Below are 50283 nucleotides of genomic sequence, written 5' to 3'. Positions count from 1 at the left end.
TATCGTCACTTTCACTGCTGTAATTTATTCTGTTTGTAATTGACTTTCCCCCTCACGCGGGAATCTCAAAATACTATTGAGGTCACTTTTCACAGCCTACTGCAACTGTGAAAAACCCACGGCTTACAAAGTTAACGGTCTTTGTATCGGAATCATAATAAGATCCCGGTATCTTAACTGCTGCACCGTGTTTATCAATTTTATATGCAAAAATCTTTTTGTCTTTTTCCTTTTTTGAAGCATTATAGGAAACAGCGACCCTGATCCGTCCCTTTTTCAGGACAGACGACTGCTTTTTCTTTATTCCTGTGACGGAAAAATCATAAACCGGACGTTTTCCAATAATTTTCCCTGCCCTGGCAGAAAGATTTTTCTTGTCAGCCTGTTTCATTTTGATAACCACAGCTGTATTCATCTCTTTCTTTAATTCTTTTAATGCCTTCGAATCAAAGGTAAGATTTACATTGCCACCATTGACCTTCCATTCTTTTACATTCTTTTTGACAAGTAAATTTACCGCCTGCCCGTCCATTTCAAGATGCAGATTCTTCCAGTTTTTAGCTTTTCCTGTATCAAAAGTTATTTCAACAGACAGGTCTTTTATCCTGCCACCCTGTTCTTTTTCTGCCTTTGTAATTTCTTTTTTCAAAACTGCTGCAATATTCTTCACTTTGACCGTATTATTTTTAACTGCAGATTTTGCTTTGACATTAATATCCTTAACAGAAACGGACGTATCTGCTGCGGGTGGCGGTGTCACATTCCCTGGTTCTTCTTTTGCATGATCCGGTGCCGGTAATGTGCCGGAATCCGGTGAAACATTGCCAGATGATCCGTCCGTGCTTCCACCGGCATTTTCACCGGAACCTCCGCCGGAACTGCCTCCGGAACTTCCACCAGAACTTCCGCCAGAACCTCCACTTGAACCGCCTCCGGATATTCCGCCGGAACTTCCACCAGAACCGCCCCCGGTCTGGGAATGATCTGCCGTTACACGGACCTGACAATCTGCCTTACTTCCTGTATAGTTGCCATTCCCATTATAACATGCGGTGAACGTATATGTTTTCGTTTCATTCGGAAGCGTTGCCATCCAGTGATCCGTTCCCTTTTCTTCTAATGTGATCCCGGAAACATCACAGGTTACTTTTATCCCGGCATCTTCCGGAATCCCCTGTCTGCAAAGCTGTAATTCTACTGTCCCCGCACCTTTGACCGTATCGGTTTTTGCAGTCAGCTGCATGCTGGTGGAAGCCTTTTCGATTTCCAAAACAGCCTCCCCGTATGTTGGAATAAAAGATGCCTTTTCCGCTTTAAAATAAATCTTATACTGGCCTGCTTCTGTGTAAAATGGCATCTCCGTTTGTGTATACGATCCGTTTTCTGTCAAACTGTAACTGATTTGTACACCATCTTCCTGTTTGATATCAAATGTATGGGGTTTTCCATCATAAGTTACGCGGACAGGTACGGTTTGTATTTCCGGCATCTCACTGTTTTTCCGGTAATAATAAGTGATCTCCTGGCGATCCTCTGTGATGTTTATTTCTCCCTGATTTGCACTGTTTCCTACACATGTATATCCATATAAATCCGGACTTCTTAACGTATACGCAGAATTCTTTGGTACATATACTGTCGCGGGTGCCGTATCAGGCACTGTTGTTTCGGTCCCGTCTTCGTTTTGCAGCATATAACGAATGGTTACGGTACTCCACGCCTGTCCTGCCGTCTGATTGTCAGCCAGAATTTTCCCAGTGTCCTCATCTATGATCTTTCCTTCCAGTCTGTCCCCGGAAACCAGACCAGTTACCGCAGGAAGTGTGACAGAAAGGGACTCTCTGGCAGCATCCGGATCATACCAGTTACTGTGTGGCGGAACGGTATATGTTTCTTCTTTTTCATATTTGACTGTATGGTCTGCTCCAATAATGCGGAAAGTAATCTTCAAATGCTGTTTGGCATCCACCATATTTTGTACGACTGTACGGAATTCCAGATCCTTTCCATTTGCTTTTGTGATATTTGTCTCATCGATCCGGTATTGGTCACTATCCCTGTCAAGTGTTCCTGTCCTGCTATGCGGAATTGTAATTTCAGGATCGCACACATAAACAGATGCCTGCCTGCTGACATAATCACGGTTATTTAATCTCCGCGCCAGTTCCATTTTACACACTTCACAGAAAGGATTCCCAAGATCCCGCATCATGCAGACGCGGCTCGGCGCAAATACTGTTTCTGTTCCTGCTGCCGTTATTCCGATTCCACGGAACCCAAGCATCTTATGCCATTTAATCTTATCCGGATCCGATGTGTCGGAAATATTTTCTCCCTGCATCTTTTTATCATATTCATCGCCTAATCTTCCGATGCTGTGGGAAATTTCATGGGTCATGACATCCCCCTGCTCATTCTCATCCGAATTTGCCGAAAAAGAAAAGAGTGCATTGGAAGAAGAACCAATATTCGCAGTCGTATTACAAATGATATGGATGGTTCCAACGGCTGCGCCGGTATCCAGATATCTGCTCTCCAGCTCTGCCCTCAGTGCCCTGGCTTTATCTTCCCCGTCCTTTGCAAAATAGCAGGATTTTCCGAATGCCTGCACATGAAAATATGTGTCCGGGTTCGACTCCCCATACATCACGCCCACACCAGTTTCATTGGACACCGTCTGTACTGCATAAATATTGATCCTGTCGGAATACTCTTTATAAGGGGACCACTTTAGCAGCCCCTGTGCTTTTGCCGTTGCATCCTTCAAAAATTGTTCCTGTTGTTCCTGGGTATAGCCCTCACCCATGATAACAATCACGAAATTTTCCTTATCATCACCTGTCTTGTGAATGGCATAAACGGAAGCTGCCGTAAGGCTTCTTAAAGCACGATTACCGCAGCATCAAACCCCTCTACATTTCCATCAAAGGTGTTTTCGGTAAGCAGATTGTACTTCTGCGTGTACTCATTAAATTTTTTTGCACTGCTGCTGCAGTTAAAAATCATGGCAATGGTCTCTTCGCCATTTTTTCTGATCAGGACAATTGTCCCTTCCTCATCTTCTGTGACGATCCCAGCCAGTTCGCCTTCTACAATGCATGCATGGCTTTTCCGGACCTGAATCAGCCGCTTGTACCATTCATACATCTCTTTGTCCTGGTATTCTTCATCCCAATACATGCCCCGTCTGCAGTCCGGATCGTTTGCTCCCGGCATCGCATACTCATCTCCATAATAAATCATCGGCATTCCCGGCAGTAACAACTGAAAAGCGGCTGCCAGATGCTGCTTTTTCTTATTGTCGTTACACAGATGTAAAAATCTTGCGGTATCATGGCTGTCAATCAGATTCCACATAAGGGGATAGCAGTTTTTGTTTAAGCGACCCTTCAAATATCCAAGATTTTGTACGAACTGGCTGACCGTAATCTTTTCGTCTGCAAGCAGATCGATCAGGTTCAGGTAAAATGGATAATTCATGACCGTATCCCATTCATCCCCCTCCAGGAAATCTCCTGCATAATGCCAGATTTCCCCAATGATCAGCATATCTTTCTTCACTGCCTTTACTGCCTTTCTGAAATTCTTCCAGAAGAAATGGCTGATTTCGTCTCCTACATCCAGTCTCCATCCGTCAATATCACATTCCTTAATCCAGTAGCATGCAACATCCGTAATGTATTTTTCAACTTCAGGATTTTTCAGGTTTAACTTTGGCATTCCGCCATAATAACCAAAACATTTGAAGTTTGGGATCTCTCCCCATTCGCTTTTAAGTGGGAATCCATCAATAAAATACCAGTCCCGGTATTTGGATTTTTCACCATTTTCCAGGATATCCGCAAACGCAAAAAATTCTCTTCCCGTATGATTGTATACCGCATCCAGGACTACCTTCATACCACGCTCATGCGCTTTTTGTACCAGCTCTTTGAGATCCTCTGTTGTTCCAAAGGACGGGTCTATCTGGTAGTAATCCGTGGTATCATACTTATGGCACGAATTTGATTGAAAGATAGGTGTCATATACAGCACATCGATTCCCAGATTCTGAATATCATCCATATGTTCGATGATTCCCCTGAGATTTCCATGCAGATCATCCATAGGCGTAATCGGTGCTTTATACCACAGTTCTTTGTCTACCGGCTCCGTTGCTGCAAAACGGGATGGGAAAATCTGATACACGACCTTGTTTGCTGCCCACTCCGGCACCTCAAACATCTCTTCCTCCCGGAGGTTCTGCGGACAGTCAAACATTCTGTCCCTGTTTGTAATGCATTCCTTATCAAACTCATAATTTCCATAATATACCTTTTCTCCCTGCGTGTCCGTAAATTCGAAAAAGTAACGCAGACAGATCAAATGCATCTTTATCTGTGCTTCATAATAATCATGAAACTGTGAGACAGCAACCTTCTTCATCGGAACTGTCTTTCTGGTATCCTTACGCTCCATAGGTATATACTTGTCCTCATAGTGAAGGATTACCTCCTTCATATCATCCTTTTTTACCTGCACGCGTATCACAAATAAATCCTTATCAACTGCATAGCTAAACCTTTTATCCATATCATGAAAAATTGCTGAATATTCCATAAAATTTCCCCTTTACACTTGTTGTTTTCCTGTATTTTAACTTACTTTTTTCAACAATTCTAGCACTATATCCACGATATTTTTAACTTTTTCTACTTTTATGCTTTTTTGCGATGATATTACTATTCATATAATTTAAAATGTGCGTTATCAGTTTAAAACCAATAACGCACATTTTCTCATTGCATCCTTTTCCCGCATTTATATATGTCACAAGTCAAATTATAGTTCCTACCTGCGACAACTTTATATGTAAATTCAACATCAATAATTTTTTGCACCGTTTTTAATTTTTATTTTCTGCAACTTTAAATTTCTGGATCATTTCACGCAGATTTTCTGCTTCACTGCTCATCTCCTGACCGGCTGCTGCACATTCTTCAGATGTTGCCGAATTCGTCTGTACGACATCATTGATCTGTTCAATTCCATCATTAATCTGTTGGATTTCTGTTGTCTGTGTCTCTAACGTTTCTGCAATATTTGTGACTTCTTTTGTAATGATCTGGGAATTCTCAGCGACCTCCTGCAATTGTGATGCCGTCTGCCCTGCAATCACCATACCTTTTTCCACGGCTTTCACAGAGGTTTCAATCAATGTTGCGGATTCCTTTGCTGCCTGGGCACTCTGGTCTGCCAGCACATTTACCTGATTCGCTACCACTGCAAATCCCTTTCCTGCCTCCCCTGCTCTTGCAGCCTCAATGGAAGCATTCAATGCAAGCAGATTCGTCTGGGACGCAATTTCATTGATTGTTGCAATGATCTTGTCAATCTCTTTTGATGCCCCGTTGATCTCATTCATGGAATCAACCATATCCCTCATTTTACCATTGCTTTCCAGAATGGCATTTCCAAGTTCGTCTACTCTTCCACTGATTTCTTTTGCGGATTGTGAATTTTTTCCTACCTGTTCAGAAACACCTGCGACTGTTGCGGTCAGTTCTTCTACAACTGCTGCCTGATTTGTTGCTCCATCCGCAAGGTCATTGGAACTTGATGCTACCTGATCTGCGGCACCCGAAACTTCATCTGAAACATGTTGGATTCCCTTTATTGTCTCTGCCATGCTTTCTTCAAACAACATAAAGGAGTTTAGAATTCCAACGAAATCCCCTTTCCACTCTACTTCCGGCTGCACATCAAAATTTCCTTCTGCAAACATCTTCATTGAACGTCCAATATCATCTACATAGCTTCCCAGAATGCGGATGGATTTGCGCATATTGTGTGCCAGTATTCCAATCTCATCATCTGAATGGTAGTCCAGCGTGCTGTGCAGGTTTCCATCTGTTAATTCCTGTGCAACGGCTTCCACTTCACGTAATGGTACTAAAATTGACTCAAGTACTTTTTTGCCTGTTTTTATTGCCAGTTTCCATGCCAAAACCAGACAAATAATAATACACACAATTCCTGCCACTGCAGAAATAACCGTAATTCTGACTGCCTGGCTGCTTACCTCATCGGTCATTTCATCTAATCTTGTTGCAATTTTTACGGCTTTATTTAATGCCGGGGTACAATCATTCAGAATTGAATCAACTGCCTTATCCTTGTCACCGCTTTTGATTTCTTTCATGATGGAATAACCAATGTTTCCCCAGTCTGTAAGGGCAGATGCGTATTCTTCACAATCCGCATCCGGAATAACTCCGGAGTTCTTTAAATTTTTCAGTTGGGTATTAACTTCTGCAAGCAGTCCTTCTACCGTCTGCTCATAACCGTCATAAGAGGATGTATCATTATTTAATGCCATTTCCCTGATATTTCTCGCTGATGAGTTAACATTTATCCTGCAGATTTTCAGCGCCCGGTCTGCAACAGTAACATTTTGTACATAATGCATCGTATTGGCAAATAGCATACCTATAACCACAATAGAAAACAGACCTGAGACTAACATCATAATAATGACTTTTCTGTAGCCATAGTTTATCCTTTCCTTCAGATGTAAATTTTCCAAGTTCTTTTTCATCATATTTTTCTTTGACGGCATAGTTTGCTATTTCCTTTCTCTTTTGTTCGATTCTGATATATCAAATTTTTTTCTCAAAGTCAATAAATTTCGGGAACAATTTTATTATTCTATTTTTCACACAAAATGTTGTACCCATCCACCCCGAAAAATACAGCACTTTTACCAATTTTTTCTACAGTTACCTCTCCGATCGAACGTGATGTAATCTGGAATGTCGTGCCGGTGGTTCCCTCGTAAGAGTCATACTAGTACATAACTGAAAATACTATTGTCTGAAACACCCTCTGTTTTCATATATGGCATCAGGTTCTTCCAAAACATTCTCTAATTGTCTTTGAAATATCTGAATCAATAAAATCTTTATGTGCCATGTCATCAAGGATATCACATGTTTTTTCATGGGACAATCCCTTTTTATAAGGTCTGTCTTCCGTAAGAGCCTGATAAATATCAACACATGCCATCATACGTTCCTGCTCATTTAATTCATCAGCGGTTTTTCCAAAAGGATACCCTTTTCCATTTAATTTTTCATGATGGAAAGCCGCCCAATCTCGTATTTCTTCAAAATCATTAACCTCCGATAATATAAGGTATGTATAACCAGCATGATTTTTCATTGTAGAAAATTCATCATCCGTAAGCTTATCCGGTTTTTCCAGAATTTCATTGCCTACCGCCATTTTTCCTATATCATGCAGTGCACCAGCCAAATACATTTTCTGTACCGTGATTGAATCATATCCCATATATTTGGCAAGCAGGGAGGCTTTTTCAGCTACTCCTATAGAATGCCTGCTTGTAAAAGAAGATTTATAATCTACAATCTTTGCAAAGAAATCCGCAACATTTTTACACATTTCCCAATCAAAAACCATTTTTTCTCTTGGAATAATTTCCCATAGCTTCGTTTCAAAAGAATCATCACTTAAACACATAAAGGATTCTTTTGTGAATACATGAAGAAAAGCATTAACACATTCTGAATCAAATAGACTATCCTTTTTTTGGGAAAGATACTGACATATAAAATCCCATCTATTATCATCAGATTTAATACTATTTCCTATGATATCAACGGTATCTGCAAGATGAATAATTCTTGCAGGCAATGGGGTTTCATTCCACTTTTTTTGAAAAGGACCAGTTCCATCGGCATGTTCATGATGATACAAAATCACATTTGAGACATCTGTTTTAAAAGGAAGTTTAGTAATATTTTTTTCACCATAAATACAATGAAGATTCGTTTTTCTTACGGACAAATCTTTTTTAATGTCAATAACATAATTCCTTTCCAGCTCTTCCGTAATATATTGTGTCAAAGCATTATCATGCAGTAAGGCACACATAGCTAAATCTTGTAACGCATCACCTTGAATTGCCAGATATTCAGCCATGCATACACTTATATAAGCCACTCTTTTTCCATGCTTGTTTTTGATTTTTACCAACTCTGCTTCTATACAGTCCAAAGCATAGGAACAGGCTCCTGCAAGTCCGACAATATCTATTCTTAGTTCTTCTTTCATTGGTATAATCCTATCATAATACATTTATGCTTCTGAGAACTGGTCTTTTCCTACAAAGCATAACGGACATTCAAAATCTTCTGGAATATCCTCCCACTTTGTACCAGGTGCAATACCACCTTCTGGATAGCCCTTCTCCTCATCGTATTCCCATCCGCAAACATCACATACGTATTTCATTCGTTGTTCCTCCTTGTAAATATATTAATACACAGCCTATATTACTGTTATATTTGTGTTGTTCTTTAACCTTAATATGTATAAATGCTTTTAGCATTTCCATAATCCATGCAGGTTACAATATGCATATACTTCTTCCTCAGCTGTTTTAGCAAAGCCATCATACATATCTGTCCACTCATAATTTTCGCCTTCTGCCGCTGCCGCCAGGTTTTCCTTTGTATCACCAATTCCTGCTAATTCCTTGAACCACATCTTTGCATGTTCTTTCTCATTATCTGCAGTCTTTAAAAACAATGCTGACATCTGCTCGTAGCCTTCCTTCTATGCTACAGATGCAAAATATGTATATTTATTTCTTGCCTGGGATTCTCCGGCAAATGCCTCCTGTAAATTTTTCTCTGTCTGTGTTCCTGCGTATTTGTTATCTGCCATTTATTTTACCTCCGTTTTCTTTACAACTTTTTCAAAATCTGATGCTGGGTGCTTACATAAAGGACATATAAAATCATCCGGCAGTTCTTCTCCCACATATTCGTATCCACAGATTCTGCAACGCCATATTGTCTGACCATCCTCTGCTTTGCCAACCTCCTCCGGCTTAGGCTTAATGTTATTCTGGTAATAATCATATGTAGCTGAAGGAATATTACTTATTACTTCCATATCGGTTATCTCCCCGATAAACATTGTATGTGAACCTAAATCTTCAGTTTTATTAACTGTTACAGAAATGTATGCATTTGTTCCTTCTGTAATATAATAAATACCATTCGTGCCCCTGGCACACTGCTCAAATGCTTCAAACTTATTGGTATCTCTTCCTGATTGGAAGCCAAAATGTTTGAACAATTCAAATTGTGCCTTCTGACTTAAGACTGATACAGTAAATTTTCCGGTTCTTTGAATCATATCATGCGTATAATTTGCCTTATTTACACAGATACTTAACTGGTTTGGTTCCGAAGCTGCCTGTATAGCTGTATTAATAATACATCCATTGTCTTTTTCGTCTTCCCTTGCAGTCAGTACAAACAATCCATAACTCAGCTTATACATTGCTTTCCTATCCATATTTTCGTCCCTTTATCTTCTCCATGTATTTTAAATGGTATTCTCTAAATAGCCATTTATTCTTATTAATTAGGATTAATTAACCATAATTACTATATAGTATTATAGTATTTTAGTCAATGTAAAACAGTAATCATTCCTATTTTAAAAATTTAATATTATCCTTTATTTTCAAAGAAATGCAAAAAATCAGGTTTAAATAAGTACCTTTTGTTACCAGTTTATTTCCAGCTTGTTCGCAGAATGAAATTGTAATATATTTATCCTTCGGTGTAAGATACTTTTCTATACATTTAGAATATTCCTTTGATGCAAGATTAATTATAATTCTGCTTTCATCAATTACTGAACGATACAGCATATCATGCCAGTACTCATACAGATTTTTTGCATCTCCTATTTCGACCTTTGCCTGCATTTCCAGATAGTCTTCAGTTCTTCTTTGGACTTACAATTCAGCCAACTTTGTATCTCTAATGTTTTATCAATAAATTCTGGCAATCCATCCGGTGCTATGCTGTCAGTATCTGTAATCATCTTTTTAGCAGGGGATAATATTATCTTCATTAATCTAATTCCTTAAGCATATTCTCAGGGTCATTTGCTGCTTTGACTTTATCATTGGCTTTAATGATAACTCCCTGTTCATTGATAAGATACGTTGTTCTTACCACACCCATAGAGACTTTTCCATAGTTTTTCTTTTCTTTCCATACATCATATGCTTCAATGACTTTGCGCTCCGGATCTGCTAAAAGAGTAAATGCCAGTCCGTATTTTTCCTCAAATTTCTTGTGAGAAGCTATAGAATCCTTGCTAACCCCAAGAATAACTGCTCCTTTTTCTGTAAATTGAGGATATCTCTCTGAAAAGCCACATGCCTGCTTAGTGCATCCGGCTGTATTATCTTTTGGATAAAAATATAAAATTACTTTTTTACCTGCATAATCACTTAACTTATGCATTTCTTCATTCTGATCCGGTAATTCAAAATCCGGTGCCTTTGTTCCCACCTCTAACATCAATTATTCCTCCACTTCCGTAAAATCAGTATGTTTTATTGTCTTTTTATTTCCAGCAATTAGTTTATGACCGGAATATATAGCCATAATCATGCATATCAGAGAGCCAAACGCAAAGTATTTGTGTGCTTCTCTTAACCCTTTATATCCGGTATAAAAAGTTCCGATTATGGAAACTAAAGCTCCAAGTGACCAGTATTTATGCGCCTTCATTATATACCTCCATATTTTCTTGTTAACATCATAATACACCTGCTAATTATTTTTTTAATACTATTATTTCTCATTAACTTATGCTTTTTTGTACAAAACAGTGCATGCTTCTTCTTAAGAGCTTTATATATTATCCAATTCTCATTAATATATCTTCTGAGAGATAGTAACACTTATGGCTGTAGAAGCTTCTTTACCAGTACACTTTTAATTTGACGTGAAATTCGTATATAAATAGAATGCTGTAAATATGAAAAAACAGTTCATAAAAGTGTTATTTTACGAACTGTTTGTATTTTTGTCAATTTTGAAAACATAAATTTAGCTGTTAAAAACTTGCAAAATATTTTCTAATAAATCACCAAATGAGTAATAAGCCTGTACAGATATGGGCATTATTTTTACATGAATTTGTATGATAAATATATGTATATGATATCCATAGCATATACATATATTGAAAAATATCATTTCCAACTATTCCTGTTAAATAGGCTTCTTGTTCATTTGTAATTTTATTAGCATTGACATAGTATTTTCAAGTGTTATCTATCATAGGAACATTCGCCACTTTGTCTGAATCATGATGGAAAGCTTTCCCTGTTTTATTTTAGTATCGGTCTGGATTCTCTCTCATAAAGATAAATTCTGCTACAGAGCGGTCATATGTTTTAATGTGTCCAAATAGCCAATCGATTACATTTTTCTGTACAAGTTCACTAAACTGTTCTGTTGGTCCTTCATAATCCTGAAGGTATTCTTGCAGTTCCTGAATTGTCTTTTTAAACTCTTCATGTTTTTCGTGATGTTTTTCATACTCTGGATAACCAGCATTTTCCTGAAGCTTTTCCTCTTCTTTGAAATGAAAGTTAGTATACTCATCCAGATAATCCAGCATTTTGATTGCTTTTAGCTTGCTGTCGCCATTTTGACATGCAGTTACAAAATTCTGGATACGTTCAATCAATTCTTTATGCTGTGTATCAATTGTTTTATTTCCTGTTATTAAATTGTCATCGAAAGTAATATTTAAATCATAAGTCATAATCTGGTCTCCATTTCTTTTTTATTTTCTCTTGGATTCTTTTTGTGTCTGTCAGTTTCACATCTAAATTTTCTGCTTACTCTTCTAAAGGAACAAAAACATCTTTTCCAAATCCATAGATTGGGCATACCCAATGCTCTGGAATATCCTCAAATGTAATTTTGGGAGCGATATCTATGTTTAGATTGCCTACTGCTGGTTCATAAATATAGCCACATTGTTCACATTCATATTTTTTCTTTTCAATGTTTTTTTTCTTAGTTTTCTATGCTTGTATTATACATGATAATTTTTTTTTTTTCAATAACAGTAATAGTCGTTATTTTTATTTTGAATTCCAGTAATATCCGTATAAAATATAACGCAAGGGCTGCTGTGGTCCTTCATTTTCTTCTTTGCCGGTTCTGACTTTTTCGCACCTGCACACTTTTCTTTTATGCCTTTAAGGACTGATTTTTTCTTTTCCCTGTCGCTTGCTTTATGCTCAAGATGCTTTTCCACTGCCGGAAGATAGTTTTCCATGGTGCCTGTCTTTCCTTCCGTGATCGGGTTGATGTCCAGCTTTATTCCTGCTATTGTCATGCCGTCTTCATGAAGCATATCAAAGAAGTCATCCTCCCTGATGCTGCTTTATACTCCACAGCCACATCTATATCAGAGTTTTTATTTTCTATTCCCCTGCTTCTGGTTCCTGTCACTGCCACATAGATTATCTCTGCATCAAGACCGTTGTCTCTTATCTTATCCATTACATAATCATGCACCTGGCTTTCTATATCTGCCGGACCCAGACCGTCTATTCTGTGAAATTTTTCATTGGTTCTTTCCTTAAATCCTGCCACTGCATCAGGAACATCCGCATCCGTTTTCATCTTCTCCGCTTCCGGCTCTGCCCCGGCAATTTCCGTTTTCTTTGCTTTAAGCTCCGACTGGACCTTTTCCCATACCAGCTTCAGATACACATTCTCATTTTCCATAAGCTCCCATTCCAGATCTTTGCACTCCTGCAGTGTTTCAAGCTTCTCTAAGAATAGCTGTCTTAACAATTCGTCAAAATAATACAGTTCCACAATATCTTCAAACCTTGTCCCATCCTTATATTTTTTAGTGGTTGGGTTCTTAAAGATATCCTTATATCCACCAATCAGTGAATAATAACTTGTCTGTTTTAAAATCTCCTTTGCATATGCCTCATTATCAATCAACAGATTTTTCTGTTTGGAACTGCAGGCTTTGGTGGCAGTGATATCTATTTTCGGAAAATCCTGATCATCCGGCAAATCTTGATGTATTGATCCAGAATTTTGACTGTGCATTGTCTCACCCTGATGCCAATGACCTGGAAAAACTGAAAGAAGCCGTTATGGATCCATCCTTCTGATAAGACCATAAAATAAGGCAGCCCCACATAGCTGAGTCTGCCCTACTCTCTTTATTTAACGTTGATGCCACTGGCATATTGCTGCAGAAACTGTTCTTTTCCGCATGGTCTTCCAAAATAATATCCCTGCAGATAATCAACCTTCATTTCTTTCATTTTCAGAAGCCATTCTTTTTCCTCGATGCCTTCTGCGCATATCCTGACGTTAATACAATGTACCATGGGGATGATATTTTTATATAATTCATAATCCCTGTTACTGTTCATCGCCTTGGCAGTAAAATCCCTATCCATTTTCACGTAACTTGGATTCATATCACGAATACAATGAAGATTCGAATATCCTGTTCCAAAATCATCGATCACAAAGGGAATCCCGTTCTTGTCCAGAGTTTTACGGAATTTACAGAACGAAGGTGTCATATCCATAAATCCGCTTTCTGTCATTTCAACACATAAGCATTCCGTCTGTAATGAATATTTTTGAATTGCATCCAGAATATCCCGCTCCACATTGCCTTGCAGGATCTGAACATAGGATACATTTACATTCATCCGGAAGTCAGGAATATATTTCTGCATTTCACAGCACATTGCTGCAGCTTCGTTCAAAATATATCTTCCAGCGGGAATGATCAATCCGGTCTCTTCCAATAATGGGATAAACTCCATCGGTGAAACAAACTCCCGCCCTTCTTCCGTTATCATGGAAAAACGCATCAGTGCCTCTGCTCCAATGATCTGTTCGGACTGACAGTCCACGATCGGCTGGTAGTATACTTCAAAGCCATCATAATGATTCACAATAGCATTACGAAGTGTTGCTATGATTCTTCCTTTTCGTAAAAAGACCTCATAGTCATCCTGGTCAAAAATATAGAATCCATTTTTACCCATGCTTTTTGCCTGTTTCAAGGCAAATTCAAACTTTTTGCGGCATTCTTCGGTTCCCTCACAAAATGTTGCTGCATCTATAACACCAATAGAAATAGAAAATATAGCTTCATAATTTTCGGCTACTATGAAATTACGAAGTTTATCTGTAATCTTTTCTTTCAGTGCCACAGCGTCTTCTGCGGAGGAAGCTTCCAGATCCACGATCACATACTGATCCGCTACCAGATGGTAAATTCTCTGCTTGTCTGAAAGGCATTCCTTCATACAGCCGGCTACGCTTCTCAGGATATAATTACCATAACCAGCTCCCCTGGAGCTATTGATCGCTCCAAAATCATCAATTCCTACATGCATAAAAAATCCCTTGGTAATGGGTTCTTTTTGTCCACGCAGGTAAGCAAGGAATTCCGGACCGCCAAGCAGTCCTGTGACATTATCGGCTCTTCTCCTGTTGCCGGTCTCATTCAGACACCCGACCAGATACTCTGCCTTTCCCTGCTGATCAATGATCACGATACCACGGCTGTTAATCCAGACCGGCATACCTTCTTTATCAAGCCACCTGTAATGAAGATTATGTACATTTTCTCTTCCTTCGCATATATCCGCAAGATGCTTTGCAAGCATCCTGCGGTCTTCCTCATATACTACCTTCATAACTTCATTTGCAGCATCTGTCAGAACATTTTTCGACATATTAAACCGTTCCACAGCTGACTGTGAAATCTCAAAGGTATCATTCTGCAGATCAAATATATACAGGTAATCATCCATACAATCTTTAATGATCTCAAATAAGATTTCTCCTGTCTGCTCTCCAAACACTTTAAATATATCATTAATCACAACAAGAACCTTCCTTCCGACAGCTTCACTCTATTCCTGCCATTTTTCTAGAATAGCTTAAAGATATTCACGCGGTCATGCATCTTGGCTGCTCCCTCTGCCAGATTAATACTGATCGCGGTATTCTCTTCTGAGGATGCTGCATTACCCTGTACCACGCCGGACAGCTGTTCAATTCCCTGGCCGATCTGCTCCAAGGACTCTGCCTGGGAGTTGGCTTTCTCCATGGTGTTCTCTGCAAGCTCTGCAAAGGACTCCATATCTGTAATGATCTGATTGAATGCGTCTGCTGTTGTTCTTGTAATCGTATTGCCCTTTTCGATTTCCACTAAGGTCTTATCGATCAGATCTCTTGTATTTACAGCAGATTTTGCACTGTCTGCTGCCAGCTTGCCGATCTGATCTGCAACCACCGCAAAGCCTTTTCCTGCTTCTCCTGCTCTGGCAGCTTCAATGGAAGCATTCAGGGATAACAGGTTGGTCTGGGAAGCAATATCCTCGATATCTGTGATAATATTACCGATCTCCTTGGAGATTTCTGTAATGTGCTCCATTTCCGTGAGCAGCTCGTTCATCTTTTCTTTTTCTTCGTTCGCTTTGTTTGCAGAGGCTTTTACACGTGCCGATGCGTTCTGTGTTTCTTTCGCTGTATCTTCAGCCATATCCACAACCGTATCAATGGTGGCATTCAGTTCCTCGATGACTCCTGCCTGCTCTGTTGCACCATCCGCCAGGGATTTTGATGCATTTTCCACCTCGGATGAATTCGATGATACCTGTTCTGCCAGATTGCTGATCTCGGTCAGGGTACTGTTAAACCGTTTCAGAATATACAGCAGTGATGTCTTCAATTCCGAGAAATCGCCCAGGAAATCTGTAATATCATCACCATTTCTGGTCAGGTCACCCTGCGCGATTGCCTTTACCTCCACAGAGATCTCTCTGACATAATCTGCCAGAATACCCATGGCTTCTTTCAGATTCCTGATAGTATCGCCAAACTCATCCTCAGACTCATAGGTAAGCATTTCTACATTAGACAGTTCGCCCTTACGCAGGCTGGCAACTGCTGCATCTATCTGTTTTACCGGCTCGGTAATGGAATTGGTAATGATCTTTCCGATCATTGTCGTCACTACAGCAATCGCAAGACCCGCTGCCACGATCACAATAAATATGATTACCGTGCATACATTAGCCATGGTCTTTGCCTGATCTAATTCTACCTGGAACTTGTCACGTAATATAGTTAATTTCTTAGAAAATGACTTATAGTCTTCATACACCTCTCCGGTCATCAGTTTCGATGCTTCCTGCTGTTTACCCTCACGGCTCAACTGCAGGATTTCATCTGAAGCACCCCTGTATTTTTTCCATGCAGCGTTTGCTACTTCGTAATCGTCCTGTCCTTTTTGAGCTTTGCTGTTTGCAGACATGATTGCCTCCAGCTTCGCATCGGTATCCTGGATCTGACTCTCCAGCTTCTTGATTTCTTCTTCGCAGGAGTTCATGACTGCTGCATCTGATTCTACCAGATGCTGATACTGTTTGATTCTGTATTTCGCAGTCATTGTCTCTAAATCCTGCAGATATTCCAATGACGGAGACCAGACCTTCGTGATCTTCTCTATATTTGAACGGATCACTACTGTCGAGATCAGTGCCACCAACACTAAAAATAATGTCATAACAAGCACTGTCATTTGATATACTTTTAATTTTCCTTCAACCTTTAAGTTAGCTATACACTTTTTGATCTTTTCCATAATAGTTTTCCCTTCTTTTGTAAATTATTGACTCAAACTTCGCGCATTAAAATGTGCACAACTAAAATTTAAAGACTATGAAGAAAAGTCTGTAAATAATAATCTTCTATGATAATGATTGAGCTGGAAGCGCTAAATTTGTGCTTCCAGCTCTTACTATATATATACGACATGATTTCGGGCATGTCAAGAGCAGACGTCAAAAACGTCCTTCTCATCATGCATACAGATTCAGTGTTTTGAAGTTTAGATTCTTTTTTTTCTGGATGTTTCTGTGATATACTTATACGCGGTCGTATCAGACCGGAAAGGAAATATTATGTTACAAAAATTATATGTTTTTTTCAGGAAAGAAACCGTTTTGTCAATTGCAGTGATCCTGGCGCTTCTTTCTATGTTCTGGGTCAGACCGGATAAGGCTTATTTTACTTATATCGATTTCAGGACTCTCGGGCTCCTCTTCTGTTTGATGGCAATTGTAGCTGGTTTGAAGGCTGTTGGTGTTTTTGATATACTTGCCAAAAAATTGCTGATGGGAACATCGGGAACTGTGGGTGTGATCAGGCTGTTGGTACTCTTATGTTTCTTCCTGTCAATGGTGATCACCAATGATGTGGCATTGATTACTTTTGTTCCTCTTGCACTGATCATTGTGCATAAACTGCCAAAGGAACTAGGCAATTACTGGCTTCTTAAAATAGTAGCCATGCAGACAATCGCTGCTAATCTCGGAAGCATGCTCACACCAATCGGAAATCCGCAGAACCTTTATCTATATGCCAGAGCAGGGATGTCCGCGGCAGAATTAATAACCCTGATGCTTCCCTATTCCGCCACAGCACTTATCCTTCTTCTGATATGGATACAGGTAGCCGCTGCCAAAGCACCTCACGTATGCGGTTCCGAAAAAGATAAAACTCTTTTGGGATTCTCTGACAGAAAAGAACTTAACATGGAATACCTGGCCGCTTACCTGATCTTGTTTACAATCTGCCTGCTCACTGTTGCACGTATCATTCCATACCAGATTCCTCTTGTATTGGTTCTTATATATATGCTGCTAAGAAACAGGGAAAATATAAGCAGGGTGGATTACTCCCTGCTTGCCACCTTTATCGCATTATTTATTTTTATCGGCAACCTTGGAAGGATTCCGCAATTCAGCAGTTTTCTGGAAAGAATCATGGCAGGAAGGGAAACACTTACTGCTGTTCTTGCCAGTCAGATTATGAGCAATGTTCCCGCTGCGCTTCTTTTATCCGGCTTTACAGATAATTACCGGGCTTTAATTGTCGGAACCAATATTGGAGGTCTCGGCACTCTGATTGCATCCATGGCAAGCCTGATAAGTTTCAAATATATTGCAAAAGAAAACAGGAATCTGAGAGGGAAGTATTTGGGAATATTCACAGCCTCCAATATTATATTCATGATATTCATGTTAATATTGTATTTTTTCCTAGATAAATATTTTCCGTAAGTTCTCCTCCACTGGCATACATTCTTCCAAGACCGCATAAAATTTTATCAGAACATGTATAAAAATGACCTGTAAGTGACATTGATTCAGAACCGTCTTGAGTACACTGTCAAAGTTGATGACAACACATCTGAGAACCTGCAGTCCGCTGAATCCCGTATCCGTGATACTGATATGGCAGATGAGATGACAAGATTCTCGAAAGAGAGCATCTTACAGCAGGCAGCTACTTCCATGCTTGCTCAGGCAGAGGATGAATAAATTCTTCTTTTTCTTCTTTTTCCCTTTGCAACCTCCCCATTTTCCTGTATGATAGAGATAGATTAACAGTAAGGAGGCATACAGTTATGTTGCAGATTAAAAATCCGGTTTTGCCGGGATTTAATGCAGATCCATCCATTATCCGTGTGGATGATACATATTACATTGCGAACTCTACGTTTGAGTGGTTTCCGGGAGTTCGTCTGCACGAGTCAAAAGATTTAGTACATTGGAATCTTCTTCCATCCGCATTGTCCACGACGACATTGCTTGATATGAAAGGAAATCCGTCATCGGGAGGTATCTGGGCGCCGGATCTTTCCTATGCAGATGGAAAATTCTGGCTGATTTATACGGATGTAAAAGTAACCGAAGGACCGTTCAAAGATATGATCAATTATCTGACGACGGCAGAAGATATCCGCGGACCATGGTCGGATCCGATCCGTGTCAATGGAGTGGGATTTGACGCATCGTTGTTCCATGATGATGACGGACGCAAATACCTTGTTCAGCAGACATGGGATCATCGCGAATACCACCATGCTTTTGACGGTATTACAGTGACAGAATTTGACACAGATACAATGAAATTAAAACCGGAGACAGCACGTACGATCTACGCCGGAACGGACGTTAAACTGGTTGAGGGACCACATTTGTATAAGATCAACGGATATTATTATCTGTTTGCTGCACAGGGTGGAACCGTTTGGACACATCAGGAAGTAGTAGCTCGTTCAAAGACGTTAGATGCGTTGAGTTTTGAGACAGAGCCTGGCGATCCGTTTATTACAAACTTTGATACGCCGGAACTTGAGATCCAGAAGCAGGGACATGGTGCTCTCGTAGAGACTCCCGGCGGTGAGTGGTATTATGCAAGTTTGTGTGGAAGACCGTGGAACCACGAAAATGAAAGTTCGATCGACCCACGCGGCTGGTGTCCGCTTGGCCGTGAGACGGCAATTCAGAAAGTATACTGGGATGAAGAAGGCTGGCCTCGTATCGAGGGCGGACATGGCGGAAAAGTGCTTGTGGATGCGCCGAAAGATGCAATCTTGACAGAAGCACCGGCAGATCATTCGATGCATGATGAATTTGACACACCAAAACTTCATGATGAGTGGAATACCCTCCGCGTACCATTTACCGAGGAAATGGGTACGACAGGGGATGGCAGGCTGACATTGGTCGGAAAAGGATCCCTCAGCAATAAGCATGAGCTTTCGTTGGTGGCAAAACGCTGGCAGGCATTTAACTTTGATGCCGAAGTGAAAGTGAAATTTGATCCGTTCAACTATCAGCAGATGGCTGGATTGACAAATTTTTACAATGATAAGCACTGGTCATTCGCTTTCGTTACGTGGAATGAGAAAAATGGCCGCGTGATCGAAGTGGCAGAGTGCAATCGTGGCGGATATCGTTCGTTCCTTCGCGACGATGCGATTCCGGTACCGGATGATGTTGAATTTGTATGGCTTCGCACAAAAGTAAGAAAGCAGTCTTACAGCTACGAGTATTCCTTTGACGGAAAGAACTATACAGAGATTCCGGGCACACTGGATGCCGCTGTATTGTCCGATGATTACGTACTCCAGTCATACGGTGGATTCTTCACCGGAGCATTTGTCGGCATGGCATGCGTGGACTACTCCGGATACGATCAGACAGCAGAATTCCGCAGTTTTGACTATAAAGAACTGGATTAATCAATAGCAAGAGCCTTTTTTAAACCAGGCTCAATCAGATGGCTGGCGATGCCGCAGAGGATTCCGGGAAAAAGGACGAAAAGTCCGGGAACCAGGAAGACGATGAGGCAGGCGCCGGCCATTGTAAATAATAAGATGAAAGTTTCTTTGATGTGACCTGCCATCAGGCGCACGGAGAGCAGAAAAACTGCCGGAAATGAAGCGCGCAGGTGTGAGATCACGGCAAAGATATAATTGGCGAGAACCCAGAGGACGAGGCAGATTACCATCCATAAAAAGGGCGGTAAAAGATTGCCGTTTTTTCCGGTAAAGACTTGGGAAAGATCTACAGCCATCGTGGCACCGTAGCAGAGAAACAGGATTGTTGGTGCAAGAGACTGGAAAAAATTGGATTTGAATGCCGAAAAATATTCCCGGCAGATGTATCACTGTTCAGTGTTTGGATGAGAGTATCATTAACTAAATAAAAGTCATTCATCCAAAAGCAGTTAGTCGCTTGGCTGATTTTCTACTTTGTCACTATCCTCTTCTCTAGACAGTATACTATAGAATTTTTCTAATTCATCAATGACTATATTTGTAATTGTACTATCGAAAAATTTTTTCTCATTAATGCCGTGTTCATTCAAAACGCAGAACAGCTTTGAATTGAAATCATGCTCCTGTATTTTATTCAAAAACTCTTCAATATAAACTGTCGAAAGCCTGTTCTTATCACAAAGCTTGTAAACAACAAATGCCACACTCATCTTGAAGCGAAGTGTAGCAATATGTTTAATGTTCAACATATTTTCCGACAGTAAAGAAATATAATGAAACGCAACTGGGTATCTAATATACGGAATACAACCGTATTCCACACACGAAACTATAACATCTGTCATATTTTCTCTTATAACTTACTATTTACATATTCAATGCTTTTTCTATATTCTATCATATATTTCATTCCTGTGCTTCCAATCATTATCAGACAAAGTGTACTTTCATGTCTGATAATGATGTCCACTCTTTTTGCTGACGTTGCATTCACATATATTTTGATCAGGTTCTTTTCTGTCATCTATAATCTCCTCCTGTTTCTCGTAAATCGCTTTCGTTTACTCTTCTTTACAAGAATTATTGTAGATAAACACGGAGTAAAAATCGTTCCCCAAACAATAGACAAAAAGTATATTCTGAATAGACTTTTTTCAATGAATCAAAATATTTATAAACGGAACACTAATTTTAATCTTAATTGATTATATTGAAATTTTGTCCCGAATAATATATAATATTCAGGACAAAAGGAGGTTTTCTATGGCAAATGGTTATTCAAAACAAATTCAGCTGCGAATTCATGAATCACCTGAAGGAAGCATTTTTGTAAATTCTGATTTTGCTGATATTGCAGATACAGAAACTATCAGACGTAATCTTAATCGCCTGACAAAAGTTGGTATTCTTCGCAGAATTATAAATGGAATTTATGAAAAACCAAAATACAGTAAATTACTCGATGAATATGTAGCTGCTGATCCTGCTTCCGTTGCACAGGCATTAGCCCGCAGTTATCATTGGACCATCGCTCCATGTGGAAACACTGCCCTTAATTTACTTGGACTTTCCACTCAGGTAACAGCTGTTTGGTCCTATATTAGTGACGGACCTTATAAAACCTATGAATGGAATTCTACAAAACTTGAATTCAAACACCGAACCAATAAAGAAGTTACCGGTCTGTCCTATATGACAAGTCTGACAATTCAGGCATTGAAAACCTTAGGGAAAAATAATGTAACCCCGGAAGTTATCCAGACTCTTTCAACAAAACTCTCTTTCTCAGAAAAACAGGCTTGTCTGAAAGAAGCAACGGAATCCACCGACTGGGTTTATGATACAATACGACAAATATGCGGAGGTAATACACTATGAGAAAAATTGCATGTCTGCCAGATGATGACCGGAGAGAACTCTTCCGAAATACCGCTGATAAAATGGGCTTAAATGATGCTATTGTAGAAAAAGACTTCTGGGTATGCTTTACCCTGGATTATTTGTTTCACCGCTGTCCTTGGAAGGACTCCATCACCTTTAAAGGTGGAACAAGCCTTTCAAAAGCGTTTAATCTGATCAGCCGTTTTTCAGAAGACATTGATTTGATCCTTGACTGGCGCGTACTGGGCTATGGAAAACTGGAACCCTGGGAAAAACGATCCAATACAAAACAGGATGCATTTAATAAAGAAGCTAATAACCGGGCTGAGATTTTTCTTGCAGAACAGTTCTGTCCTACCATAAAAAAGGAACTGTCATTAGAACTGAGGTGTGACGCTAATATTTACATAGATGAGAATGACAAACAGACTGTTATTTTCGCTTATCCAAATCTGTTCACAAATCCTTCTACCCTACAGGTAATCCGCCTGGAAATCGGAGCATTAGCAGCCTGGACACCTGCTAAGCTTGCAAGCATTGAACCATATACAGCTGTATACTACCCAAAAATCTTCGAGCAAAAAAATACTGAAATTCTTACCGTTTCACCAGAGCGTACCTTTTGGGAAAAGGCAACAATTCTTCATCACGAAGCCAACAGACCGGAACATCTGGATATGCCACAACGATATTCCAGACATTACTATGATCTCTATAGAATGGCTCAGACCCCAGTAAAAGATGTTGCTTTTTCTCACATAAACCTTCTGAAAACAGTCGTTGATTTCAAAATGAAATTTTATCCAAGAGCATGGGCTAAATATCCAGAAGCAATTCCCGGCACCTTAAAGCTGATTCCACCGGAATACCGCTTTCCTGCCCTCATCAGTGATTATGAAGTCATGAAAGATATGTTATATGGCGATATTCCAAGCTTCAATACTATTATGGAATCGGTTTGCCAATTAGAGAAAGAAATCAATTCCCTTTAAAAATCATCTGAAACTGCACTGGCCATTCTATTTATTCGAGTGGTCGGTTTCTATTTCAGTTAATACCTGTATTTGTTTTAAAGCAATTTCCTTGAGTGCTTGGATAGATTTAGTTCTCGGTGCCCGTTTTGTCTTTCTATTCTCTTATCTTCTGTTCAGCGTCAACCTCTAAAACGCTTCGCACTTCTTCAATCGCAGAACACTGACAGAATATGCCGGTGCCTCGTATACGAACTCTGAGGAAGCGCCATGCATATTCACGGTAATATTCTTCACCTTCTCCGGCTCTTCAAAGCTGTTTTCATCCCCCTTTTCACCGCTAAGAAGTGTTACGGTATAGTCGCCCTGTACCTGACAGTCCAGTGTAATGGAAACCGGATCCACATCTCCTGCAAAATTAACCGCCTTAATAATGATTTCGTCCTTGGTGTCAGTTACTACCGAAACAAAAGCAGGTCCGTAGGGAATCGAAATTTCCTTCTGAAGCTCACCATCAACATACAGGCGAATCTGTTTTCCATCCGTTTCATATCCAAAGCGGTGATATTCTCCCGGTTTTACTGAAATAGCAAAGTCCTCAGTCAGCTTGTTGTCATGCATAAAGCCAAACTCTTCCAGTGAACATTGTCCTCCATTAACCTTCCAAAGGAACGGACGCACCAGAGCTGCATCCCATTCTTTTTCCACTCCGGCCGTAATCACGAGCTGCTCCTCATAATAGGAACGAACCACCCTGGCACTGAATATACCCAACTCGAAGTAAGCATTTTCCTCAACAAAAATATCGGTCTCAAATCTTCCATAAGTCTGGTCTTCTTCTCCAAATACCACAAAGCTCTTGGTCTCATCAGCCCATTCCAGAATACTGTGAAATTCCTTTTTCTGCTCCTCATCCGGAAGCTGAAGCAGGAGGCCATCCTCTGTATCCTGCACATGTCCCATTAATTCATGAGTAATCTTTGCTTCTTCTCCATTCCAAATGGGATTTCTGAAGCGAAGTTCCTTATTGGATTTTAAAGATGCCATTCCGGTTCTCGGACGATAAACACGTCCTCCCTCATCTTCGGATTGCACCACATATTCTCCGCGATTTTGACCGAACATTTTCCAGACATAATAAGAAGGAATTCCAAGGCTCTGATGATTATTGAAACGAATCAGATTAGGATACCACGCTCTGTAATTTACATTTTCAAATAATGGAGCATAAGAGGCCAATGTTACGATATCCTGATTTTTCTCAATACCTATAAGGAAAGCCGCTTCTCCCAAAGCCGCATACAACTGTCCCATATAGTTGCCTTCGTTTACAGCCACCTCTCCTACAAAGATTTTTGGTCCCTTACGATCGTAGTCATCATAATAATTTACACGTTCTGCAAAGAACTCTGTTGTATTGTAAAAATGTTCATCCACGCACTCGGCAGGACAACCATTTTTCTCTACATGCTCATTGGCTATGGTTTTAATCTGGGGATACAGTTCCTTTACCTTCTTATAAATCATGTTGTATCGCTTTTCATAATCCGGACCCCAGTTTTCATTACCAATTTCCAGATAGGTCATTTTAAAGGGTTCCGGATGCCCCATAGAAGCACGAAGCCTTCCCCATTTGCTTTCCTTAGAGCCGATAGCATATTCAATGGCATCCAGTGTATCCTGTACCATTTCATCAAGAGCCTCTCCTTCCAGAAGGACACTCTTTCTTCCCTGACAGGTCATTCCGCAGTTACATACATACAGGGGCTCCATCCCCAGATCCTCGCAAAGCTGCAGATATTCATGAAAGCCAAGTCCTAATGTACTTCTGTAATGCCATACAAACAGCTTACTGGGTCTTTCCCATGCCGGACCTACCGTATCCCGAAATCTCATCGCTGTGGACGGTGTCGTTCCTTCCACAATACAGCCTCCGGGAAAACGCATAAACTTTGGACTCATTCCCTTAAGCTTTTCTACAAGATCTGTTCTGAGTCCATGCCCCATGTAGGTATTGTCAGGCATTAGTGAAATAAATCCCAGCAGAACCTCTCCGCCTTCTTTGCAGGAAATAGTAAGCTGTGCCTCGTGACAATCCTCAGCTGCTATCAGCTTCATGTCATATCTTGTATACTCCTGACCGGAAACCACCAGACTGTTTCCAGCCAGTACTTTTCCCTGGTATTCGATCGCTACGTCCAGTCCTATTTCTTCCTTTGCTTTTGCAAATAAATACAAAGAGTAACTTTCTCCAGCCTTTACGGATATACCGCAGTAACCGGTATTAGTCAGAGATCCGTCCTTTTCAAACTGCATACGCAGAGCTGCGTCCCGATGTTCATTCAGGGTATCCGTCAGTTCCAGCTCCATCTTTGCATTGTGTGTATACCATGCCGGTATTTCTGTTTCCGGAATATTGTTGCCCTTTACCCAGCGGCATAAGCCTTCTCCGTTGCAAAACTCATCCAGCCATCCGGATACGGTTTTTACATGGATGCCATCCTCCTGCTGTATATAACCCTCCGGTAAAACGGAATCTTCGAAGCTTCTGTTTCGAAGCATTTCCGGATAAAGTCCTCCGTCTCCGGCACGGTTAATGTCTTCAAAAAAGATTCCGTATAAATCCCTGGCTGTCTCAAATCGTCTTTCCTTTGTTTTAATCTTTAACTTGCTCATTGTAGTCTCCTTTTTTACATTCCAAGAGTTTTGATCACTGCCTGTATATGCAATAACATAGATTATGATAACTCAAATGATCTTAATGCAGCATTTCCGTTACCGCGATAGGTCAGGTAAAGCGCCTGTATTCCATCCGGAATCGTAACCGGTGCGGTATACTTTTCCCAGACATTGGTATATTGAACCTCTAATGTCGCCAGTACCTCTCCATCCCATGCTGTCTTTACTTCAAAAGTGCCATCTGCATAGCCCCGGATCCAAATACTGATTTCACGAATATCATGGCAGTCAAAATATTTGAAGCCGATGGTAGTTGAATCTGTAATATTGGCAATATATCCAACTTCTTCGTCTCCATCCCTGCCGTCCTGCATTACTCGTGGAAAATTCCCTTCGCCCACATAAACTGATGGGGTATCGGTAAACAGATTACATGCAAGATAAGCGGGGTATTCGCCTTTACCCTCAAGCGGACCTCCATTTAAACCGCAGGAGGTAATTTTTACCTGTGGAATACTGCCGTCCGGCATAATCTGCAGCTTTTCAGCACATCCCTGTCTGCTGTACCAGGTATTATTGGTATGCCTGTGATAAAAAATGTACCAGTCCTCTCCGATCTGCACAATACTTCCATGATTATTGGCACCGTAAGCTGTTGGCATATCTGCCGGCTTGTAGGTATCGATGTGCAGATCACAATTGCTGACAATAACTCCGCCATAGACAAAGTCCTTAGTAGGATTCTTGCTGGTGGCATAACATAATTCGTGCATTAATATGGATGAATAGACAAAATAATAGGTGTCACCTACTTTACGGATGGAAGGTGCCTCAAAAAACTCATGTCCCTCAAATCCGGTACCGGCACCATATTCACAGCCGGGGGCCACAAACACCGGAGCTTCCCTGATCGTCAGCATATCTGCCCCCAACACCGTAGCCATAGCTCCGGTACGGGATTTATCACCTTTTCCGCAAAATCCGGTATAAAGATATGTCACATCTCCTTCCGTCAGAACCCCCGGGTCAAACTGGGGCTCATCACCTTCCTTTTCGCCCAGACGTGTGCCATCTTCATAATGAACATAGCCATAAAATTCATACTTTCCTGCCGGAGTATCACATACAGCAACGGAAACTACCGGAACCTTGTCCAACACGTAATAAAGATAGTACCTTCCGTCCGGTCCCACCGTAACATCCGGGGCATACAGACACATTTTGCCTTCCGGGTTCAGCGGATCGGCTGTCTTCGGATAAATCACACCCTCATATCTCCAGTTGCCCAGGTCATCGACCGGAGCTGACCAGCACACATAGTCTCCCATGCAGAAAACATATCCGTTAAAGTAATCATGGGATCCGTAAACATATACGCGATCGCCAAAAACATAAGGTTCTCCGTCCGGAATATACTCCCAGGACGGTAAATATGGGTTAAACGCTTGTTTTTTCACTTTGATATCCTCCTTTGCAAGCCTAATCCATGTACATTGTTTCATAAAGCAAATTACTGGGTGCTAGTTTAAGCCTTCAAGCTGACCACACGATCATAGTCATATCCTCGATCCGGATTCACCTTTCCGGCATTCAGTTCGAAATAAACCACACCGTTTTCGTTTACAGGAAGCTCTACGCAGATATTTCCGTCCTCCTGCTTTTTACGCTCTGTTTTTACAAAAGGTCTGGATGATTCCCGAATCAGCTTCGTCTGTTCCTCACTCAGATTGGCAGGTTCTCCCATATCATGCCATACCTTCAAGGGATTACATGTTTCCTCATCTACCGTCTTAGTCAGGAAGCAGTACTCCTCCTGTTCAGCCGGAAATGTAAACTCCAACAGCATTTTTTCTTTACCCTGTTCTGTACTTTTACGGGCAATATTCCAGGCTACACCTAGATAATCACCGTTTGCACGTTTCAAAACGACAATATTGTCATCCTTATATACACAATTGGCTTCACTTTCCTCAAGCTTTTTATAAAAAGCAAATGTCCAGAAGGTCGGCTTGGTAATACAGCCATTGGCAACCAGTCCAAAGCCGCCGTGGAATGGTGTAAAAGGAACTCCCTGCTCTTCAAACACATCACCAAATGTCCAGTAGGAATAGGATTCATTCACATCTCCCAATCTGGAAAGCTGCTGTGCTATAAGGGCCGCATTCAGGTTTGTATCATGAATGACGCCCTGAGGAGTATAGGAGCTGTTGAACTCCGTGATATGAATCTGCAGACCCTTATATTCCGGGAAACTGTCAATAATATCTCTGGTTGTTTTTAAATTGGCAAAGCCGTCCTCTGCCTTCATCAGTTCAGAATATGCATAATGTCCAATACATTCCGGCGGATCAATGGTGTAATGATGTCTGGTTACGAAATCCACAGGTATGTGATTCTCATGGCAATATTCCATAAATGCCTGAATCCATTTCTCATCCGTTCCTCCACAAACAGCAGGGCCTCCTACACGGAATCCCGGATTCACTTCCTTTATGGCATCAAAGGTTCTATGGAACAGCTTAAAATATTCCTGCATATCCGCATTTTCCCAGAAGCCGCAAAGATTGGGCTCGTTCCATACTTCAATGGGCCATTGAATAACTTCCTCTTCTCCATAGCGTTCCATCAGATGCCGCAGCAATGAACGCACCATATCACACCACATATCATAATCTTTTGGAGGAGTGGTATTTCCCTGCCAGTAAAAGATAGTCTGGCTTCCACTTGCCAACTTTTTAGGCATAAAACCCAGTTCAAGAAAAGGTCTCAGCCCCACCTTCTTATAGGCATCCATTACTCTATCCAGATAAGTATAGTTGTACTCGACCCTTACCTTACCATCCTCCTCATAGGTCTGAAAGATCGCCATATCATCACAGAATAATCCATGTCCCCGGATATGCTTAAATCCGATTTCCTTTTGAACCAGGCGCAGCTCCTCCTGATATTCTTCTGTCAATGCAAGCCCCATTCTTCCGGTTCCCACACAATAATCTACATTATTGTGAAAAAAGGCCTTTGAATCCTTTGTAATCACGATCTTTTTTCTGTCATTCTCTGTTGCTCCACCCAAATTTACCATGCATGTATCTCCTTCTTCTAAATCATGTTCCTATGCAGTCACGCATCAGATGTCTGACCGCTGCACGATCCGCAGCTCTCTGATGACGATTACCATATTAATCTGATACTATCGCATTGATCTAAAGTTTCCAATGATTTATACTATAAGAAAATTGATATATCCTCTGATGTATCAGAACGGAGATTCCAGATGACTGAAATTGAATTTGTCGGCTACAGTGCCGTTCACCCCTCAGATTTTATATATGATGTTCCGAATGGCTTTACAGGCTATCTTCTGCTTCTTTTCGACTCTCCCTCGGAGCTGCTCATAGACGGAAGACTAATGCGGACAGCCGCCAATTCTGCTATTCTGTATACACCAGGAAGCAGGATTTATTACCGTGCTGCCGGTGAAGAATACCGGAATGACTGGATTCGTTTTCGTTCCGATCACTCCTTCGTGAAGCTGTTTCCGTTAACAAACACCCCATTTCCCGTAACAGATCCGGAATACTGTCATCAGCTTTTTAAATTACTAACCTGGGAGTCCGCCTTTTTCTCCTCTGAAAGCGAAGCAAACATTACTCACCTGCTGCGGGTTCTGTTCTCCAAATTAAGAGAAGGAATCCAGAATGAGTCCCCGGGTATTCACGATCATGAGCTGATTGCATTGCATAAGATGATCTACAATAATCCTCAGCTTCCATGGAATATAAACATGATGGCTGCGAAGCTTCACTTAAGTCCCAGTCATCTTCAGGCTCTCTATCACCGCCAATTTGGCTCCTCCTGCATGGACAATGTCATCGAAGGACGTCTGCGCCGTGCACAGGATTTATTAGAGTACAGCGAATACTCCATCCGCGACATTTCCGAGCAATGTGGTTATAATAATGTAGAGCATTTCTGCAGACAGTTCCGTCAGCATAACGGCTGTACCCCTGGACAATACCGGAAAAATGCATCAGCGGGAAGCAACAAAAGACTTCTCACCCACAATACCCTGGGAGGAAGGGAGTTTGAGAAGATTAATCGAAATATCCGGAAATAGTGTTTCGGTAGCTGCTTTATTCATCCCAATATTTGTTCATATTTAATTTCAACATTTCCAAAATTTCACGCCTCATCTGCTCTGCTGTGTAACTGACAGGGAAAAATCTGTGAAGCTGCTCCGTTTTGAATACTACGCGGTCTATCTCTTTTTGCTTAATTTCACTTGCAAAGTCAAGTAAACTATCTATAATTACTTTTCATTGGCGATATCCCAGCAATATTTCTAAAACTCCAAACTATCCGCATTGAGCAGAAAATACTTCATTCCCATGATTACAAAGCCTTCCTCATTTCTCCAAGGCTTTTTTGTTCCGTTTACTACCACGATCTTTTTAAATGAATCAGGGATATTTCTAAATGAATTAAATTCCTGCTTCTGCTTTTCCTCAGAGGTCATATCATAAGCCACCTGAATATAATATCTCTGACTCCCCTGATTGACCACAAAATCAACTTCAAACTGCTTTCGAGTTGTTTTTCCTTCATCATTTTTCGCATACGCCTCTACAATACCAACATCCACATTATAACCTCTGATAAGCAGCTCATTGTAAACAATATTTTCCATGATATGAGTAGGTTCCTGCTGTCTAAAATTCAATCTTGCATTTCTAAGTCCCACATCTGAAAAATAGTATTTCAGATTTGCTCCCACATATTTTCTACCTTTAATATCATATCTGTCAGCTTTAGAAATCAAAAATGCCTCCACAAGATAATCTATATGGTTGGATATGGTCTTATTGCTGTAATTGATGCCTCGTTCACTTTTAAACGTATTTGATATTTTAGTTGGGTTAGTAGGAGCTCCTATCGCAGAAGCAAGGATATCTACTAAAGTATCAATCTCATCAACATTTCGCAGCTTGTTTCGTTCTACAACATCCTTAATATAAACATTTGTGAAAATGTTTTTTAGATACTCAGCCTTTTGGCGTTCCACAGAAAACTGTAGCACCTGTGGTAAACCACCATATATCATATATTCCTCCCAAGCATCATCATAATCTCCATCGAAAGCCGCATAGAACTCTGCGAAGGACAACGGATATATTCTTATCTCATCTCCTCTGCCTCTAAATTCAGTTACAATATCGCTGGATAAAAACTTAGAGTTGCTTCCAGTCACATATACATCAATATTGCTGATTCGAAGCAGGCTATTCAGCACTTCCTCAAATCGTGACATAAATTGTACTTCGTCCAAAAGCAGATAATATTTCTGGTCATCTTCCACCCGCTCTTTAATATGCTGGTAACACTTCTTTGGATCTCTCAGCTCCTCATTTTCAATGCCATCCAAAGCAATCTCAATGATATGGTCATTATCTACACCACTCTCCAATAAATATTTCTTAAACAATACAAATAACAGGAATGATTTCCCACATCTCCTGATTCCCGTGATAATCTTTATCATCCCATTATCTTTTCTTATCTTTAACTGTTCAAGGTATGCATCTCTTTTAATCTCCATGATTTCAACTCCTTGTTTTTGTAAATTTACACACTTTTTAGTAATTAAATTATATCATCTAGGATTTATTTAATCAATATACATTACTATTTTATGTGTATTTTAACATTTCTATGCAGTTGATAACCAATTAACTATCTTTTCATAGAAAAGCAGGTAGTCTTTGATACAATGTCAAGTGATGAATTCAAAAAGGAAAAAATTGGACTTGGAATGGCGATTGTAAAAGGTCTGATTGCTGTTTAAACTTGCTCCCGCACCAGATATAGTAAAGAAAAGTGTCTGGCAGCGGGAATGAATGCTCACCTTGCAAAGCCTGTAAAAATCGAAAATGTAAAGAAAATTTTGTGCGATTATTCGGTATAGCGATTAGGATTTCTCGAATCCGTAAACCCATTTTCCACGTAAGAACAGATACAGAAAAATCACGGAGCTGATACCCCAAGTCAATGGGTATGCCCAGAAAATCACTCGTATATCCGGGAGAATACGAACTGCCACAGTAATGTAGCTTACGCGAAACAAACACCAGTCACAGAGCATAACGATCATCGGAACGGATGCGTTACCTGATCCACGAAGTATTGCTGCGATGCAATGAGAAAACGCCAGCAGACAATAAAATAACGCAATTGTTCTGGACTGCATGACTCCATAATGTACAACATCAGGATCTCTGTTAAACGCTGTGATCAGTACCGGTGCTGCCACATATATGATAATACCGATCAACTCTGCAATAGTAATCGAGCAGAGAACTCCAAATCTTGCTCCCTTTTTCGCCCGGTCATACTGTTTTGCACCCAGATTCTGACTGACAAAGGTTGTCAGAGCCATTGTAAAACAGGTCACCGGCAAAAAGGCGAATCCCTCTATCTTGGAGTAGGAACCACATCCTGCCATCGCCATTTTTCCAAATGCATTTATATTTGACTGTACAAAGACGTTCGCGATCGCGATCACTGAATTCTGAAAACCGGATGGTACACCATTCTGGATGATCTGCTTCAGCATAGAACTGTCAAAACGAATCTCTCGCAATTCCAGACGATATTCTTCTTCCACACGCAGCAGATGAACCATACAGAGCAGTGCACTGACAAACTGTGAAATTGCGGTTGCAAGTGCTGCTGATCCGACTCCCATGCCAAGACCTGCGATAAAGAAAATATCCAGAACGACATTGACACAGGAAGAAATAATCAGATATATCAGAGGATGGCGTCCATCACCGACCGACTGCAGAACTCCAACAAAGATATTGTACATGACAACACCCATAGACCCTGCAAAATATGTACGGAAATACACAATAGATTCCGGGAGCACGTCCGCAGGAGTTCCCATCAATACCAGGATCTTTGGTGCCAGAAACATTCCCAAAACTGTCAGCACAGCACCGGCCACAAGTCCAAATGCAACCGTTGTATGGATTGCCTTTTTCAGGCAGTCTCTTTTTTTGGCTCCGTAATATCGTGCAATAACAACACCTGCACCCATGGCAATGCCGTTAATAAAACCTACCATCAGAAAAATCAGATTTCCAGATGAACTGACTGCCGCCAGTGCATTACTTCCTAGAAAATTTCCTACGATCAGGGAATCAGCAGTATTATACAATTGCTGGAACAGATTTCCCAGAAACAATGGAATTGCAAAAAAAATGATCTTTTGGGAGATACTTCCCTCTGTCATTCTCAGACTCTTTTTCATAGTTAAAATTACGCTTCACTTTCCTGTGTTCTTTGAATCAATAGAGATGAAGGACTGCTTGTAGAGCTGGAATTTGGAACGTGCTTTATAAATTTTTTCCGATCCCCTCAAGTTCGTTCATGGAATCCTTGTTTTTTTCAAGTTCATCTCTAGCTGTTGCGTAATATGATTTTTTGAAAAGCATATCCCATGAAAGATATTTTGCCATACAGTCAAACTGCTTATCAATCAGCTCATACTGGATACTGTCTACTGGAGAACCGCCTACAACAATCGTGCCAACTTTTTTATTTTTTAACTGCAATCCACGGCAGTAGCACTTATCAATGATAAGTTTCAATTGTGCTGACATTCCCCACCAATAAACTGGTGTAGCAAAAAGAATCATATCTGCGGCAGCAATTTTATCAATTGTAGGATTTGTATCATCCTTATCGACGCATCCCTTAGAGCATTGACAGACACCACATCCCTTGCATGGTGCAATGTTGAGTTTGTCAGGTTCAATGATTTCAATTTCATTCTTTTCTGATGCTCCTTTTATAAATGCATTGATTGCTGTCAGCGTGTTTCCTTTTCTGGCACTTCCATTAATGATTACAATTTTCATGCGTGTATCCTCCAACTTCCGATTTTCTTAATTCTACAAGCTTGAATTTAAGGTTCTCTTTTATTTTCAAAATAAGCTTCAATCTTTTTATCTACAACAATTCCTACAGGTATCAAAACCAATAAAATAATTACCATTATTATCAATGTAAAAACCATCGCCCCATCAAAACATTTATCAGCAATAAGTTATTTTTCTTCTATAGATTCTGTTACATTAGTTCTATATTTCTCTTCACATGCTTTTAAGTAATCAAAGCATAATCCACCATCACATCTATAGAAAAATGGATCTTTACAAATTGTATTATCACTATTGAGAATAAATACAGGTATGATATCTTTATCGTTGCTGTTTATATAACTAATTTTAAAACTGTATCCTGTTCTTCCAAGTGAAATGCCATCTCTTTTCATTGAAATACCTTGAATATTCGCCACTATATATTCGATATCTTCTGAATCGGTGATAGTAAAACCAGTTCCTGTATTTCCATCGAACACATTTATATGGTCTACCTCAGAAGGATTTACATTCTTACCGAATTTCTTTGGCATGAAATAGTAACCTACTGTTCCTACCAATAACACAGCAATTAAAATAACCAGAATACGCAGTTCCTTTTTCATACACTCTTTACCTCCACAAATATCGATTTTTCGTTCTCTGCGCCTTCCCAATAGTCGAGTAGACTAAGACCTCTCAATCTTAGCCCCTCACAGATCCGTACGTGCGGCTTTCCCGCATACGGCTCCTCATAGTAACATTCGCTTCAATATAAACAATAGTACGTTTTAGGTTTTGCTAATGGGTAATACTTGAGCATTTCCACAAATCCATTCCATGTGTATGCCCGTCTACAACCTCTCCGATTCATGGCTTTGAATAGAAACTGTTGTACTCTATGCAGGAATGTTGTTATCTTCCGAAAATTCCATGTAACACCATAATATCGATAGTGTCCAATTAGCTTTACGTTCAACTCTTTAATTATTTCTCGCATTGGTCGATTTCGATTATCGTAAATCCAGTTCTTGTATGCTCTAACCTTTAGCTCAAACTTCTTTCTTGAAGTCTGTACCTTTGGCACGAAACCTCCCTTTCGAGTTTTGCTACAGTAGAAGGTAAATCCCAGAAAATCAAATGTTTCAGGCTTACATTCTCCTCTTGCTCTACGATTCTGCTCTGCAAATCTCCCAAATTCAATCAGTCTGCTTTTACTACTTTCCAGCTCCAGTCCAAACTTTTCCATTCGTTCCTTTAACTCTTTATAGTATCTTTCAGCTTCTGACTTATATTGAAATCCTGCAACAAAATCATCCGCAAAGTTGACGAGAAAACACTCTCCCTGCATTTCCCTTTGCACCACCAGCTTAAACCACAGCGTCAGCACATGATGCATGTATATATTTGCAAGCATCGGACTCATTACTGAGCCTTGTGCCGAACCTTCCTCTGTTGGCTCGAATTTTCCTTGCTCCATTATTCCTGCTTTAAGGTATTTACGTATTAGCCACAATAAGTTCTTATCCTGTATATTCCATTCAAGGAACTTCATCATCCAATCATGGTCGATATGGTCAAAGAAACCTTTGATATCGGCATCTACGATATAGCTGATTTTTCCATAGCTTATCCGTTGGTATACTTCTTTTATTGCTTCGTGACACCCCCTATTCGGTCTGAATCCATACATGCAGTTTAGGAATCTCGGTTCATAAATAGCTCCCAGTATTTTCTTCACTGCCATTTGTACAATCTTATCTTCATAGGAAGCAATCCCTAATGGTCGCTTCTTTCCATTTCCTTTAGGTATATATACCCTCAGTGACGGAAGTGGCTTAAAGGATTTGTTTTTCAACCTCTGTACCAGTTCCTTGATATTTCTATCAAGGTTCTTCCCATACTCATCCTTAGTTACCTTGTCAATTCCGACTGCTTTGTTCCCATCTAATTCCTTATGGCATTGCTTTAGCATATCTTCATTTATCAAGTGGTACACTGATGTAAATATAGGATGTTTTGATGTTGCCGATATCTCAGCTATTCTCACTAATTTCGTTTCCATTATTTCCTCCGTCCCTGAGTACGGATAATGTGTCCTCAGTAAGACCTTTACTATGCAATCCCCTTCCCTCCATCGGCATTGCCCGATTTCTACAGTACTATGGGATTGTCCGACCACCTACCATTCATTTGAAATACTCCGTTTTCAGTTGCAATTTCATACTCTTCTTCGAGAAATGGCAGGTTCTCCCCAGTTGATGTGTATTCATAATGTAAAACATGATTGGTTCTCTGACTCCGCAGTGCCACATAACACTCGCCATATCGCATTACATGATATTGTCTTCCGCACCAGTTAAGACGTCGACCGACTGAAGTTAACGTTTCGAAGCTCAATCACTATTCAACCCTGCTTTCTTGCTGTCTACGCTTGTCAGATGCCGTTACCGGCATCATCCCAAGACTCGCTATTATCTGGTTGGCTAAACCTTGGATAAACCGGAATTCCACCGGCTTGACTACACACCCTTAGCTGGGCGCACAACTGGAATTTCTATTTGTATTGCCATGTCATTACATAATCTTTTTCTCCGGTAGCCTCATCTAAGCCACTATGCTGAATCTCAAATCCTTCTCTCTTATAAAAAGATATTGCCCGTGCGTTCTTTTGGTATACGTTCAAGTGCAACTTATTCCTTTTATCCTTTGCATAATTCAGCAGAATTTTACCTATACCCTGCGATTGCATTTCACCAGAAACAAAAATGCCCTCAACATATTCATCATTTAACCCTATAAAACCCTGTATTTCTGTATCATACTCATACACATAAACCTCTGCTAGTAACAACGCTTCTTTTACTGATCTGAAATTGCTTTTCCAGTATTCGGCGGGGATAAAATTATGTGCCTTTATATTTGTATCCAACCATATATCTGCAACTTTATTTATATCATCCCTTTGAAATTCTCTAAAGAAAGAATCCGATTGGCAAAATCCATGTTTATGACTGAAAACAAGAAATATATCGATATTGCTTTTGAATGTGGATTTAACAGTGTTTCTTCCTTTAACCGCTCCTTCAAAAAAGTAAAAGGTATTTCACCGCGAGAATTTAAAAATGCAATGATAAAATCCTTATAAATTCTTTTAATCACAAATATACCCTCTTTCATTAGACTATTATTTTGCTAATGAAAGCGGGTACTTCATTTTTAATAATCAATATAGGACTCTAATTTTTTCAAATCTTTATAGTCATTACTTCGCCAAAGGTCCTGGAATAGTAGATACTCCTCTGTGATTTCCATAAAAATCCACATTAAAGATAATATCCGATTCGTCTCTTTCCTCAAAACGCTGTTCCGGCTCAAAAGCTTTACCCAAAATGTCACTTGTTATAATACCATTAGAATAATCTCCGAGTATTTCGTAGATATTTGTTTCCAGCTCATAGAATCCATCTTTTTCCACAAGCTCTACTGTAACTTCCGTATCGGCATCTACAAACTTATCTGTTTCTTTTTTCCATGCTTTAGCACCCATAAGGTATGCATTACCATTTGCCCAGATTGGCAGATGATCAAAATGCGGCACCGCCAGCTTATCCATATCCGGTTTCTCTACATCCATATCAAATCTAGCAATCCATTCATCATATGTCGGGTATTCATCCCACACATGATTGCCTACAACCTGATAATACGGAGATTCCTTTGATTCATTATTATCAACCGGATAATACTGTACAAATATATTGTTATAGAATCTATTATCACCATGAAGAATGGTCATCATCCCAGCAACTTCTGTCCTATGTCTGATGTGATATGGTGTGTAACGACGCTGACTTCTTCCATCCACTTCCCAATCTGTTCCGGCTCCAACCACTGTGGTGGAACCAAGAATAAGATTATGTACAACCGCCACACCTTCTGTTGCAAGACGGAGACCATATCTAGACAACAAAATATTATTATCAATCAAAGTCGGTCCATGACCTACTTCGATAAAGATATCCTGGCTTTCCATACCGCCTTCTAACTTAATAGAACCTTCCGGAACATCATTATCATGTAACAGATTTTGTGTAATTCGAGCTCCCTGCGCTTCCCAGTCAAGCCAAATACCCATGGTGTTATGATGAATATGATTTCTTCTGATCAACACATCAATTGCCGCATGAAGTTTAATTCCTGAGATTTCCGCACCCCCCAGCTCCATCATATTGTTAATATGATGAATATGATTATCTTCGATAGTTGAGAAAACACAGCCCATTCTTCCTACAATTCCGGTCTGCTGACAATCATGAATATTGCATCTTCTTACAGTATGAGAGCCAATCTCTTCCTTCAGCCAACCATGATACTGTCCGCGGCACACAGCATCTCTCTCCATCTGTGTAGGACTTTTTATATGCTTTCTTGTAAAATAATGGTCATTCTCATCATCGTAATATTTTCCAAGAGAAATACCGCAACATTTACTGTTTGTAATTTCACAGTCTTCGATTATCCAGCCATATGACCAGTGTGGGCTTATCATACCATCCTGGAACGCTGCCGGAGGTGCCCATGTAGTAGCTGCCTTTTCTACAAAGAAGCCACTTAAGGTAATGAAATCAACATGCTCTTTCTTTGGCATAAAACATTCTCTTCGCACATTAATCTCTACCTTTTCTTTTCGCGGATCTTTTCCTCTAAAATTAGCGTATATAACGGTTTCATCACCTTCCACATAGGCATACCATTTATAAACGCTCCACTCTTGTTCCCACGACGGCTTATATACTTCCGCTTTTTCACAAGCTTCTATAGAATCCACTTCGTACATTGCCTTGTCATTCAGATAAACACAGCCTGTATGTTTTTCATCCTTGGCAAAATACCAATCCCCATAAACCGGTGTTGTATATGGGTTATAACCATTAAACACGCCATTATTGATTCTGGTCACCCACACATCACCTTTATAAAGTTTCCAAGCGTCAACTTCTTCCGCACCGGAAATAATTGCTTTTAAGGGTTCCACCGACCTATAAACAATAGGCGCTTCTTTTGTTCCACTGTTTACGGGATTTACATACTCTCTGTAAATACCCGGTTTTACTAAGACTTCATCTCCTGCAACCGCAATCTTTGCCGCTTCATTAATTCTTTTAAAAGGCCTAAATTCGGAACCGTCTCCATCACACCTTGCAGATGCATCTACGTAAATTTTCATCTTCTACCCCCATAGTATTCTGATTATCCCTTGCAATAGCACTAATTAATCGCATCAGATTATCATATTTTACATTTTGTATATTTCAAAATCTATCCACATCTTCCAATAAACAAAAGCAAACTGTGCCAAAATACTTTTAATCTGTTCATAATCTTATGACCAACTTTTCCAAACCGTTGGTTCATATCCCACTGTAGCCTGCTTACCATTTCTGACAATCGGCGTCTTAATTACCTGCTGATTTGCAAGAAGTTTTTCTTCGCATTCATCCTATGAAATATATTTTACCACTGCCAGCGCATCTTTATAAGCCTTTTGCCGGGAGTTCCGATGAATCCGATGAATCTTTGTATTTTCGTATAATAATCATATAACTTATAAATAATAAAACAGCTGCGCTGGTCCAGGCACAAATTTCCGCATAAAAAATTCCGTCTTCACCGATCAGTTTTGGTAACAATAATGCAACACTGACACGCATCACAAATTCTGCAATGCCACTGGCGAGGGGAATCAGGGTATTACCCAGACCCTGAATCGCCGAACGATATACATACAGCAGATACAGTACCCATAGAAAAATTGCCATAATAAACAAATATTTATATGCAATGTCTAACACCTGTCGGATCTGTTCCGGTTCGCCGGATACAAACAGTGACAATATATTGCGTCCGAATAACACCATCACACCTGAGATCACAACAGAAGTAAGCAATGCCATATAAGTTCCGCTATGCACACCTTTCCGGATTCTCTGATATTTCTTTGCACCAAGATTCTGGCCTACATAGGTTGTAATTGCATATCCGTATGAAACGGCAGCCATCTCTAAAACTCCATATAATTTGTTTGATGCTGTAAATCCAGCCACAAACAGGAATCCAAATCCATTGACTACATACTGTACTGTAAGCCCCCCTACAGAGATGATCACATTCTGGATTGCAAGAGGAGTCGCCACTTTCAAAAGCCGCAGACTCATTGCCGGCTGTCTATAGAAGTCCTGTTTTTCCAGTCGGATATCCGGAATTTTCCGTAACACCATCAGACAGTACAGGGCTGAAAATCCCTGTGCGATGACTGTCGCCACTGCTGCTCCGGCTACACCCCAGCCAAAAACTGCCACAAATAACAGGTCCAGTCCCACATTGATCAACGCTGCTATGGTCATTGCTATCAGTGGAGATCTGCTGTTACCCAGTGCTCGAAGAATCGCTGCAAATATATTATAAGCCGCTATGATCGGAATTCCGGCAAAGATCAGCCGAAGATATAGCATTGTCAGGTCAATGACATTATCCGGTGTCTGTAAAAACAAAAGAACATGATAAACTGCCCCTTCACTTACCGCAAGTACAATCACAGAAAGCAGTGCTGTCATGATATAGCTTTTCGCCACCGCGCATTTCAGATTTTCTTTTTCCCTTGCTCCATAAAACTGAGCTACCAGAATAGAAAAACCCTGTGTGATACCTGTCATGATACCGAACACCAGCCATACCAGCCAGTCTCCGGCGCCTACTGCCGCCAGTGCTTCAACCCCTACCACCTGTCCGACGATCATGGTATCTGCCATCGTATAAAACTGCTGTAAGATATTTCCAAGCATCAGTGGTATGGCAAAAGTAATGATCAGTTTTCCAGGTGATCCAGTGGTCATTTTTTTTTCATTTGTTCCCATAAGAATCTCCTTTTTCTTTTCATCCTTGTCCGATTATTTTACATAGGACTCTGCCAAAACGCAATCCATCACAGAACTCTTTGGTATATCGCCCCGGGTTTTTACGGATACCACAGGAAGTGTTCCTCCCTGGACACGTACCGTGCTGGTCACGATCCTGGTTGGATCGGTCACCTCTTTCTTTCCATAATCTGCTCCTCTTTTACAGGTATTTCCCGTAACTTTTTCCACTATCCCATCCTTTATTATGACCTGAAGCTGACATCCCATGGGGCAGCCAATACAGGTCAGTTTTCTCTCTTCCATGGTCTATTCCTCCTCTATACTGATGGTGATTATATCCTTTTTCCCGGCTTTTTTCAGCACTTCTTTCTCAAAGGGAAAGTTGGCAAACTTGAAGTTGTTTAACTGATTCTATAATGTCCTATGATATCATCACGATGTTCCAGTATATCCTCTTCATAATATATTTGATATGGATTTGCATGATGGATAACAAAACATATACCTTTTCGATTTCTCTTGTCAGATATAATTCCGATATGTTTTTTAAATACAACAATATCTCCACCTTGCCATTCTTCTATTTCATTTATTTCTGTAGTAAGACTTATTGCATTATTATCGAAATATACTTTTAAGTTTTTAACTCTTCTAAAATCTATATTTTTATCAACGGCATCTATATCATATAATTCTTTATTGTTTTTTATATCCTCATTTACTAATACCATCAAATCATATCCTGCATCTTTTAAAGCAAAAGCTACTACATCAGTACAAACCCCATATTCATCATTTGGATAACCTGTGTTGTAATATTTGCTTTTATATTTTGGATTAGTTTTTATGTAATTATTTGCATTATTTAATATATCTGTTTGGTCATCTATACCATCATTGTCTTTATCAATATTGCTCTTGTAAGCTTCTATATTGAAATCTGCATTTGTATATTTTTTATGTGGAATATAATTAAGACAATACAACACATATAAAGCAGCAATTATTAGCACTGAAAAACAATAAACGTTATTCCCTTCTTCATACATTCTCCGTTAAACAACTTGCGATTTACCAATTTCATTAAATAATAAATTTCACGAACTAACTACATTGTCAAAAAATTCATTACAAGATTCACCATTATATCTTTTTCTTCTGGTCTTGACTCTGCAATCATAAGCGTAATCGCAACCAATGCTCCATCACTGATTATCTTATTATCATCTCTATATAAAGCATTATTCCGAGCAAGGAATTCCAAAAATAACGATGCTGCAATTCGCTTACATCCATCTGCATATGGATGATCCTTAATCATAAAATATAATAAATTAGCAGCTTTTTCCTCTAATGACGGATATACATCTCCACCAAACACACTCTGATAAACTGCTGCCAAAATACCCTCAACTTTACCATTTTCTTTCTCCACACCGAATACATCCGATTTAAATGAATCCTCCATGTGTGAAACCATTTTTTTACATTCCTCATATGTTATTTTATATATAGGCCTGTTTCCCACTGGTTTTTTAAGAGATTGATGATCATATTGGTCTAAAAGCATTAATGCATCTGTATACGAGGTAACAGCCTTTAAAATGTCTGATTCTTCAACCTCCAATGTGCTTGCAAGCATCTTTGTTTGAATATCAACAGTTCTTTCAAGCGCTTGCAAGCGTTTTTCATTAATAGCATAACCTTGAATCACATATTTCTTTAAAACAGAATTAGCCCATCTACGAAATGCGATGCCTCGTTTTGAATTAACACGATATCCCACAGATAATATCATATCAAGATTATATATCTTAGGTTTTCGTCCTCCGGAACTTTTATCGGAAAAACCGATAGAAGTCTCATCCAACTCGCCTGACGATATAATATTATTGATATGTTCACTTAACGTTGCCTGTTTTACTTCAAACACTTCTCCCATTTGTTTCTGTGTTAGCCAAACTGTTTCTAATTCTGGACTTAGCTCAACTTCAATATTTATATCGCCATCTGTAAATAAAACAATTTCATTTTTCAAAAAAATCACCCTCCTTATGAATCGCGCACGGGATAATCTTGCCATGCGCATCCGTTCTGTAAATAAGAATTTTTATTCCCAGTCAAATTCATCAATAGCCGCTTGAACTTCTGTAGAAACTGATTCCTCGTTTTTTAGCTTCTTAATAACTTCTGCAAATTTTTCGTGCTTTGGATTATTATATTCCTATAATCAGCGTTCCTGTGCCGACTGTTTTTCCATACTTTGGTATATCTTCTTCCTTTACTTTTCGCCTGTTATAAGAGTGAATTGTGCTGATATTGCCTTTGATATTTACAATTCCCACAACAGATATGAACACTCCCAAAATCAACATTATAATATTTTCCATAATGACCTCCTAAAAATAGAATAGTTCCTCAAATTTTTTGTCCAATGCAATACAAAGAATTAGAGCCAATTTTGCAGTTGGATTAAACTGTCCTGTTTCAATAGAACTAATGGTATTTCTTGATACCCCTACCATTTCTGCAAGCTGAGCTTGAGAAAGATTTGCTTCTGTGCGAACTTCCTTTAAGTGATTTTTCAGTTGTAATTGTTCTTTCATATTCTCACCTCTAAAAGGTGGCTAACAAATCCAACAAATGCCAAAATGGAAAGCACAAAAAACAGAACGGTCAAGACCAAATCACTCTTTCGCTTCATTTTGATAAAACGAACTAACCATTGTGTTGCAATAATGCTGAAGTATATAACCCACGGACTGTAAATCATAGTATGAGCAAGCATAGAAGATAACAGCGAAAGCAAACAACACACTAAAGCACCAACTCTGCTTGCGTGACTTCCGGCTTGATATACCACTTCCATTTCAGCCAAGTCCTTATTGCGATGTTCTTTTCTGCTTGCATTTAAGATTTCGTCCTTTTTCATAAAAACGCCTCCATGCCAAGTTTTCTTTGCATATTTTATATTATACACATACCAAGTTTTCTTGTCAATAGAGTTCATAAAAAAGTTACAACCGATATAATAGGTAACTTTTCTACCACTTCGATTATACTCGCAACTTAATGACTTCTTGAATACTTGCCGAAAATGAAAAACTGCCATCGGTTTGACAGCAATTCTTCTTCGGTTGGTATCCGTTAGGAATACACAATATCATTCAATACAATCTCATCGGCACAGGCTCGAATGTTATTCATCAATCCTATCCATCTCATCATATCCGTTGCTTTCAGTTCTTCCGTTACACCTTGCTTCTTTGCCATTTCCTTTATCAGATATCTTTGTGATGCTGGGGGCTGCGCTGCATTGGTTTGGAATGTACCTTTATGTGTATTAATAAAAGATAGATAAAAATGGGCCTATTTTCACAGTCCATTTTTCTGTTGCTAGTAGTTGATTATAGACATAAACAATGGTATCCTTTAGTCAATTATAAACATGATGAGTAAATATTATAAATGCAAGGAGAAAATGCTATGGATAGAGTAGAGAAAATGCTTGGAAGAATGAAAGCAAGTAAATTATACAGATGTGTGGATTGGGATCCGGAGGGTAAGGCGAAGGATCTGGTAGATAAGTTCAACAGTGCTTCGAGGTCTGAGACTATGACAAGAACCGAAGAATATCTTGGAAAATTATTTGCACACATGGGAAAGGAGTGTTATATAGAGCCACCTTTTTATTGTGACTATGGAACCAATATACACGTGGGAGATTATTTCTATGCAAATACAGGGCTGATAGTTCTGGATCAGTGTGATGTCATCATTGGAGATCATGCATTTCTGGGACCAAGGGTCAATATATACTGTGCATGTCATCCGATAGATGCGATGATCAGAAATACCGGTGTGGAGCTTGGCAAGCCGGTTACAATAGGCGATAATGTATGGATCGGTGGCAATACGGTCATCAATCCGGGTGTGACCATAGGTTCAAATGTTGTCATAGGCTCAGGGTCGGTTGTCACAAAGGATATTCCGGATAGTGTGATAGCGGCAGGAAATCCATGTAAAGTCATAAGAATGATAACAAATAAAGATAAGGAATATTGGCTTAAGCAGCTAGAGGAATTTGAGGCAGACACAGGTGAGCCGGTAAAGCTGGAGCAGGACTGATTCAACATTGCTGCTGTGAGTTGAGATTCCAAAGCGTTTTTGAAGGATATACATTTGACAAATTACAGATTTACTTTCAGCTACGATGGCACTCTCTGCTACAGCAAATGGCCGGAGCTTGATCAGCCAAACCTGGCACTCATTGAATATCTCCAGGAATGGAAACGTAATGGCAATAAACTCATTCTCTGGACTTGCCGTGCGGGGGAAGCCCTGTCAAAAGCTGTCGAATGGTGCCGGGAACAGAATTATTTTGAATTTGATGCAGTTAATGACAATCTTCCGGAAATCATCGAATTCTATGGACACAACAGCCGGAAGATTTCCTGTGATTACTATATCGACGACCGGATGCTGCTTCCGGAAAACGCAAAGGCATAGAACCCGTAATGGGGCTATGCCTTTGTGCTTATTCTGGCATTCATTTTTAGTTAGTGCGGGTTATTTACCTAATACAGTTTTTCTCATAATAAAAATCTGTTAGTTAAACTTTTTCAAATTTTGCTACTTCATCCGATAAATCTTCCGAAAGGTTCTTATTTTCGTCCGCCTGCACTGTAATTGCTGAAATTGCTGTTACAAGTTGTGATATCTCTTGTGCTACGTTTGTAACACCTTTTGCAGATTCTTCAATCGCTATAGAAATGTTATTGATACCTTCATTCATATCATTCATTGTACCTAAGCTATCTTTTGACTTAACTGCAAACTCGTTAAATGTATTACTTGCCTGATCAGAATCAGCATCATAATTTCCAATAATTTTTACAAATTTGTCATAATCAAGTGCTACCTTTTCATCTACAAAACGAATCATTTCCGTTGCATTTCCAGACAGATTGTTTACTGCCTCAATAACTTTTCCACTGATTTCCTGAATATTGTTTGCTGTCTCACGTGAACTATCTGCAAGCTGTCTGATTTCATCTGCAACAACGGCAAAGCCCCTGCCTGCTTCCCCTGCTCTTGCTGCTTCAATCGATGCATTAAGTGCTAGAAGATTTGTCTGTGCTGCGATATTTAAGATATTTTCTGTAAGTTTTGCAATTTCATTTACAGACTTAGATGCTTCTACTGCCTCCGCGACATCCTTTTGAATGCCATCAAATGTTTCTACTGTTTTTTCTTTTGATGCAATCGCTTCTTTATAGCTATTTTCTGCAGTAAGCTTCACTTCATGCAACTTCATTGCAGAGTTCTTAGCATCCTCATTCATGCCTGCCATTTTCTCTAGCAGATTATTACATCCTTGGGCTAAATCAGATAGAGAAGCAGATACCTCTTCCATGGATGCTGCAAGTTCTTCCGATGTTGCACTCACATTGGATGCACTCATATTTGAAGATTCCGCCTCATTTTGTACAAGATAGGAAGATTTTTTCATATCTTTTGATACACTCTGAATCTTTACCATAAGATTTTGTAATGTTTCAATAAAATGGTTGACACCATTTGCAAGCTGACCAATTTCATCACTGGTTTCATCAAATACTCTTAACGTAAGATTACCCTGTCCTGATTCTATACCTAAAATGATATCATCCAAATCATTCTTTGCTCTTTTTGCTGGACGAACAATGGACTTATTAATAACAATCGAAAGAAGTACGATTACAATAATATTAGCTACCACAAGTGCAAGATCAAAAATGATGCTTCCATTTATTCTGTAGTTGCTATGTCTGATGGCTTCTGCCACTTCTCCTTTTGCTGTTTCAAAAACCGCGGTATCATTATTTTTCACTGCTTCTTCATATTGTTCAAACTGTTCTATAAGCACATTATTCTTTTCTCGAATAGCTTGTAATGCCATTAAATTAAAGACTGTAATCAAAACTGCAAAAAAGCCTACAGACACTAACATTGTTACTAACTTTTTTCCCAAGTTCTTTCTCTTTTTCATGTTTATTTTTCTTCTTTCTGCGAAAAGCGCCAATGCGTTATGTTTTGGAATTTTTTACCATCATCCTACCCCACCCCACAAAATTTTGTCAATACTTTATTCTCTTGATAGAAAATTTTAATCTTTACTCTGATGAGGATGGCGTGAAACACATCCGTATCAAATCCAGACCTAATAAATGGCATGAGAATGACTGCCCTTTCTGTCACAAGTCATGTCCTGCTTATGACAAACATTCCAGCAGACCAACCACTTGGAGGGGGCTGGACTGGGGTGGTATTCTGGTCGAAGTTGAATACCAGACGCATCGTATCATCTGCCTTGAACATGGGGTATATGTTGCCGAAGTTCCATGGGCATATCCAGGTAGTAGATTTATCAAGGATTTCGACCTTACCGTTGCATGGTTTGCATCCTATCTTCCAAGAAGTACCACATCATACTTCATGAGAGTGGACTGGGAAACTGTAGGCCGCTGTGTCAATCGTGCTCTTCACGATTTAGAACCGGAGCGCTCAAGAAGACTTGATGGTCTGGTTAATATCGGCATTGACAAAACCAGTTACAAAAAGGGTCACAAGTAGACAATTTGTAGACACTTGCTTCTATCGCCCATTTTCTCAATATCTGTCATTCAAAATCCAAAGTAGCCAGAAAGTGAATACATTAAATTTATTGACATGGAGATAATAATAGCATATAATTAAAGTACGTAAAACCATACGTTTTTATGTACGGAAAGGAGTGTTTTATATGTTAGCAGTAAAGAGCATGGATGTTAGAGATAATTTCAAGAGTTTATGTGATAAGGTTTTTAATGGTGAAACATTAATTATATCAAGACCCAAGAACGAAAATATTGTTATGCTTTCCGAAGCTGAATACAACGAAATGATGAAAGCCAAGCGAAACGCTGAGTATCTTGCTATGCTTGATAAATCTATGGCAGAGGCTGAGGCAGGTGGTTTTGTTACTAAGTCCATTGAAGAATTGGAGGCATACGAATAAATGAATATAGTATTTACTCCTACTGCTTGGGAGCAATACACCGAATGGCAGAGGGAAGATAAAAAAATGGTTAAGCGGATCAATGAGCTTATTAAGGATATTGACCGCAATGGGCTTTTAACCGGAATTGGTAAGCCAGAACCATTAAAGCACCGAAAAGCATGTAGCAGACGCATTACCGATGAGCATAGATTAATTTACTATATGGATAACATCCAAAATCTGATTATATACTCATGTAAATATCATTATGAAGATTAGCACTTTAAACGGTGCTAATTTTTTTACAATTTCTAAAGGTTCGCATATTTTCATTAGTGGACCTGCTTTGCACTGTCTCCGCAAAGTTCTCCGATCACATCAATACTTCTCTTTCCTGTATTGTGGTCAACTTGACCACAATTTTTATCCAGTCAATTACTGTAATCAGCTATAAACCTTAGATAAGTACAGCTTGTTAGCAACTTTTTAGCTACAGCTAATATTTGGGGAAGTATGTAATGATACTAACTACATCAATCCTATGACTACCATTCCCTTAGAGGTGGAAATGATATCTATATTTAATTGACTAGATTTATATTTATAATATACAACGTGAGCGTGTATTTGTCTATGGAAATTTCGACTACTTTTTATTTTTGAAATTAGAGGATTTTCCAATAATGCATTTCCATTAAAACCAACGCTTCCTTATAGACGCTATATTATTTATTCTTTCCAAATAGGTGCAAAAAAAGAGCATTTACGGTTTTACGGTAAATACTCTTTTTACTGCCAATATTCAATTTATATCATTCGGTTTTCATAATCTTGTAATTCATGGAAAATATCATCCACATATACAACATCATTTTCTATTCTGTACAACATAAAGTATCTGTGCTGTTGAAAATTTATTCGACGATATCCAAGGCTCTGTAAACGTGGATTGTCGCATACATTCAAACTACTCGCTACATACTTCAACTTTTTAATAGTATCCTCAAAATCATCAAGCACATTTTTGGCTGCCTGCTTATTTTTCTTGGCAAAAAGCAGATACTGTATAAACTGGTTCAAGTCTTCTTCTGCTTCAGCTGTTACAACTACTTTATAATCCATATTTTCCTCTCATATCTGAAATCACATCATCTGCATTTCGGTAATTTCCCTTTTTTGAAGATTCTCTGGATTGTTCCAGTCTTTGAAGCATCTCTTCTTCTGTCATAGATGTATAAGGATTATGCACAGTTCGTTTTATTTCAAATGGAAATCCATTATATGCAACCGCCTGCGTTAAAAACATCCTTATTGCTGATGTCGTATCAGTTCCAAGATCTTTAAAAAGCTGATCTGATTTATTTTTTAAGTCATCGTCTACCCTGATCTGAATTGTACTTGCCATTTTAGAAACCTCCTTTTTTCTTCATTATAATGCCATTTCATTGCTGATTCAATACAATTGTATTGATGTTTTGCTCGCTTTTATTGAATAATTTCTATAGGCATGATGGAGATAGACTCACTACTTTTCATTACTTCATTGTCTTAGCCAGCGAATTAAGCAACGCCCGCATTTCCGGATTCGCCAGAGCTTTCATCAATAATTCCATATCGACTTCTTCAGAAGAGAAATTGACGTAAGGGAAGGAAAAGCTATGATTATACTTAAAGGGTTAAAGAAATTACTGGTATTGCCAATTATATTGGTTTTAGTTTTTATTTGGCTGATTGTTAAGACTTTGGTATCACTATATGAGATTGTACACGGAATAGTATACTTGTTTGTAATCATTTTTAGCATTCTTCTCATAGCTGTTTATGGCGACTGGCTTCAGACAGGATTACTAGCTGTAATCGGCTTCACAAGCTTCTTACTATTAGCAGTAGGCGTCTTGGGAGAAGTGATGTTAGAATCGATAATAAAGCTGATTTGGAGCTTTTAATAGCATCTAGGAAAAAATTTGCTTTTATAACTAAAATTATAGGATTGGGAAAAATAATATTGATTGAAAAGAAGTTTTATGTTTACTAATTTGGAGGTATTGACATGTTTACAACAAACTCAGGACGTTTTATTTCATACTATGGAAGAGAACATACATTAGATATCCAAAGGCAGGATGGAAATAATCCCACCATAAGCACAATTGATCAGCTATTTAATGTTTTATTAAATGTTTGGTGTAAAGAAACGGCTTACCCAAGTTGTCAAAAAGATTATGATTATGATAATGACCCTACATACGGACAATGTGCAATAACTGCATCACTCGTTTATGATCTATTTGACGGCACGATTTACAAATTAAAAGTTGATGGTGGAGGAACACATTACTTCAATAAAATCAATGGCCACTATATTGATTTGACCAGTGACCAATTCGATTTATATGATATTCCATTAGAATATGTTCCAAATGAAGTGGTACCGAGAGAATATTGCGGAATGAATGCTGATACAAATATGCGATATCAATTACTCGTGCGTAATTCATGTATGCCGTCACCAGCACAACCGGAAGTTTTGGATATTTTTCTTTAATCCTCATAGCTGTTTTCAGCCCATCCATCCCCTGCATATTGATGTCCAGAAATAATAGCTGACACGCTTCCAAAGCCGATTGTTCTTCGCATAACTGTTCTCCAGAATCATATTCTGTAATAGCAAACTCATAATTCTTTTTTTCACCATAGTCTGACAGCAAATCTGACAGATTTTTTCTGTCATCTATCCTGTCATCACAAATAATAATGTTCATATTTTTCATTCCTGTCTTTAATTGCTCTCATGCCTATAAACCATACAAGTCTCACCTAGCACTCTTTATTATATCAAACAAATCTTTCACTCGATCATTCTC

Annotated in this window: 52 protein-coding genes and 6 pseudogenes; 15 read left to right on the top strand and 43 right to left on the bottom strand. The window is 39.4% G+C overall.

Annotated features, from left to right (window positions below):
- Nucleotides 1-82: 82 nt before the first annotated feature.
- From M72_RS05955 to M72_RS05895, 14 genes and pseudogenes are all read right to left on the bottom strand, one after another.
- A complete protein-coding gene (locus M72_RS05955; RefSeq protein ID WP_222149853.1) occupies nucleotides 83-2851 on the bottom strand; it encodes a M64 family metallopeptidase in 2769 nt (922 codons plus the stop codon).
- A gap of 29 nt (nucleotides 2852-2880) precedes the next feature.
- Nucleotides 2881-4599, bottom strand: a complete 1719-nt coding sequence (locus tag M72_RS05950; RefSeq protein WP_055067551.1) for a glycoside hydrolase family 13 protein — start codon at nucleotides 4597-4599, stop codon at nucleotides 2881-2883.
- A 286-nt stretch (nucleotides 4600-4885) separates the two neighbouring features.
- Nucleotides 4886-6598, bottom strand: coding sequence for a methyl-accepting chemotaxis protein (locus M72_RS05945; protein WP_055067550.1), 1713 nt, complete (start codon nucleotides 6596-6598; stop codon nucleotides 4886-4888).
- Nucleotides 6599-6882: 284 nt separating this feature from the next.
- Nucleotides 6883-8136, bottom strand: a complete 1254-nt coding sequence (locus M72_RS05940; protein ID WP_171029222.1) for an HD-GYP domain-containing protein — start codon at nucleotides 8134-8136, stop codon at nucleotides 6883-6885.
- A complete protein-coding gene (locus M72_RS05935; protein ID WP_055067548.1) occupies nucleotides 8137-8292 on the bottom strand; it encodes a rubredoxin in 156 nt (51 codons plus the stop codon).
- 132 nt (nucleotides 8293-8424) lie between these two features.
- Nucleotides 8425-8727 (bottom strand): annotated as a pseudogene (locus M72_RS18080) (rubrerythrin family protein); the annotation flags it as partial.
- Complete coding sequence (locus M72_RS05925) at nucleotides 8728-9366, bottom strand: flavin reductase (RefSeq protein ID WP_055067547.1); 639 nt, start codon at nucleotides 9364-9366, stop codon at nucleotides 8728-8730.
- Nucleotides 9367-9556: 190 nt separating this feature from the next.
- Nucleotides 9557-9933, bottom strand: a pseudogene (gene yaaA, locus M72_RS18075) (peroxide stress protein YaaA); the annotation flags it as partial.
- Nucleotides 9933-10388 carry a thioredoxin-dependent thiol peroxidase gene (gene bcp / locus M72_RS05915; RefSeq protein ID WP_055067545.1) on the bottom strand — a complete coding sequence of 152 codons (456 nt, stop codon included), beginning with the start codon at nucleotides 10386-10388 and terminating at the stop codon, nucleotides 9933-9935. The gene bcp and the pseudogene yaaA, both read right to left, overlap by 1 nt.
- Before the next feature lie 3 nt (nucleotides 10389-10391).
- Entirely contained in the window at nucleotides 10392-10601 is a 210-nt protein-coding gene (locus tag M72_RS05910) for a DUF6219 family protein (protein ID WP_055067544.1), read from the bottom strand.
- 610 nt (nucleotides 10602-11211) lie between these two features.
- Nucleotides 11212-11646, bottom strand: a complete 435-nt coding sequence (locus M72_RS05905; RefSeq protein WP_012742076.1) for a bacteriohemerythrin — start codon at nucleotides 11644-11646, stop codon at nucleotides 11212-11214.
- A gap of 76 nt (nucleotides 11647-11722) precedes the next feature.
- Entirely contained in the window at nucleotides 11723-11893 is a 171-nt protein-coding gene (locus M72_RS16310; protein WP_082413808.1) for a rubredoxin, read from the bottom strand.
- A gap of 53 nt (nucleotides 11894-11946) precedes the next feature.
- A complete protein-coding gene (locus tag M72_RS05900; RefSeq protein ID WP_055067543.1) occupies nucleotides 11947-12246 on the bottom strand; it encodes a hypothetical protein in 300 nt (99 codons plus the stop codon).
- The gene (locus tag M72_RS05895) at nucleotides 12225-12851 is read right to left on the bottom strand and encodes an Abi family protein (protein WP_334291967.1); all 627 of its coding nucleotides are present in this window, start codon (nucleotides 12849-12851) and stop codon (nucleotides 12225-12227) included. The genes M72_RS05900 and M72_RS05895 overlap by 22 nt, the downstream gene beginning before the upstream one ends.
- Here M72_RS05895 and M72_RS18070 point away from each other — a divergent pair.
- Nucleotides 12846-13027: pseudogene (locus M72_RS18070) on the top strand (flavodoxin family protein BilS); the annotation flags it as partial. The gene M72_RS05895 and the pseudogene M72_RS18070 overlap by 6 nt on opposite strands.
- Before the next feature lie 51 nt (nucleotides 13028-13078).
- Here M72_RS18070 and M72_RS05890 read toward each other — a convergent pair.
- Both M72_RS05890 and M72_RS05885 read right to left on the bottom strand, forming a co-directional pair.
- Entirely contained in the window at nucleotides 13079-14770 is a 1692-nt protein-coding gene (locus M72_RS05890) for an EAL domain-containing protein (protein ID WP_055067541.1), read from the bottom strand.
- A gap of 47 nt (nucleotides 14771-14817) precedes the next feature.
- Nucleotides 14818-16536 (bottom strand): HAMP domain-containing methyl-accepting chemotaxis protein, encoded by a 1719-nt coding sequence (locus M72_RS05885; protein ID WP_055067540.1) that lies wholly within the window; start codon nucleotides 16534-16536, stop codon nucleotides 14818-14820.
- Nucleotides 16537-16855: 319 nt separating this feature from the next.
- Between M72_RS05885 and M72_RS05880 the strand changes: the two genes are divergently transcribed.
- From M72_RS05880 to M72_RS05870, 3 genes are all read left to right on the top strand, one after another.
- Complete coding sequence (locus M72_RS05880; protein WP_055067539.1) at nucleotides 16856-18016, top strand: SLC13 family permease; 1161 nt, start codon at nucleotides 16856-16858, stop codon at nucleotides 18014-18016.
- Nucleotides 18017-18091: 75 nt separating this feature from the next.
- The gene (locus tag M72_RS05875) at nucleotides 18092-18277 is read left to right on the top strand and encodes a flagellin (RefSeq protein WP_006859606.1); all 186 of its coding nucleotides are present in this window, start codon (nucleotides 18092-18094) and stop codon (nucleotides 18275-18277) included.
- Between the two features lie 86 nt (nucleotides 18278-18363).
- Nucleotides 18364-19986: a glycoside hydrolase family 43 protein gene (locus tag M72_RS05870; RefSeq protein WP_006859607.1), complete on the top strand. Its 1623-nt coding sequence runs from the start codon at nucleotides 18364-18366 to the stop codon at nucleotides 19984-19986.
- Here the strand turns inward: M72_RS05870 and M72_RS05865 are convergent.
- From M72_RS05865 to M72_RS17095, 3 genes are all read right to left on the bottom strand, one after another.
- Entirely contained in the window at nucleotides 19983-20321 is a 339-nt protein-coding gene (locus M72_RS05865) for a hypothetical protein (protein WP_055067538.1), read from the bottom strand. The genes M72_RS05870 and M72_RS05865 overlap by 4 nt on opposite strands.
- Nucleotides 20322-20474: 153 nt before the next feature.
- The gene (locus M72_RS05860) at nucleotides 20475-20870 is read right to left on the bottom strand and encodes a hypothetical protein (protein WP_055067537.1); all 396 of its coding nucleotides are present in this window, start codon (nucleotides 20868-20870) and stop codon (nucleotides 20475-20477) included.
- Nucleotides 20871-20878: 8 nt separating this feature from the next.
- Nucleotides 20879-21049 (bottom strand): hypothetical protein, encoded by a 171-nt coding sequence (locus M72_RS17095; RefSeq protein ID WP_176694766.1) that lies wholly within the window; start codon nucleotides 21047-21049, stop codon nucleotides 20879-20881.
- A gap of 239 nt (nucleotides 21050-21288) precedes the next feature.
- On the opposite strand from M72_RS17095, the gene M72_RS05855 reads away from it, so the two are divergent.
- Both M72_RS05855 and M72_RS05850 read left to right on the top strand, forming a co-directional pair.
- A complete protein-coding gene (locus tag M72_RS05855; RefSeq protein ID WP_055067536.1) occupies nucleotides 21289-21903 on the top strand; it encodes a DUF6088 family protein in 615 nt (204 codons plus the stop codon).
- Complete coding sequence (locus M72_RS05850; protein WP_055067535.1) at nucleotides 21900-22898, top strand: nucleotidyl transferase AbiEii/AbiGii toxin family protein; 999 nt, start codon at nucleotides 21900-21902, stop codon at nucleotides 22896-22898. Before M72_RS05855 ends, M72_RS05850 begins: the two co-directional genes overlap by 4 nt.
- Nucleotides 22899-23066: 168 nt before the next feature.
- On the opposite strand, the gene M72_RS05845 is transcribed toward M72_RS05850, so the two are convergent.
- From M72_RS05845 to M72_RS05835, 3 genes are all read right to left on the bottom strand, one after another.
- Nucleotides 23067-25553 (bottom strand): alpha-L-arabinofuranosidase C-terminal domain-containing protein, encoded by a 2487-nt coding sequence (locus M72_RS05845; protein WP_055067534.1) that lies wholly within the window; start codon nucleotides 25551-25553, stop codon nucleotides 23067-23069.
- 62 nt (nucleotides 25554-25615) lie between these two features.
- On the bottom strand, nucleotides 25616-27013 hold the full coding sequence (locus tag M72_RS05840; RefSeq protein WP_055067533.1) for a family 43 glycosylhydrolase: 1398 nt from the start codon (nucleotides 27011-27013) through the stop codon (nucleotides 25616-25618).
- A gap of 68 nt (nucleotides 27014-27081) precedes the next feature.
- Entirely contained in the window at nucleotides 27082-28638 is a 1557-nt protein-coding gene (locus tag M72_RS05835; RefSeq protein ID WP_055067532.1) for a GH39 family glycosyl hydrolase, read from the bottom strand.
- A 192-nt stretch (nucleotides 28639-28830) separates the two neighbouring features.
- Between M72_RS05835 and M72_RS05830 the strand changes: the two genes are divergently transcribed.
- Nucleotides 28831-29673, top strand: coding sequence for a helix-turn-helix transcriptional regulator (locus M72_RS05830; RefSeq protein ID WP_055067531.1), 843 nt, complete (start codon nucleotides 28831-28833; stop codon nucleotides 29671-29673).
- 225 nt (nucleotides 29674-29898) lie between these two features.
- Here the strand turns inward: M72_RS05830 and M72_RS05825 are convergent, their stop codons facing one another.
- The 7 genes from M72_RS05825 to M72_RS05800 form a co-directional block, all read right to left on the bottom strand.
- Nucleotides 29899-31152, bottom strand: a complete 1254-nt coding sequence (locus M72_RS05825) for an ATP-binding protein (RefSeq protein WP_055067530.1) — start codon at nucleotides 31150-31152, stop codon at nucleotides 29899-29901.
- A 369-nt stretch (nucleotides 31153-31521) separates the two neighbouring features.
- A complete protein-coding gene (locus tag M72_RS05820) occupies nucleotides 31522-32865 on the bottom strand; it encodes an MATE family efflux transporter (RefSeq protein ID WP_055067529.1) in 1344 nt (447 codons plus the stop codon).
- A gap of 85 nt (nucleotides 32866-32950) precedes the next feature.
- On the bottom strand, nucleotides 32951-33475 hold the full coding sequence (locus M72_RS05815) for a flavodoxin family protein (RefSeq protein WP_008119059.1): 525 nt from the start codon (nucleotides 33473-33475) through the stop codon (nucleotides 32951-32953).
- Nucleotides 33476-33663: 188 nt separating this feature from the next.
- Nucleotides 33664-34104 carry a hypothetical protein gene (locus tag M72_RS05810; RefSeq protein WP_022461061.1) on the bottom strand — a complete coding sequence of 147 codons (441 nt, stop codon included), beginning with the start codon at nucleotides 34102-34104 and terminating at the stop codon, nucleotides 33664-33666.
- A 143-nt stretch (nucleotides 34105-34247) separates the two neighbouring features.
- A complete protein-coding gene (ltrA, locus tag M72_RS05805; RefSeq protein ID WP_055067528.1) occupies nucleotides 34248-35543 on the bottom strand; it encodes a group II intron reverse transcriptase/maturase in 1296 nt (431 codons plus the stop codon).
- 89 nt (nucleotides 35544-35632) lie between these two features.
- Nucleotides 35633-35812, bottom strand: coding sequence for a hypothetical protein (locus tag M72_RS16300; RefSeq protein ID WP_081021219.1), 180 nt, complete (start codon nucleotides 35810-35812; stop codon nucleotides 35633-35635).
- Between the two features lie 223 nt (nucleotides 35813-36035).
- Nucleotides 36036-36410, bottom strand: coding sequence for a GNAT family N-acetyltransferase (locus M72_RS05800; RefSeq protein WP_207734119.1), 375 nt, complete (start codon nucleotides 36408-36410; stop codon nucleotides 36036-36038).
- Between M72_RS05800 and M72_RS18065 the strand changes: the two genes are divergently transcribed.
- The gene (locus tag M72_RS18065; RefSeq protein WP_082413805.1) at nucleotides 36387-36626 is read left to right on the top strand and encodes a helix-turn-helix domain-containing protein; all 240 of its coding nucleotides are present in this window, start codon (nucleotides 36387-36389) and stop codon (nucleotides 36624-36626) included. The two genes, M72_RS05800 and M72_RS18065, sit on opposite strands and share 24 nt — an antisense overlap.
- 117 nt (nucleotides 36627-36743) lie before the next feature.
- Here the strand turns inward: M72_RS18065 and M72_RS05790 are convergent, their stop codons facing one another.
- From M72_RS05790 to M72_RS05755, 10 genes and pseudogenes are all read right to left on the bottom strand, one after another.
- A complete protein-coding gene (locus M72_RS05790; protein ID WP_055067525.1) occupies nucleotides 36744-38708 on the bottom strand; it encodes a right-handed parallel beta-helix repeat-containing protein in 1965 nt (654 codons plus the stop codon).
- Between the two features lie 156 nt (nucleotides 38709-38864).
- Nucleotides 38865-39017 (bottom strand): annotated as a pseudogene (locus M72_RS18220) (arsenate reductase family protein); the annotation flags it as partial.
- Nucleotides 39016-40395, bottom strand: coding sequence for an MATE family efflux transporter (locus M72_RS05785; RefSeq protein WP_055067524.1), 1380 nt, complete (start codon nucleotides 40393-40395; stop codon nucleotides 39016-39018). The gene M72_RS05785 and the pseudogene M72_RS18220, both read right to left, overlap by 2 nt.
- A 51-nt stretch (nucleotides 40396-40446) precedes the next feature.
- Nucleotides 40447-40701: pseudogene (locus tag M72_RS05780) on the bottom strand (DUF1667 domain-containing protein); the annotation flags it as partial.
- A 98-nt stretch (nucleotides 40702-40799) separates the two neighbouring features.
- On the bottom strand, nucleotides 40800-41447 hold the full coding sequence (locus tag M72_RS05775; RefSeq protein ID WP_055067523.1) for a DUF1287 domain-containing protein: 648 nt from the start codon (nucleotides 41445-41447) through the stop codon (nucleotides 40800-40802).
- Nucleotides 41448-41506: 59 nt separating this feature from the next.
- Nucleotides 41507-42445, bottom strand: a complete 939-nt coding sequence (rhuM, locus tag M72_RS05770) for a RhuM family protein (protein ID WP_314733826.1) — start codon at nucleotides 42443-42445, stop codon at nucleotides 41507-41509.
- 169 nt (nucleotides 42446-42614) lie between these two features.
- The gene (locus M72_RS17090; RefSeq protein WP_155177709.1) at nucleotides 42615-42788 is read right to left on the bottom strand and encodes a hypothetical protein; all 174 of its coding nucleotides are present in this window, start codon (nucleotides 42786-42788) and stop codon (nucleotides 42615-42617) included.
- Between the two features lie 9 nt (nucleotides 42789-42797).
- Entirely contained in the window at nucleotides 42798-43004 is a 207-nt protein-coding gene (locus tag M72_RS05765; RefSeq protein WP_003865061.1) for a helix-turn-helix transcriptional regulator, read from the bottom strand.
- On the bottom strand, nucleotides 43001-43330 hold the full coding sequence (locus tag M72_RS05760; RefSeq protein WP_055067521.1) for a DUF6442 family protein: 330 nt from the start codon (nucleotides 43328-43330) through the stop codon (nucleotides 43001-43003). Before M72_RS05760 ends, M72_RS05765 begins: the two co-directional genes overlap by 4 nt.
- Before the next feature lie 215 nt (nucleotides 43331-43545).
- Nucleotides 43546-43671: a TnpV protein gene (locus M72_RS05755; RefSeq protein WP_242853390.1), complete on the bottom strand. Its 126-nt coding sequence runs from the start codon at nucleotides 43669-43671 to the stop codon at nucleotides 43546-43548.
- Between the two features lie 213 nt (nucleotides 43672-43884).
- Between M72_RS05755 and M72_RS05750 the strand changes: the two genes are divergently transcribed.
- Complete coding sequence (locus M72_RS05750; RefSeq protein ID WP_055067520.1) at nucleotides 43885-44526, top strand: sugar O-acetyltransferase; 642 nt, start codon at nucleotides 43885-43887, stop codon at nucleotides 44524-44526.
- 54 nt (nucleotides 44527-44580) lie between these two features.
- Complete coding sequence (locus M72_RS05745) at nucleotides 44581-44907, top strand: hypothetical protein (protein WP_155177708.1); 327 nt, start codon at nucleotides 44581-44583, stop codon at nucleotides 44905-44907.
- A gap of 103 nt (nucleotides 44908-45010) precedes the next feature.
- Here the strand turns inward: M72_RS05745 and M72_RS05740 are convergent, their stop codons facing one another.
- Nucleotides 45011-46429, bottom strand: a complete 1419-nt coding sequence (locus tag M72_RS05740) for a methyl-accepting chemotaxis protein (protein WP_055067518.1) — start codon at nucleotides 46427-46429, stop codon at nucleotides 45011-45013.
- A 143-nt stretch (nucleotides 46430-46572) separates the two neighbouring features.
- On the opposite strand from M72_RS05740, the gene M72_RS17085 reads away from it, so the two are divergent.
- From M72_RS17085 to M72_RS05725, 3 genes are all read left to right on the top strand, one after another.
- Complete coding sequence (locus M72_RS17085) at nucleotides 46573-47013, top strand: transposase family protein (protein WP_176694765.1); 441 nt, start codon at nucleotides 46573-46575, stop codon at nucleotides 47011-47013.
- A 169-nt stretch (nucleotides 47014-47182) separates the two neighbouring features.
- Nucleotides 47183-47437: a type II toxin-antitoxin system Phd/YefM family antitoxin gene (locus M72_RS05730; protein WP_022045804.1), complete on the top strand. Its 255-nt coding sequence runs from the start codon at nucleotides 47183-47185 to the stop codon at nucleotides 47435-47437.
- The gene (locus M72_RS05725; protein WP_022045803.1) at nucleotides 47438-47698 is read left to right on the top strand and encodes a Txe/YoeB family addiction module toxin; all 261 of its coding nucleotides are present in this window, start codon (nucleotides 47438-47440) and stop codon (nucleotides 47696-47698) included.
- 528 nt (nucleotides 47699-48226) lie between these two features.
- Here M72_RS05725 and M72_RS05720 read toward each other — a convergent pair.
- Both M72_RS05720 and M72_RS05715 read right to left on the bottom strand, forming a co-directional pair.
- Entirely contained in the window at nucleotides 48227-48541 is a 315-nt protein-coding gene (locus M72_RS05720; RefSeq protein ID WP_015527711.1) for a type II toxin-antitoxin system RelE/ParE family toxin, read from the bottom strand.
- Complete coding sequence (locus M72_RS05715; RefSeq protein WP_015527712.1) at nucleotides 48531-48824, bottom strand: type II toxin-antitoxin system RelB/DinJ family antitoxin; 294 nt, start codon at nucleotides 48822-48824, stop codon at nucleotides 48531-48533. The genes M72_RS05720 and M72_RS05715 overlap by 11 nt, the downstream gene beginning before the upstream one ends.
- Before the next feature lie 253 nt (nucleotides 48825-49077).
- Between M72_RS05715 and M72_RS05710 the strand changes: the two genes are divergently transcribed.
- Entirely contained in the window at nucleotides 49078-49365 is a 288-nt protein-coding gene (locus M72_RS05710; protein ID WP_055067516.1) for a hypothetical protein, read from the top strand.
- A gap of 104 nt (nucleotides 49366-49469) precedes the next feature.
- A pseudogene (locus M72_RS18295) lies at nucleotides 49470-49850 on the top strand (YunG family protein); the annotation flags it as partial.
- Here M72_RS18295 and M72_RS18215 read toward each other — a convergent pair.
- Nucleotides 49768-50181 (bottom strand): response regulator, encoded by a 414-nt coding sequence (locus M72_RS18215; protein ID WP_416389706.1) that lies wholly within the window; start codon nucleotides 50179-50181, stop codon nucleotides 49768-49770. The pseudogene M72_RS18295 and the gene M72_RS18215 sit on opposite strands and share 83 nt — an antisense overlap.
- Nucleotides 50182-50283: the final 102 nt, after the last annotated feature.

The organism is Roseburia faecis, from assembly GCF_001406815.1.
Classification (GTDB): domain Bacteria; phylum Bacillota; class Clostridia; order Lachnospirales; family Lachnospiraceae; genus Roseburia; species Roseburia faecis.
The sequence above is the reverse complement of the archived record's forward strand: the minus strand, read 5'-3'. Positions and strand labels throughout refer to the sequence as shown.

Coding starts and splice junctions, on each gene's coding strand:
- M72_RS05950 (WP_055067551.1), bottom strand. CDS start 4,599: ATGGAATATTCAGCAATTTTTCATGATATGGATAAAAGGTTTAGCTAT.
- M72_RS05945 (WP_055067550.1), bottom strand. CDS start 6,598: ATGCCGTCAAAGAAAAATATGATGAAAAAGAACTTGGAAAATTTACAT.
- M72_RS05940 (WP_171029222.1), bottom strand. CDS start 8,136: ATGTATTATGATAGGATTATACCAATGAAAGAAGAACTAAGAATAGAT.
- M72_RS05935 (WP_055067548.1), bottom strand. CDS start 8,292: ATGAAATACGTATGTGATGTTTGCGGATGGGAATACGATGAGGAGAAG.
- M72_RS05925 (WP_055067547.1), bottom strand. CDS start 9,366: ATGGATAGGAAAGCAATGTATAAGCTGAGTTATGGATTGTTTGTACTG.
- bcp (WP_055067545.1), bottom strand. CDS start 10,388: ATGTTAGAGGTGGGAACAAAGGCACCGGATTTTGAATTACCGGATCAG.
- M72_RS05910 (WP_055067544.1), bottom strand. CDS start 10,601: ATGAAGGCGCATAAATACTGGTCACTTGGAGCTTTAGTTTCCATAATC.
- M72_RS05905 (WP_012742076.1), bottom strand. CDS start 11,646: ATGACTTATGATTTAAATATTACTTTCGATGACAATTTAATAACAGGA.
- M72_RS05900 (WP_055067543.1), bottom strand. CDS start 12,246: ATGCTTCATGAAGACGGCATGACAATAGCAGGAATAAAGCTGGACATC.
- M72_RS05885 (WP_055067540.1), bottom strand. CDS start 16,536: ATGGAAAAGATCAAAAAGTGTATAGCTAACTTAAAGGTTGAAGGAAAA.
- M72_RS05880 (WP_055067539.1), top strand. CDS start 16,856: ATGTTACAAAAATTATATGTTTTTTTCAGGAAAGAAACCGTTTTGTCA.
- M72_RS05870 (WP_006859607.1), top strand. CDS start 18,364: ATGTTGCAGATTAAAAATCCGGTTTTGCCGGGATTTAATGCAGATCCA.
- M72_RS05865 (WP_055067538.1), bottom strand. CDS start 20,321: ATGGCTGTAGATCTTTCCCAAGTCTTTACCGGAAAAAACGGCAATCTT.
- M72_RS05860 (WP_055067537.1), bottom strand. CDS start 20,870: ATGACAGATGTTATAGTTTCGTGTGTGGAATACGGTTGTATTCCGTAT.
- M72_RS17095 (WP_176694766.1), bottom strand. CDS start 21,049: ATGACAGAAAAGAACCTGATCAAAATATATGTGAATGCAACGTCAGCA.
- M72_RS05855 (WP_055067536.1), top strand. CDS start 21,289: ATGGCAAATGGTTATTCAAAACAAATTCAGCTGCGAATTCATGAATCA.
- M72_RS05850 (WP_055067535.1), top strand. CDS start 21,900: ATGAGAAAAATTGCATGTCTGCCAGATGATGACCGGAGAGAACTCTTC.
- M72_RS05845 (WP_055067534.1), bottom strand. CDS start 25,553: ATGAGCAAGTTAAAGATTAAAACAAAGGAAAGACGATTTGAGACAGCC.
- M72_RS05835 (WP_055067532.1), bottom strand. CDS start 28,638: ATGGTAAATTTGGGTGGAGCAACAGAGAATGACAGAAAAAAGATCGTG.
- M72_RS05830 (WP_055067531.1), top strand. CDS start 28,831: ATGACTGAAATTGAATTTGTCGGCTACAGTGCCGTTCACCCCTCAGAT.
- M72_RS05825 (WP_055067530.1), bottom strand. CDS start 31,152: ATGGAGATTAAAAGAGATGCATACCTTGAACAGTTAAAGATAAGAAAA.
- M72_RS05820 (WP_055067529.1), bottom strand. CDS start 32,865: ATGAAAAAGAGTCTGAGAATGACAGAGGGAAGTATCTCCCAAAAGATC.
- M72_RS05815 (WP_008119059.1), bottom strand. CDS start 33,475: ATGAAAATTGTAATCATTAATGGAAGTGCCAGAAAAGGAAACACGCTG.
- M72_RS05810 (WP_022461061.1), bottom strand. CDS start 34,104: ATGAAAAAGGAACTGCGTATTCTGGTTATTTTAATTGCTGTGTTATTG.
- ltrA (WP_055067528.1), bottom strand. CDS start 35,543: ATGGAAACGAAATTAGTGAGAATAGCTGAGATATCGGCAACATCAAAA.
- M72_RS16300 (WP_081021219.1), bottom strand. CDS start 35,812: ATGCGATATGGCGAGTGTTATGTGGCACTGCGGAGTCAGAGAACCAAT.
- M72_RS18065 (WP_082413805.1), top strand. CDS start 36,387: ATGTGCCTTTATATTTGTATCCAACCATATATCTGCAACTTTATTTAT.
- M72_RS05790 (WP_055067525.1), bottom strand. CDS start 38,708: ATGAAAATTTACGTAGATGCATCTGCAAGGTGTGATGGAGACGGTTCC.
- M72_RS05785 (WP_055067524.1), bottom strand. CDS start 40,395: ATGGGAACAAATGAAAAAAAAATGACCACTGGATCACCTGGAAAACTG.
- M72_RS05775 (WP_055067523.1), bottom strand. CDS start 41,447: ATGTATGAAGAAGGGAATAACGTTTATTGTTTTTCAGTGCTAATAATT.
- M72_RS17090 (WP_155177709.1), bottom strand. CDS start 42,788: ATGGAAAATATTATAATGTTGATTTTGGGAGTGTTCATATCTGTTGTG.
- M72_RS05765 (WP_003865061.1), bottom strand. CDS start 43,004: ATGAAAGAACAATTACAACTGAAAAATCACTTAAAGGAAGTTCGCACA.
- M72_RS05760 (WP_055067521.1), bottom strand. CDS start 43,330: ATGAAAAAGGACGAAATCTTAAATGCAAGCAGAAAAGAACATCGCAAT.
- M72_RS05755 (WP_242853390.1), bottom strand. CDS start 43,671: ATGGCAAAGAAGCAAGGTGTAACGGAAGAACTGAAAGCAACGGATATG.
- M72_RS05750 (WP_055067520.1), top strand. CDS start 43,885: ATGGATAGAGTAGAGAAAATGCTTGGAAGAATGAAAGCAAGTAAATTA.
- M72_RS05740 (WP_055067518.1), bottom strand. CDS start 46,429: ATGAAAAAGAGAAAGAACTTGGGAAAAAAGTTAGTAACAATGTTAGTG.
- M72_RS05730 (WP_022045804.1), top strand. CDS start 47,183: ATGTTAGCAGTAAAGAGCATGGATGTTAGAGATAATTTCAAGAGTTTA.
- M72_RS05725 (WP_022045803.1), top strand. CDS start 47,438: ATGAATATAGTATTTACTCCTACTGCTTGGGAGCAATACACCGAATGG.
- M72_RS05720 (WP_015527711.1), bottom strand. CDS start 48,541: ATGGATTATAAAGTAGTTGTAACAGCTGAAGCAGAAGAAGACTTGAAC.
- M72_RS05715 (WP_015527712.1), bottom strand. CDS start 48,824: ATGGCAAGTACAATTCAGATCAGGGTAGACGATGACTTAAAAAATAAA.
- M72_RS05710 (WP_055067516.1), top strand. CDS start 49,078: ATGATTATACTTAAAGGGTTAAAGAAATTACTGGTATTGCCAATTATA.
- M72_RS18215 (WP_416389706.1), bottom strand. CDS start 50,181: ATGAACATTATTATTTGTGATGACAGGATAGATGACAGAAAAAATCTG.